The organism is Serratia nematodiphila DZ0503SBS1 (assembly GCF_000738675.1).
Taxonomy (GTDB): Bacteria; Pseudomonadota; Gammaproteobacteria; order Enterobacterales; family Enterobacteriaceae; genus Serratia; species Serratia nematodiphila.
The window spans coordinates 4,284,531-4,342,201 of sequence record NZ_JPUX01000001.1; the positions used below are offsets into that span (position 1 = coordinate 4,284,531).

The following is a 57,671-nucleotide window of genomic DNA, read 5'->3' on the forward strand; positions in this document are numbered from 1 at the left end:
GCCACTGCCCACCTGCGGCCAGGGGCGGTTGTCCGCCAGCATGTCACGCAGCGCCTGATGCATCTTGGCGTATTGCGGATGCTGCGGCGCAAGCGAATTCACGTAGCTCAGGGTTCGCGCCTGGCGCACCGCCAGCTGCCATTGATTGATCACCGCCGTGGGTGGCAAACCAAGCTTGTAAGGAATATTGCTGTACAGCCAGTTGTTGCCGTTGGCGCCGATGGCGGATACAAACTGCAAATAGCCCAGCATCGCATCGGACAACACCGCATCGCGGCCCGCTTCACTGAGCGCCGGATCGGTCAACATCTTCACCCACTGGATGAACTGCGGCTGTACGCCGGACATCGCCAGTTCGGCCAGCTGCTGTTGAAATTGCTGAACGGCCTCGCGATCCTGCCACATCGGCTGCATATGATTCGCCGCATACAGCGGCGCCAGCGTGGAAAGGTAGTGCAGATCCATACCGCGCGGCAACGCGGCCAGCAGTTCAGAACGACTCTGCGCAACGGACATGCCTGCTGATGCCACCGGTAACGCCGTTACGGTGGCCAAGGCGGAAAACGACGACACAAGACTACAGGCGATAGCGCCACTCAGCGCCAAACGTCGTAGAGAGTTTCCCTTTTTAAGCAACATCCCTTGCCCCCTGTATGCTCACAAAAAAAAACGTCAAAAATTGCATATAGTTTCAGTATACAAACAGAAAGGCCGTTTCGCCCTGAGGACGTCGAATTACTGTTTATGTGATTAAACTAACCGCTTTTCAACGGATAAAAAAGCAGGACTATCATCCACGCGCACAAAAAAATAGCCACCCTGCGGCGGCTATTTTCGGATTTTTAGGGCGTTTTTCTGCGTTACGGCGTCTCAACCGGCGCAGTGCCCAGCGCCGGCGGCTCGCCAGCGAAACCGCGCAGCCCCACCACGTGCACATGCTCGTGGTTCTGGAACACCTTACGCACCAGTTTATAGGTGGTGCCCTTCTCCGGACTGATGTTTTCCGGCGCCGCGATGATCAGCTGCATCTCCAGACGATCGCACAGTTCGAACAGCGTGGCGATCGACTTGGCATCCAGACGCGCCGCTTCATCGAGGAACAGCAGGCGACACGGCGAGATATCTTTACCGCGCAGGCGGCGGGACTCTTCTTCCCAGCTCTGCACCACCATCACCAGGATTGACATCCCGGTACCGATGGCTTCACCGGTAGACAACGCGCCGCTTTCCGCACGCAGCCAGCCGTCGGAACCACGGTACACCTCAACTTCCATTTCCAGGTAGTTGCGGTAGTCCAGCAACTCCTCGCCAATGGTCTGCGGCGTGCGCTGCCCCATGTCGATCTGCGGATTCAGGCGCTGATACAGCTTGGCCAGCGCTTCGGAGAAGGTCAGGCGGTTGCTGTTGAACAGATCCTGATGCTGTTCCTGCTGCTCGGAGAGCACGTCCAGCAGAGTGGCATGCGCTTCGCGCACGTTGACGTTCAGACGGACGCTCTTCACCTGGCCGAAAGCCACGGCCTGCAACCCCTGGTTCAGCATGCGAATGCGGTTCTGCTCACGCTGAATGGTTTTTCGAATGATGTTGGCCACGCTTTTCGAACTGATCGCCAGCTTCTGCTCGCGCGCGGTCAGTTCTTCGGTCAGACGGCCCAGCTCAATCTCCATCTGCTCGATGGCCTCGACCGGATCGTCGGTACGGATGATGTCCTGGCGGATACGCTCGCGCAGGTGTTGGTACACCGCGATATAGAACTGAATCTTACGCTCCGGCCGCTTCGGATCTTCCGACAGACGCAGCACGTCGCGCAGGTGTTCGTTGTCCGCCACCGCCAGACGCAGCGCGCCGAGCGCCTTATCCGACATCGAGCGCAGCTCGTCCCCATCCATATACGCCAGCTCGCGGCGATGCAGACGGCGTTCCACGCCGTTGTCTTTCACCAGACGCATCACCGCGCACCAGCCCGCCTTGGCGGTCACCACCTGCTCGCGCAGCTGATGGTAGTCGCGTTCCAGCTTGCGCAGTTTCTTCTGCAGGCCATCCATTTCGGCTTCGCAGAAGGTCAGCTGTTTCTCCAGCTGATTGCGGCGAGCGCGGTTGTTGCTCAGCGCCGCATGCAGCTCGTCGCGGCGCTGACGCGCGCGCGCTTCGGCGTTGGCGTCGGCCTGCACGCCGATATCCACCAGCTCCTGGCTCAACTCTTTCAGCATGTCGCGCTTGGCGTCATACGAGCTTTTCAGCGAGGCCAGCACCTGGCTGTATTGGGTGAACTGGGTTTGATATTGACGCAGCTGCTCACGGGCGCGGGCGCGTTCGGCTTCCGCCTGTTCCAGACGCTGGCGCAGCTTGTCGTTGAGATCGTTGTTGGCATTCTGCATGCCGGCGGAGTCGGTATAGCTGAAGTGTGCGCGACGCTGCACCACTTCTGTCAACGCGAACGCCTGCTGTTTGGCCTGACGCTGCACGCTTTGCGCCTGCGCGTAGTCCTGCTGCAGCTGTTCATGCTGCTGCGGATCGCTCTGCAGCACCGACAGCAGCGGCTCCAGTTTGGTCAGTGACACCCCGTGCTGTTGAATGTGGCGCGCGGCGTCCTGCGCTTCTTCCAGCTCTTCGCGGATCTCGTCGACGCGATCCTGCAACGTTTCATCGTTCAGCAACGACACCAGCGGCATCAGGCGGTTGAGCGCGGAAATGCCCTCTTTGGCCTGATCGTACTGCTGGCGCTGCTGCTGATTCTGCGCTTCGTGATTGTTCAGCGCACGCTCGATCTCGCCACGACGGGCGTTCAGGCCGCGGATCTCCGCTTCCGGATCGGCGTCGAACGCCACCGCCAGATGGGTGCCGATAAAGCGGCTGAAAGCCTGGTGCGAGCGCTGAGTTTTCTGCACGTCGAACGACAGCGTGGCATAGCGCTCCGCCAGCGTTTCACGCTCGGCATGCAGCACTTCCAGGCGGTTTTCGCGCGCCGCGCGGCCGAACAACGGCACTTCCGGGTAGCGGGAATAACGCCACTGGCGATCGGCGATTTTCACCACCACCGCTTTGTCCTGTTCTTCGACGGCGAACACGCTGTCATCAAACGACTGCGGATCCCCTTCGATCAGGTAAAGGTCTTCCGGGCAATCTTCCAGCCCTTCCAGCATCTCGCGCACCAGCGACAGATCCGGCACCACGATGGCGTGGCGCGAAGGGCCGTACAGCGCCGAGAAGTAAGGTGCGTCGTCGATGGTGACGTCATCGTAAATTTCCGACAGCAGCACGCCGCCGAAACGTTCGGCCAAAGTGACCAGGCGTTGATCTTCCGCGCCGCCCGGCTGGCTGAGACGTTCGATCTGCGCTTCCACTTCGCGCTTGCGGGCCGCCACTTCGTCGCGCTCGACGGTGGTTTCACGCTCGCGCTCCAGCAGCTGCTGCATGTATTCGGTCACCTGCTGGCTGTTTTCCAGCGGCTCTCCGCTCTGATCGCTGAGCTGGCTCAGGGCGTCCTGCGCTGCCAGCCACACCGGGGCGCGCGCCGTCAGCTCACGGATGCGCTGCTGGATCTGCTCCAGCTCCTGGCGCATCTCCATGCGGCGTTCGCCGGCTTCGCTGACGTTCTGCGACAGCGCTTCCAGGCGCTCTTCCAGCTCCTGCTGCAGCATGTCGAGATCGTCCGGCTGGTACTCCTGACCATGGCGTTTGCAAAATTCTTGCAGCAGGCGCTCGGCGTCCTGCTGCGAGCGCAGGCGCTGTTCCAGTTCGCTCAGGCGCAGACGCAGCGGCTGAACGCGCTCGGCGAGGTGTTGCTGCGAAGGCCAGTCGCGCAGCAATTCGCGCGCGCACTGCCAGGCTTCGCTGCGGCTGACCTGGCCGGCGATTTTACCCACCAGCTGATAGGCCTGCTCGAACTGGCCGTGCGCGGCGTCGGCCACGCTCAGCTTCTGTTCCAGCATCAGCAGCGCTTCGGTCGCTTCCTGCTCGCGGGCCTGGAAGGTATCCAGCCACTGTTCGGCATTATCGGCGGTCAGGTCCGGCAGTTGGCACAGCGCGCGTGCGCGCTCCAACGCCTGCAGCGCCTGCTGGTACTGAATGGCGCGGGTCTGTTGCACATCGAGCGCCTGCTGGTAGTCGGCCAGCTGGCTCTTCAGCTCATCCACTTCCAGCTCGGCCGCTTCGGCGCGCGCTTCGTTTTCGGCCTGTTGCTCGCTCGCCTCGGCCACCACTTCGTTCTGCTCTTCCAGACGGTAAGTCAGCTCTTCCAGATCGGCTTCATAGCGTTCGATCTTCTCCTGCTGACGCATGGCCGTCTGCACCAGATTCAGGTGGTCGCTGGCGGCCTGGTAATCGGTTTCCAGATCGGATTCGGCGCCGCTCTGTTCGCTCAGCTCGCGCGCCATTTCCACATGGCGATACTGTTCGGCGGCCAGCTGCTTGCGGCTGCCCAACAGATCGCTGCGCAGCGCCAGCGCACCGTCCAGATGGATTCGGCGTTCATTGGCATGACGCATATAGTCCGCCGCCACATAGGAGGTGGCCTCGGAGATCAGATGCTTGAACAGGTCGCGATCTGACTGGGTGACGCGGATCGCTTCCAGCGTCATGCGGTTCTCGCGCAGCGCCGCTTCCATGTCCTGGAACGCCTTGCGTACGCCGCTGTTCTCCGGCAGCAGGTAATCGCGCAGCGAGCGGGTGATGGCGCTGGAGATGCCGCCGTACAGCGACGCCTCAATCAGACGGTAGAACTTGCTGCGATCGGCGGACGAACGCAGGCGTTTCGGGATCACGCCCAGATCGAACATCAGCGAGTGGTAATCGGTGATGGAGTTGAACTGCTTGAACTGCACGCCCTCCATCTCTTCCACGCGCTCTTTCAACTCTTGCAGCGACAGCACGCGCGCCTGGCGCTCACCCACGGTCTGGGTCAGCAATTCAGTAGGCTGTACCGCGGTCGGCAGCCCCTGAATGGTGAACGGTTTGATATCGACCTTGCGGTCGCGCCCCGCCACCTGCTGCAGACGCACGCCAACCACCACGCGCTGGTGGCGTGAATTGACGACGTCAAGGGTGGAGTAACACACGCCGGCGCGCAGCTTGCCGTGCAGGCCTTTGTCGCGCGAGCCGCTGGTGGCGCCCGCTTCGGTGGTGTTACGGAAGTGCAGCAGCGTCAGGTCGGGGATCAGTGCGGTGACGAAGGCCGCCATGGTGGTGGATTTCCCCGCCCCGTTACCGCCGGACAGCGTGGTCACCAGCTCATCCAGATCAAAGGTGCGGGCGAAGAAGCCGTTCCAGTTAACCAGCGTCAACGAGCGAAATTTACCGCGTTCAATCATTCCTGTTCATCCTCTGCACCGTCAGGAGCGTTATCAACCTGCTGATCCTCAGCGTCATTCTCATCGTTCAGCGACAGGCTGGTTTCAACCGGCATCGCCTCGCCGTCGCGAATCATGCGCAGCTGCGCTTCACGCGGATCGTCGCCGCTGCGCACGTCGGCGCCGAAGCGGAACACCGCCTCGGTAATGCGGAACTTGCTGCTGTCATTGCCCATGAAATAGACCATGCCGAGGCGGCGCAGACGGTTCAGCGAGGTGCGCACCTTTTCGTGCAGCTTCTGCCGATCGAGATCCGAACCGGTAGAACGCTGGTTGACGAACTTCAGCAGCTTGTTCTCATCGGCCAGGCTCAGCAGCTCGTCGTACAGCTCCTGATGGCTGAAAATGCCCTCGTGCGCCAGGCGCTCGGGGCTGAGATACAGGTAGCACAAGATCTTACCCACCATCATATCCAGCTCGGACAGCACCGAACGCGGGATCAGCGTGGTGGAGCGCGGGCGCAAATAGAAGAAACCTTCCGGCGCCCGAATCAGCTCGACGCTGTAACGGTTGTAAAATTCTTCCAGCTCATCCTGGAAATCCATTAAAAAGGCGTGGTTGTCCAGCTCATCGATACCGATGTGACGACCCGCGCGCAGTTGGCTATCCAATGCCGGAAACAGCGAGTTGGACAGCGCCTTGGCCAGCTTGACTGGCATTACTTGTTCAATATTTGTCGATGACATGGGCCTGGACCTTGGCTCCGTAATCATTGATTGCCTGCCATTCCGCCGGCAACCCTGAGAAATCTGCTTCAGCCACACCGAGGCGCACTGCCTGGTCGACCACTAAACGTGCCACGTCGAAATGACGCGCACGCGGATATTGCGCCAGATAATCGCGCATCACCGCCGCAAGGTTGAGCGGCATCTGCTGTTCCTGGTACACCTTCAGCGCCTCTTCGATCATCGCCGCCAGCTGTTCGCGAATCTCGCTGAACTCTTCAAACTCCAGATCCGGCGGCAGTTCCCCGGTCACTTCATCGCTGCGCAGCGCCAGTTCTTCGTCGCGCATGTCCAGCAGACGATCGGCATTGGCATGGGTCAGCGCCCATGGGTGGTCGAAGTAGGTTTGCACCGACTGGCGCAGGCGCTGGGCGAACACGCGGTTTTTGTCCATATCGATAGCGGTACGGATAAATTTATGCACGTGGCGATCGTAGCCGATCCACAGATCGATCGCCTGCTGCCCCCAGCTGATAATGCGATCCAGCTTGCTTTGCAGATCGAACACCAGCTTATCGACGAAACCCAGCTCCACGTTGCCGAGGGTTGCGTCCTGGATGCGCAGCAGGTTGGCCTGCAGCTTATCGCCCGCCGCATCCAGCGTATCCTGCAGCTCGCGCAGGGTGCCCGAGGTTTCCGACAGCAGCATCTCGCAGCTGGAGATCGCCGCCCGCCAATCTTTGCTCAGCAGCGCCGCGATGTCGTTCTTCACGCTCTGCTGCTGCTCATCCATCACGCGTTGGGTCATGTCGATGCTGTCGAAGATTTCCGCCACCGAATATTTCAACGGCGCGAACACGTTGCGGTGCCAATGGAAATCGTCGCCGCCCTCGTCGGCGGCATCGGCGGCGCGTTTGAGTTCCTGCGCCACGATAGACAGCTGCATCGACAAACGCAGCGTGGAGAATTCGCGTTGGCGAATATAGTAATCGGTAATGCCGATACCCAGCGGCGTCAGGCGGTAAATCGCGTTGCCGTCCGCCAGCTCGCTGGTAAAACGGTTCAACAGGCGCTGGCGCACCATGTCGTTAATCGCATTGTTGGCACGCATCGCCACCGTTTCATGCGTCTGTTCAAAACCCTTGCTGACATGGCGAAATGCATCAACCAGCTCACCTTCGCTCATCTCGCCGTCCAGCCGTTCGCCGTTCAGGGTAGCAATGGCGAGCAGAAATGCGAGACGCTCCGTAGGGAGCGAAATAGAGAAATCATTTTTCCGTGCCCAGGCGACCAGTTCGGGTACTGTCTGGGAAAATTCACTCATAGTTCGTCCTTCAGGTTTGGTTTATGCGCCATGACGTGAATATAGCGCCCCAAACTCACGTACGGCTCCTGCCGGCAATAGTGCTGTTCAAGCGCCAGTAACTCTTCAAATTTTTGTGTTTGCAGCTGTCTGCTCTGCAGATAGTCGTGGAACACCCGCACGCCGGTTTTGCCGCCGATGCGCATGCCCAGTTGTTCCAACCAACCGTAGACCAATAGCGGATCGTGCGGATATTGCGGCAACAGCGAACGCTTGCGGCGCCGTCTGACCTCGGGATCCACCAGTTGGAAATTACCCAACACCACGTTGCGCATCAAGAGGCCGTTGGCGTTGAAGAACATCAGCGACAGCGCGCCGCCCGGCGTCAGGCAGTCATACAACGCCTGCAGCGCCGCTTCGGGCTCGGCGATCCATTCAAGCACTGCATGAAACAATATCAGATCAACCGGCTGTTCCAAATGTTGAGCGATATCCTGCGCAGAACTTTGTACGAATTGCATGTTCTGGCTCACACCTTTCTGCTCCGCCAGCAGCGCGGCGCGCTGGATCATCTCACCAGAAAGATCGCACAACAACACCTGATGTCCTAATTCTGCCAGTTGGCAGGCCATATGGCCTTCACCGCCCCCGGCGTCGAGAATGCGCAGCGGCCGCTGCGGCAACTGCGCCAGCAGCCCGGTCAGATCCTGCCAAACCACCGCCTGGCGGATTTTTCCTTTCGTGGTGCCGTAAATATTACGCGCAAATTTTTCAGCAATATCGTCAAAATTGCGATCCTGCATGGACAACGGCTCCGCTGATCTCATTCTTGTCGGCGGCAAAGCGCACGCCCATTCAAACCTGCTATTTTGGCACAGACTGACTTAGAATGTATCTTCTTGCGGCCTGTTTATACCTGGATGCCGCTTTTTCACCCAAAAGGATCTGATTTTCGATGCTGTTCAACCTGAAAAAGTTCTTTGGCGCCCTGCTGATGCCACTGCCGCTGTTGATGCTGCTGATGGGGCTGGCGCTGCTGCTGCTGTGGTTCACCCGCTGGCAAAAAAGCGGTAAGACGATTTTCACGCTGAGCTGGTTGTTTTTACTGCTTTTCAGCCTGCAACCGGTGGCCGACCGACTGCTGCGGCCGATCGAAGCCGAATACCAGACTTATCGCGGTAACGATCCGGTCAGCTACATCGTCGTGTTGGGCGGGGGTTATACCTACAATCCCGATTGGGCGCCCAGTTCAAACCTGCTCGGCAACAGTTTGCCGCGCGTGACGGAAGGCGTGCGGCTCTACCTTGCACATCCCGGCGCCAGGATGGTGTTCACCGGCGCGTCCGCCGGCCCCATGCAAAGCAACGCCGCCACTGCGGCGCTGGTGGCCGAAAGCCTGGGCGTGCCGCGCAGTGATATGGTGATCTTGGGGGAACCGCGCGATACCGAGCAAGAGGCCGCTCAGGTCGCCAAATTGGTCGGCGAGCAACCGTTCATTCTGGTGACCTCCGCCAACCATCTGCCGCGCGCCATGCGTTTCTTCAAGGCTAAGGGGCTGCACCCGATCCCGGCGCCGGCCAACCAGTTGGCGATCGACTCGCCGCTGAATATCTGGGATCGCGCCACACCGTCGTCAATGTTCCTCGGCCATACCGAGCGCGCCTGGTATGAAACGCTGGGTAGTCTGTGGCAATGGCTGAAGGGCGCAGATAGCGCCGGCGCAGAGTAAAGCTCGTTCAACCGGCCAGCCAGGGCAGCAGCTGTTGCGATGCATAGTCGAACGGCCGCCGCTCCAGCTTGCCGGTATGGATCAAACGCCCTACCGCTTCCCACACCACATATAACCAGCGCCGCGCCAGGAAAGCGTCGGCGACCGGCGCCCGCTGCAGATAGCTGAACAGCAGCTGGCTGGGCATGCCCGCCTCGCAGAGGCGGAAAAGATCGTATTCGCGCGGCGCCCACAGCACTACGCCGGGATTGAGCATCGCCAGCAGTTGATCGCTTTTGGGATCTTTCAGCATGTTGCGCAGCGATAAGTTACCGTGCACCAGAACACAGGGATCATCGAAGCCGACGAAGAAATGGGTCAGCGCTTCGCGCGTGCGGTACAGCAAACGCCGATCCGCCATGGTCAACTGCGGGGTGGTGAGATTGACCACCGTCGCCCACAGCACTTCGACCCGCTGTTGATACCAGCAGAACCAATCATTCTCCTGCGTGCTGTCAACACTGCCGACACTGCCGTGGCTGTCGATGCGGTGCCAGGCCAATATCCCGTCAACGATCTGCTCCATCAGCATATTCCAGCGATCCGGCGAGCGCGTCGGCGCCTCAGCCGACACGCCGCGCAGGCGCTCGATCAGCAGGATTTCCGTATACGGCGCCTGGAGGGTACACACCACGCCATACACCGTAGGCAGGCGAATATCCCCGTCGCGCGCCAGCATCGACAGCTTGTACGCCTCCTGCTGGGCGATGCCCCGACAGATAAAGCTTTTCGCCATCAGCGGGATCGCGTTGCCCTGCCGATCGTACAGCGAATACATATGCGCATAAGGCTGTTCGCTCACCCGCTCCAGCCGGCTGATGGACTCACCCAGCACAATGCTCAGTTCGGCGCGTAACTGCTCCATAAGGCATTCACCTCAGGCTAATTTGGGGAGATGCGTAACATCATCGAACGGCGAGCGGAAAAATTCTTCAACGCAGATCAACAAAACGGGGATCAATAATGGGGGTATTGCATCATCGGCGCGTTGCGCGGCGCGCCGACGAAATCAGGCTCAGGGTTGAATGCTGTCGCGCACGCGCTGGAGGTCTTCCGGCGTATCGACCCCCACGCTCGGGATCGCTTTCGCGACCGCCACGTGGATCTTTTCACCGTACCACAGCACGCGCAGCTGTTCCAACAGCTCGATCTGCTCCAGTTGGCTCGGCGCCCAGCTGACGTAGCGGCGCACGAAGCCCGCGCGGTATGCGTAGATGCCGATATGACGCAGCAGGCTGTCGCCGATGCTCTCTTTCGACGCGGCGAAACGCTCGCGATCCCACGGAATGGTGGCGCGTGAGAAATAGAGCGCGTAGCCCTGCGCGTCCATCACCACCTTCACCGCGTTGGGGTTGAAAGCCTCTTCGGCGCTCTCGATCGGCACCGCCAACGTCGCCATGCCGGCCTGGCTGCCCGCCAGGTTTTCCGCCACCTGCCGCACGATAACGGGTGGGATCAGCGGCTCATCGCCCTGCACGTTAACGATGATCTGGTCGTCGGCAAAGCCGTAGTGCGCGATCACTTCCGCCAAACGCTCGGTGCCGGAATGGTGATCCGGGCTGGTCATGCACACTTCGCCGCCGGCGGCTTCCACCGCTTTGGCGACTTCAGGATGATCGGTCGCCACGATGACGCGGCTGGCGCCGGACTCACGGGCGCGCTCCATCACATGCACCACCATCGGCTTGCCGTGAATATCGGCCAGCGGTTTGCCCGGCAAACGGGTTGAGGCGTAGCGGGCGGGAATAATAGCGATAAAACTCATGCGTGCTTCTCATCCAGCGACAGCGCACGCGCTTCATTTTCCAACAGCACCGGAATGCCGTCACGCAGCGGGTAAGCCAACCCGTCCGCTTTGCACACCAGTTCCTGGTTTTCTTTATTGAAATAGAGTTTGCCGTTGCATACCGGGCAGGCAACGATTTCGAGTAAACGGTGGTCCATGCATCCTCCGCTAGGGGATAGGTCATCTGGGAAAGGCAGTGAGGATAGCATAACGCCCGGCCTCAGGTTAATCATCGGCGGCGCCAAGCCGCCGATATTTCCTCACTGCGTCGGCACGACAGCTTGAACTGCGGCGCATCCCGGCGTAGAATTTTGTGACACAAATCACAAAATAAAGCCGTGATACATGATCAAACGTCTGCATAAAATCATCGCTCTGTTCGCTAACTTCAGCCACTGAGCCCCTTTGTAACGAGCGACGCTTCACTTCGTTTTACCCCACCGACGGCGTCGCTCGTTATCCCACTTCCCAGCCGGCACCCCATTCCGCGGCCAACGCGGCCGGAATGTCGCCCAGCGCGACGCGTTGCGCACCGTGCCATTTGGCCGTGCGCGCGATGGCCTGCCGGATATCCTGCGTTCGCTGTTTGCCGAAGCGCACCTGCGGCTCCGTATGGAAACTGATGATCTCGAAGATGCCCTGGCGACGGTGCGCCTTGGCGTCAATCCGCCCCACCAGCTCGCCCCGATGCAGCACCGGCAACGTGAAGTAACCATAGCGACGTTTTTCTTTCGGCGTGTAACACTCCAGCCGATAGTCAAAGTTGAACAGTTCGAGCGCCCGGCGGCGATCCCACACCACCGGATCAAAAGGCGACAGCAGGCTGGTGACCGTCGATTTCAGTTTGCCCTGCTCCGCCAGCGGCAGCAGTTCCGCCAGTGATTCATGCACATAGAACTGCCCTTCCAGCCCCTCTACCTGCACCGGCGAAATTTCCCCCTGCGCCTGCAGCTCTGCCAGCAAGGCTTTTGGCGCCACGCGTTTCAGCCGATAATAATCCGCCAACCACTCGGCGCGGAAAATGCCCAGATAGCGGCAGGTGCGATGCAACATCTGCCGGCGCGCCCGCTCCGCAGGCAGCGCATGACGCGCATCGTCCCAGGCCGGCAGCAGCCTTTCGGTCAGATCGTAAACCCGGTGGAAGTTGCGACGCTCGGCCACCATCAGCTTGCCGGCGGTAAACAGGATCTCCAGGTGCCGTTTCTCCGGTTTCCAGTCCCACCACCCGCTGTTGCCTTTCTTCTCGGCGCTGAAATCGGCGGAACGCACCGGCCCCTGTTGTTCGATGTGCCGCAGCAGGTTGTCCATCGCCGCCTGGTGCTGCTGCACCCAGTCGGCGGAGTATTTCCAGCCCATATCATGCGGCGCCAGCATGCGATGCCGCAGCAGACCAAAATCTTCGATCGGCAGGAAACAGGCCTCGTGCGCCCAATACTCGAACAACTTGCGGCCGGCGAGCGCCTGCTCCAGCCACTCCGGCTGATAGGCCCCCAAACGGCTGAACAGCACCAGATACGGGCTGCGGGCGACGACGCTAATGGTATCGATTTGTAACAGCCCCATGCGCTGGATCGCGCTCACGACATCATCGGGCCGAGCCTGGCGTTTAAGCGGAGAAAGCAGCCCCTGGGCGGCAAGGTGCAGCGCGCGAGCGGCGGTAAGGGAAATGGTCGGGGTGGTCATCCTGATATCCGTGGCGAGTAGGCAATGGCCTGATAATAGTGGATATCGCGGGATTTATCTTCGCCAGTGCTTGCGGGTGGCGACACCGGCACTGGCGAGGAAGGAGGATGCGATCAGAACGCGATAACGTCTGCCGCGGACAGCCCATGCGAGCTGCGATAGATCGAGAACTCAACGTTCTGACCTTCGTTCAACGACTTATTTTTGGTGTTGGCGATAGCGTTGCGGTTGACATAGATTTCGTCGCTGCCATCTACCGGTGAAATAAAACCATAGCCTTCGGCCTGATTAAACCATTTCACACGACCCATTTTTAACACAGTATTTTTAAACATAACTTATATCCTTTTACTTGAGCATCCTTGACAACGTCATTTTTTATATTGTCTGGACGCTACCAGCCCATCCTAAAGTTTTTCGTAACAAACCTCTCGTGAGCAAAAAAATAAAAAACCCGCACTAAGGCGGGCTTGTTGAACTTAATATCTTCCGCATGACTCAGCGCTGAAGCGTCACCATGGTTGTATTAAGATCTCTTTATACGCGTTCCCTGTCTTCTTACAGAGCAACTACGTTGGCGGCAGCCGGCCCGCGCGGGCTGTCCTGGATGGTGTACTCAACGCGCTGGCCTTCAGCCAGGGTCTTGAAACCGTCGGTCATGATTGCGGAGAAGTGTACGAATACATCTTTGCCGCCGTCGTGCTGCTCAATGAAACCAAAACCTTTGCTTTCGTTGAACCACTTAACTTGACCCGTCTTCTTAGACATTACTTTTACCTTTAAATATATTTACAAAACCTGCCATAAGAGGCAATTGCGGCCATTTCAGAAACATTACTTATGGGAGGTACTTAGAAGGTTCGTCTTTGAAGCGGAATCGGATGATAACGTTTTTGGAGGAACTGCTTAACTCTAAACTCGAACATAAATAGGTCTGGATTACAGGCCGACTTGCATTTACTCATAAAAATGGTGAATGCACAAGAGGTTTATTGCAATAAATTCATCATTGCGCCGAATTTATTTTTATCCCCATGAATATACATGACTTAATTTAACGCTCACCGCAGCCGCTCCAGCGCGTTCCTCTCCTCACCGGGGCATCATTTTCCCGTCTGAGCGCTGCAAATGAGAGCTAACGCATAAAACTCTAATATGCTTGACGCCGCTATAACAAATCCCAAATCAGATGGCTAAACTTGAGGGGAAAACAAGGCAGACGGCTTTTTCACCAGCACTTTTGCCGCTAAAAACACGATTTTTCAGATTATGCTGAATCAAGGAGCTATGCGCATGACCGCCCAGCAGTTCGTTTCACCTAATGAAATCCGCGCCAGATTCTCTCACGCGATGTCGGACATGTATCAAAAAGAGGTACCGCTGTACGGCGATCTGCTGGAGCTGGTGGCGGAAACCAACCGGCAGGTTCTACGCGAAGATGCCGCACTGGCTCATCAACTGCAAATCACCGGCGAGATCGAACGCCTGGCCATGGAGCGCCACGGCGCGATCCGGGTCGGCACGGCGGACGAACTCGCCACCCTGCGCCGCCTGTTCCGGGTGATGGGCATGGCGCCGGTCGGTTACTATGACCTGTCGGTGGCGGGCGTTCCGGTGCACTCCACCGCTTTTCGCGCCATACACGAAGACGCGCTGCAGATCAGTCCTTTCCGCGTGTTCACCTCCCTGCTGCGCCTGGAACTGATAGAAGATCCCGCGCTGCGTGCGCTGGCCGAGCGCTTGCTGGCGCGCCGCCGTATCTTTACCGATCGCGCGCTGGAGCTGATGGCGCTGCAGGAAGCGCAAGGCGGGCTGAATGAAGTGCAGGCGCAAGAATTTGTCGAACAAGCGCTGGAAACTTTCCGCTGGCATAACCAGGCGACGGTCAGCGCCGAAGAATACCGGCAGCTGCACGATCAGCATCGCCTGATCGCCGACGTGGTGGCGTTTAAAGGGCCGCATATCAACCATCTGACACCACGTACGCTGGATATCGATCGCGTTCAGCAAGCGATGCCCGGCCGCGGTATTACGCCCAAAGCGGTCATCGAGGGCCCGCCGCGCCGCCGCCGCGCGATCCTGCTGCGCCAAACCAGCTTCAAAGCGTTGGAAGAAAGCGTCGATTTCGTTGAGCACGACGGCCACGCCATCGCCGGTCACCATACCGCGCGCTTCGGCGAGATCGAACAACGCGGCGTGGCGCTAACGCCTAAAGGACGCGAACTTTACGACCGTTTGCTGCAGGCGACCAACGATGCGTTACAGGCGCCGCCGAGCGAGAAGAATGCCGAGCGCTACTATCAACTGCTGGAGGAAAACTTCCGGGCGTTTCCGGATGATTACGCCACGCTGCGTGAGCAACAGCTGGCCTGGTTCCGCTATTTCCCGACCGAATGCGGCCTGGCGGCCAAAGAGTCGCTGGACAAGCACAGCACCCTGGAACAACTGATCGAGAAAGAACACGTTCGCTTCCAGCCTCTGGTGTATGAAGATTTTCTGCCGGTCAGCGCAGCGGGGATTTTCCAGTCAAATCTGGGTGACAGCCGCCACGCGCAGTACAATGCCGCTTCCAGCCGGGCAGCGTTTGAACAAGCGTTGGGCAGTGAGGTGATCGACGAGCTGGCGCTATATCAGCAAACCCAGCAGCGTTCGCTGGAAGCCTGCGCGCAAGCCCTGGGGCTTGCCACGCTGGCATCCTGAGATTACTTAGTCAGCAGGGACTCGATATCCTGCAGCAGTTGCTCAGCCTGAGCGGACGGTAGCACCGCATCAACCGGTAGATACCACCAATTGGGCTGGGCAAAGGCGCGACACTTCACCGCGTCCTTCTCCGTCATCAACAGCGTTTGATCTGCATTAACCAACGCCGCCAGCTGTTCCTGCTGATATTCCTGATGATCGGCAAACGCCACTTCCTGCACGACTTCGACGTTCAACTTTTCCAACGTCGCGAAGAAACGCGGCGGATGGCCGATACCCGCCATCGCCACCACGCGCGGCAGCTCGGCCGCCGGGCGACGTTCACCGCTCAGCAGGTTCACCGCATCACGCGCCTGCAGGCGCATGGCAATTTCCCCGGCCTGCGCCACGCCGCCATTGGCGACGCGCGCATCGACGCTGCCAAGCCGCGCAGCGCGCTCGCGCATCGGCCCGGCCGGCAACCACCAGCCGTTACCGAAACGACGCACACCGTCGATGACCACCAGCTCGAAGTCACGCTGTAAAGCGTAGTGCTGCAAGCCGTCGTCGGTGATGATCACATCCAGCGGCTGTTGTTGCAGCAGGGCCTGCACCGCCTCGGCTCGCTTGGGTGCGATCGCCACAGGCGCACCGGTACGTTGATAAATCAGCACCGGCTCATCGCCCGCCTCGCGGGTCGACGTATTCTGACCGAGCACCAGCGGATAAACCGCCGACTTGCCGCCGTAACCGCGTGACACCACGCCAACGCGATAGCCCCGTTGTTGCAGGTGTTCCACCAGCCAAATCACCATCGGCGTTTTGCCGTTGCCGCCGGCGGTGAGGTTACCCACCACCACTACCGGCACCGGCGAACGCCAACTTTTACGCAGGCCGCAGCGGTAACTGAGACGGATCAGCCAACTGAACAAGCCATAGAGCCACGAGAGCGGCAATAGCACCAGATAAAGCAACGAACCGCCGGACCAGATGCGCTCAATCATTATTGACCAAACTGCATGCGGTGCAGCTGCGCATAGGCGCCCTGCCGCTCAAGCAACTCGGCGTGTTCACCGCGTTCGACGATGCGGCCGTCCTCCACCACCAGGATCTCGTCCGCCTTCTCAATGGTCGACAGACGGTGCGCGATCACCAGTGAAGTGCGGTCTTTCTGCAACTCGTCCAGCGCGGCCTGAATGGCACGCTCGGATTCGGTATCCAGCGCAGACGTCGCCTCATCCAGGATCAGGATCGGGCAATCGCGCAGCAAAGCACGCGCGATGGCAATGCGCTGACGTTGGCCGCCGGACAGCATCACGCCGTTTTCACCGATCACCGTATCCAGACCGTTTTCCATCTTGTTGATGAAGTCCATCGCGTACGCCATTTCCGCCGCTTTCTCAATCTGCTCGCGGCTGTATTCGCTCTCACGCGCATAGGCGATGTTGTTGGCGATGGTGTCGTTGAACAGGTGCACGTTTTGCGAAACCAGGGCCACCTGATTGCGCAGCGAGGCCAGGGTATATTCACGCAGATCGTGGCCATCCATCAGGATTTCGCCTTCCTGAATATCGTAGAAGCGCGTCAGCAGGTTGGCGATGGTGGATTTACCCGAACCGGAACGGCCCACCAACGCGACGGTCTTGCCTTCGGCGATTTTCAGGTTGATATCACGCAGCGCCGGCGTTTCTTTGGCCGGGTAGTAGAAGGTGACGTTGCGGAATTCGATATCGCCTTTCGCACGCTTCACTTCGCGGGTGCCGGTGTCTTTTTCCTGTTCCATATCCAAAATGGAGAACAGCGTCTGACAGGCCGCCATCCCTCGCTGGAACTGGGCATTGACGTTGGTCAGCGACTTCAGCGGACGCATCAGCGCGATCATCGACGAGAACACCACGGTAATGGTGCCGGCGGTCAGGGTTTCCATCACGCTTGGGAAGCTGGCGGCAAACAGCACGAACGCCAGGGCCAGCGAAGCGATCAGCTGAATGATCGGATCGGAAATGGAAGACGCGGAGACCAGTTTCATGCCCTGTTGGCGCATGCGGTTGCTCACCGAGTTAAAGCGCTCGGTTTCCACCTGCTGGCCGCCGAAGATCAGCACTTCTTTATGGCCTTTCAGCATCTGCTCGGCGCTGGTGGTTACCTGCCCCATGGTGTTCTGCATGTTCTTGCTGATGTTGCGAAAACGCTTGGACACCAGGCGAATGGCGATGGAGACGATCGGTGCCAGCACGATCAGGATCACCGACAGCTGCCAGCTGTAGTAGAACATCATGATGAACAGGCCAATGATCGAGGCTCCTTCACGCACCACGGTCACCAGCGCGCTGGAAGAGGAGGAAGCTACCTGCTCGGAATCATAGGTAATGCGCGACAGCAAAGTCCCGGTGGACTGCTGATCGAAGAAGGCCACCGGCATTCTCATCATGTGGCCAAACAGGCGGCGGCGCATTTGCATCACCACCATGCCGGAAACCCAGGAAATGCAGTAGCTTGAAACAAAACTGGTCACGCCGCGCATCAACATCAGCGCAATCACCGCCAACGGCATCCATACCAGCACGCTGCTGTCGGTTTTTCCAAACCCATCGTCCAATAGCGGTTTAAGCAGAGACAGCATCAGCGTGTCCCCCGCTGCGTTCATAATCAACGCAATGGCGGCCACAATCAGCCCGGTCTTAAAAGGAGTGATCATCGGCCAGAGTCGACGGAACGTCTGCCAGGTCGAGAGATCTTTATCATTCATCATGCAAATACCAGCATCGGAAGAAATAGCGGCCTATTTTACTCATTATCACCCTCTACGCCAAACCGCTGATGGTACCAACGGGGCATTAATTGTTCGCGAAAGCCTTTAATTTGCCAATCGTTGTCGAAAAAAAGTACCGATAACTGACCGGAGCGCGTCGTATCGCGCCATTGGATGCCATTTGCCCGGTATCTGGCGACCACTTTCCGCGCCGGCAATCGCCATTTGTTGTAACGCGATGCGGACGCCAGCGCCGCTTCGGGATTGACCGCGCGCAGAAACGGCGGCGTCGAGGACGTCTTGCTGCCGTGATGCCCCACCTGCAACACCGTAGCCGCCAAGCGATCGCGCCGCAACCGTAACAGCTGCGCCTCCGCCTTCTTTTCCGCATCGCCGGTGAGCAGCAAACTGAATTGCCCATCGTCGATGCGGATCACGCAGGAGTCGTCATTGACCGGCCTTTTGCGCGTTTTCGGTGGCCACAGCACCTCGAATTGCAGCGATTGCCAGCGCCAACGCTCACCGGCGACGCAGGGCAAGTGTCCTTCCCCGCGTATCGGGCTGCGCACCGTCGCCTGAGGAAATGCCCGCCGCATCACCGGCAGCCCGCCGATATGATCGAGGTGAATATGGCTGATAATGATCTGCTCCAGTTCAATATTCCGCCAGTTCAACATCGGTAAGATATGCCGTTCGGCGGCGCTGCCCGCGGGCCAACGATCGCCGGTATCGTACAGTATCCCCTTGCCGTTTTGCTCGATAACCACCGCCAACCCGTGCCCGACATCAAGCATATCGACGCGCCAGCGATAGTCCGGCGCTTTGCCACGCCACAACACGCAGCATATCGCCACCGCCGCCAGCCCCGGCGCATAGCGCCACCACCAATGAAAGCGCCAGCAGATAACGATAAGCCATCCCGCTATGCTGGCCAGCAGCGAGGCGGCCCCCAAATCCACCCAACCGCGTTGCAGGTAATGCAGCGGCACAAACACCCCGCTCAACGTGAAATCTGCCAACCACCAAAGCCCGTAACTTAGCGAGGGGAGGACGCCGCCGATCACCGCCAGCAAAATCAACGGCACCGTCACCAATGAGACGATGGGCACCGCCCAAAGATTGGCGGGCAGCGAGGTCAGCGTCAGACCTAAAAACAGCGCGACCTGCATCGGCACCAGCAACAACGTCATGCCCAGCTGAATATGCAGCCAGCGCACCGGCGCCCAATACCAGGCAGACCGGAATCGCTCACCGAGCGGCGCCCATTCAAACCAAAAAATCAAACACCCCACCGCCAGCACCGACAGCCAGAAACTGTCTGACAAAACCGCCAACGGATCGCACAGCAAAATCAGCCCGATACACCACAACCACACTTGCCAGGAAGAACAATGAACGCCGCGCAAGCGCAGCAGCATCCACAGCGTCATCGCCAACGCGGTACGCACCGCCGGCGGCTGGGCGCCCACCAACCAAACATAGATCAGCGTCGCCACCCAGCCTGCGACCAATGGAAAGCGATAGCCAATCAAATGGGCGGGCAAAAAAAACTGCAGCGCGCGCAACGCGGCCCAGAACAAAATGGCGACCATCGCCACATGCAACCCTGAAATGGCCATCAGGTGAGCGATGCCGGTCTTCAGCATCAGCGTGCGCAAAGCCTGCTCCAGCGCGGTTCGTTCCCCAAACGCCAGCGCCAGCAATACCGCCTTGTAACGCAATTCACCGATGTTGGTTTCCGCATGGCTGATGATGCGCTGGCGCAGCCCGCAATCGCCATCCAGCAAACGAGCCTGCCTGACCCGCCCCGTCAACGGCTGGCGCTGGGCGATCGCCCAACGTTGGCTGTCAAATCCGCCTTCATTGAGCTTGCCATGTACCGGCCGCAGGCGCAGTTTCAATTGCCAACGCTGCCCGGCGCATAGCCGCTGCTGTTCGGGAGCCCACGTCGTGGTAAACGCCAGCGCAGGCGCCAACCAATGACCGTCGACCCGCTCGATACGCATCAGCGTCTGTTTACTGGCGGCGGGCTCCAGCGCGACGCTGCTCACCTGCACCACCGCCGTCACGTCCGGCATGCGAGTTAAGCGATCCATTTGCCCGATCAGGCTGCCGGCGTTGAAAACCGCCCATATGAATCCCAATCCCAGGCAGGCCAAATAGCGGCAGAATGGCCTGCGCGTGCGCAGCAGTAAACAGACAACAAGCACGAGCGGCCACAGCTGCCATTGCTCAGGCAACTGCGGTAACACCAACAGCGGCAGGATGCCGCAGATAACGGCGAATATCGCCAGATCAAGCGAAATTTTGATCGCTCTTCTCCCATCGGCTCCGCCATGAGCAAAAGCGCATCACGGCAAGCAAGCAGGATCATTCAGGCGACATGTCACCGCCAGCGGGCTTTAACGAAGATGCGGTTAACATGGCAGGATAAGAGAGATCTATGCAGGAGCCACATCGTAAATGCGGCGTAGTACGCAACTCGCGAGCATATCGCGGAGAATCGCAGGCGAAAAAAACGGCGCCTTACAGGCACCGTTTTATATTCTTTTCAAGCAACAACGCTATGATCAGTCAGCGACTAGCCATAGATATTGGCGCGGTCACGCAACTCTTTGCCTGGTTTGAAGTGAGGAACGTATTTGCCGTCCAGCTCGACTTTGTCACCGGTTTTCGGGTTGCGGCCTACACGCGGGGCACGGTAGTGAAGAGAAAAACTGCCGAATCCGCGGATCTCAATGCGTTCGCCCTCGGCCAGCGTAGCGGCCATGTGCTCAAGCATCTCTTTCACTGCATCCTCAACGGCCTTCGCCGGAATATGAGATTGCTGGCCAGCAAGTCTTTCAATAAGTTCAGACTTGGTCATAGTACCTCCAAGCTTTGCAGCTAAACTACCGTATCGGGGCGGTCAGCGACCGCCCCCCGTCATTACTCGCCTTTAGCCGCTTTGAAAGCTTCAGCCATTGCGTTAGAGAAGTTGCCTTCTTCCTGTTTGTTGTTAACAGTTGCGATGGCGTCTTTCTCGTCAGCTTCGTCCTTAGCACGCACGGACAGGCTTACAACGCGGTTCTTACGGTCAACGCCGGTGAATTTAGCTTCAACTTCGTCACCTACGTTCAGAACCAGAGTTGCATCTTCAATGCGGTCGCGAGAGGCTTCAGATGCACGCAGGTAACCTTCTACGCCGCCTGCCAATTCAACTGTAGCACCTTTGGCGTCAACTGCAGTGACTTTACCAGTAACAATAGCACCTTTCTTGTTCATAGACAGGTAGTTATTGAACGGGTCTTCAGCCAGTTGCTTCACGCCCAGGGAGATACGCTCGCGCTCTGCGTCAACTTGCAGAACAACCGCAGCGATTTCGTCGCCTTTCTTGTATTCACGTACTGCTTCTTCGCCTGCAACGTTCCAGGAGATGTCAGACAGGTGAACCAGGCCGTCGATGCCGCCGTCCAGGCCGATGAAGATACCGAAGTCAGTGATAGACTTGATTTTACCTTCAACGCGGTCGCCCTTGTTGTGGGTTTCTGCGAACTGCTGCCATGGGTTGGATTTGCACTGCTTCAGGCCCAGGGAGATACGACGACGTTCTTCATCGATGTCCAGAACCATCACTTCCACTACGTCGCCCACGTTAACAACTTTGGACGGATGGATGTTTTTGTTGGTCCAATCCATTTCAGAAACGTGTACCAGACCTTCAACGCCTTCTTCGATTTCTACGAAGCAGCCGTAATCAGTCAGGTTGGTTACACGGCCAGTCAGCTTGGTACCTTCTGGGTAACGTTTCGCGATAGCAACCCATGGATCTTCGCCCAGCTGTTTCAGGCCCAGGGATACACGAGTACGCTCGCGGTCGAACTTCAGCACTTTAACAGTGATTTCATCGCCAACATTGACGATTTCGCTTGGGTGCTTAACGCGTTTCCAAGCCATGTCAGTGATGTGCAGCAGGCCGTCTACGCCGCCCAGATCAACGAATGCACCGTAGTCAGTGAGGTTCTTAACGATACCTTTAACTTCCATGCCTTCCTGCAGGTTTTCCAGCAGTTGATCGCGCTCAGCGCTGTTCTCGGATTCGATAACCGCACGGCGAGAAACGACAACGTTGTTGCGCTTCTGATCCAGCTTGATGACTTTGAACTCAAGCTCTTTGCCTTCCAGGTGCAGAGTGTCACGTACCGGACGCACGTCAACCAGGGAACCTGGCAGGAACGCGCGGATGCCGTTCAGCTCGACGGTGAAGCCACCCTTCACTTTGCCGTTGATAACACCGGTTACAGTCTCAGCTTCTTCGTAGGCTTTTTCCAGCGTGATCCAAGCTTCGTGACGCTTAGCTTTCTCACGGGACAGCAGGGTTTCACCGAAGCCGTCTTCAACAGCATCCAGAGCAACGTCAACTTCGTCACCAACCTGGATTTCCAGCTCGCCCTGGGCGTTTTTGAATTGCTCAGCCGGGATGGCAGACTCAGATTTCAGACCGGCGTCAACCAGTACGATATCTTTGTCGATAGCAACAACGACGCCACGAACGATGGAACCCGGGCGGGTTTCGATTTCTTTTAAGGATTCTTCAAAGAGTTGAGCGAAAGATTCAGTCATGTTGTTAATCTTCAGGGTTCTTTAGTTTAACGTCCATTTAGCGTCCCGCCGAATGGGGTTGTTTCACATACCCCGCCATTGGCTCCATGCCGACAGGGTTTAAGGTTACAGGGGTAAAATTTTACCCGATATATTGCGATACCGCTATGACAAATATGACAAAAAGCCAATAGCGCCGCCGCGCTTATTGCTGCGGCAACGCCAACACTTTCTGTGCATACGTCAACGCCTGCCGGATCACTTCTTCGATCGACATGCTGGTAGAATCCAGCACGAGGGCGTCAGAAGCGGGCACCAGAGGCGCGATAGGCCGATTACGGTCACGGTCGTCCCGTTCCTTTATCTCGGCTAAAAGACGTTCAAAGTTAACATTAAAGCCTTTCTCCTGCAACTGCAGCATGCGGCGGTGCGCGCGCTCCTCCGAGCTGGCGTCGAGGAAAATCTTGACCGGCGCGTCAGGGAACACCACCGTGCCCATGTCGCGGCCATCGGCAATCAGGCCGGGCGCCTCGCGGAATGCGCGCTGGCGGCGCAGCAACGCCTCGCGCACGCGCGGAAACGCCGCAGCTTGCGACGCGGTGTTGCCGACGGTTTCGGTGCGGATCTCATTACTGACGTCCTCACCTTCCAAAATCACCTGCAGCTTGCCGTCCTGGGCAACGAAGCGAACATCGAGATGTGCGGCCAGCGGAACCAGCGCTTCCTCAGAAGTGATATCCACCTGATGATGCAACGCCGCCAGCGCCAGCACGCGATAGATCGCGCCGGAGTCCAGCAAACGCCAACCAAGGGACTCGGCCAACGCTTTACACAGCGTGCCTTTGCCCGCGCCACTTGGTCCATCAACGGTTATCACCGGGGCTGTAGCCGTCATTTCTCTCTCCTTCAGGTAGAAAACCTCACAGAGGCACGGCGTGCTTCGACTCGAAGCCCGTGAGCTCTGTCACCTGCCCAATCAGGGGCAAATACGGTGGCGTATTATACGCTGCCCTACGGCGATCTGTTACCCTGGAACTATCCGGTTGTTGAAAATAAGCGCACAACCGCGAAAAAGTATAGAAGAAACGCCGGTCGCCAAAGGTTAAAAACGATAAAGGCCCGCAAAGGGGCCTTAAAATAAACGATTTGACGGGTTACGCCAGCTGGCTGATGCGCGCCAGCTGTTCGAAATAATCCGGGAAGGTCTTCGCGGTGCATTTCGGATCGAGAATGGTGACCGGCGTATCCGACAGCGCCACCAGCGAGAAGCACATTGCCATGCGGTGATCATTGTAGGTGCCGATCTCGGCGAACTGCAGTTTGGCCGGCGGCACGACGTGAATGTAGTCTTCGCCTTCGTCCACTTCCGCCCCCACTTTACGCAGCTCGGTGGCCATCGCCGCCAGACGGTCGGTCTCCTTCACCCGCCAGTTGTAGATATTGCGGATGGTGGTCGGCCCCTCGGCGAACAGCGCTGCGGTGGCGATGGTCATCGCCGCGTCGGGAATGTGGTTCATGTCCATGTCGATGCCGCGCAGTTCACCGCGGCTGCACTCGATGAAATCGTCGCCCCAGGTGATGCGCGCGCCCATTTTCTCCAGCACGTCGGCAAACTTGGTGTCGCCCTGCACGCTTTTGCGGCCGATGCCGGTCACGCGCACGGTGCCGCCCTTGATCGCCGCCGCCGCCAGGAAGTAAGAGGCGGAAGAAGCGTCGCCCTCAACCAGGTAATCGCCCGGCGCGATATACGTCTGGCGCCCCTGGATATGGAATACCCGGTAGTTGTCATGGCTCACCGATACGCCGAAGGTGCGCATCAGATGCAGCGTAATGTCGATGTACGGCTTGGAAACCAGCTCGCCCTTGATGTGGATCTGCGTATCCTGCGGCGCCAGGGGCGCGGTCATCAGCAACGCGGTCAGGAACTGGCTGGAGACGCTGCCGTCAACGGTGACGTCGCCGCCCAGGAAACCGCCGCGCAGGCGAATCGGCGGGTAATCGGTCTGTTCGAGGTAATCAATCTGCGCCCCGCCCTGGCGCAACGCGTCCACCAGATGGCCGATCGGGCGTTCTTTCATGCGGGGTTCCCCGGTCAGCACCACGTCGCCTTCACCTAGGCACAGCGCCGCCGCCAGTGGGCGCATCGCGGTGCCGGCATTGCCGAGGAACAGTTCCAGCGGTTGGTTGGCCACCAACGGCCCGGCCACGCCGGTCACTTCACACACGGTGCGGTCGGCGGAAAGCCGGTAGTTCACACCCAACGCCTGCAGCGCATTCAGCATATGACGCACGTCGTCGCTGTCCAGCAGGTTGGTCAGCCGGGTCGTTCCCTCCGCCAGCGCCGCCAGCAGCAGAGCGCGGTTAGAAACGCTCTTCGAGCCGGGTAAGTTGACGGTGCCATTGACCAGGGCGACCGGTTGTAACGTCAGGGAATCCACCATGTGAACAAAACTCTCCAATTCTGATAAACGAAACGGCTCCGGAATAATGCCGGAGCCGCTTTAATGCAAAAGGACAACAGCCTGAGGCCGCCCGCGCCTGGCGGGCTGCCGGAATCAACCGTGACGACGTTCGAAGTCGGCCATGAAGTCGGTCAGCGCCTGGACGCCGGCCAGCGGCATGGCATTGTAAATAGAAGCGCGCATGCCGCCAACTACCCGGTGGCCTTTCAGCGCCTGCAGGCCGATAGCCTCGGCTTCGCTGAGGAACACCTTGTCCAGCGCCGCATCGGCCAGCTGGAACGGCACGTTCATCCAGGAACGGTTGGCGATGGCAACCTGGCTGCGGTAGAAGTCGGATTTATCGATGGTCGCGTACAGCAGCTCGGCCTTAGCCTGATTGCGTTTTTGCATCTCCACCAGGCCGCCCTGCTCTTTCAGCCATTTGAACACCAGCCCGGACAGGTACCAGGCGAAGGTCGGCGGGGTATTGAACATCGAATCGTTCTCGGCCAACACGGTGTAATCGAGGATCGACGGCACTTCTTTACGCGCCTTGCCCAACAGATCGTCACGCACGATCACCAGCGTCAGACCGGCCGGGCCGATATTTTTCTGCGCGCCGGCGTAAATCACGCCGAAGCGGCTGACGTCGAGCGGGCGGGACAGGATGGTCGAGGAGTAATCGCCGATCACCACTTTGTCGCCGAAGTCCGGCGTTTCATCGATGGCCACGCCGTCGATGGTCTCATTCGGGCAATAGTGCACATAAGCCGCGTCGGCGCTGAGCTGCCACTCTTTCATCGGCTTGATGCCGCTCAGGCCGTCGATGCGGGTTTTCACGTCGATGACGTTCGGGGCGCAATACTTTTCCGCTTCCTTGATGGCGCTGTGCGCCCAATAGCCGCCGTCGATATAGTCGGCGGTGGCCTTGTCGCCCAGCAGGTTCAGCGGCAGCGCTGCGAACTGCGCGCGGGCGCCGCCGTGGCAAAACAGCACTTTATAGTTGGAGGGGACTTTCAGCAGATCGCGCAGATCCTGTTCCGCCTGCTCGGCAACGGCGATGAATTCTTTGCTGCGGTGACTGATCTCCATCACAGACGTTCCCAGGCCGTGCCAGTTGCACAGTTCCTGTTCCGCACGACGCAACACTTCCACCGGCAGCATCGCCGGGCCAGAGCTAAAATTATAAACCTGAGTCATTTCCCCTCACCACATTCACTGTTCGCCGCAGAAAAGCGACCTGTCGAAAAGACACCCGAAGTTAACGCTCGCGTTAACCAACCTATCGGTTTTATCACTCACGCCCCATGGCTGCAACGCTTATTCGCCCGTCGGCGGCAAACGGCCGTGCCGGGTGATGACAGGCTCTGCGGCCGTCGCGATTGTTTGGACGATAAAACCCTGTGACATGGGGAAATTCAGCGGGTTAACGCGGTGTTTTATGCTGTATTCAGCCAAGATGGCTGCGGGAGCCCGGATGGCCCCCGCAGGAGAGGAAACGATCAGTACTGATTAAACATCTGCTGGATCTGCTTCGCGTCTTTGGTTTGCGTCAGCGCCAGCTGCAGCAGAATGCGCGCCTTTTGCGGATTCAGCGTGCCGGCGGCCACGAAGCCGTACTTGGCGTCGTCCACTTCCGCATCCTCGGTGGTGGCGCCGGTCGGCACGCGCGAAGAACGCACCACCGCCACGCCGTTGTGCGCCGCCGTCGCCAGGGTGTCGAACACGGTTTTATACAGGTTGCCGTTGCCGACCCCGGCGCTGACGATGCCCTGATAGCCTTCGGCGATCAGCGCCTTGGCCGGCGCATCGGAGGCGTTGGCGTAGTTGTAGACGATGCCGACCTTCGGCAGCTCGTTCAGCTTGCTGACGTCGAACGGCGTCTCCCGGGTATGCTTACGCTGCGGCGAGCGCTGGTAATCGATCTTGCCGTTGTGGATATACCCCAGCGGGCCGTAGTTTGGCGACTGGAAGGTCTGCACGGCGGTGGTATTAGTCTTGGTGACGTCACGCGCGTCCAGCACGGTGTCGTTCATCGCCACCAGCACCCCGCGGTTGGCCGATTGCGGATCCGCCGCCGTCACCACCGCGTTATACAGGTTGAACGGACCGTCGGCGCTCATCGCCGTCGCCGGCCGCATCGCCCCCACCAACACCACCGGCTTGTCGCATTTCACCGTCAAATCAAGGAAATAGGCCGTCTCTTCCAGCGTATCGGTGCCGTGAGTGATGACGAAGCCGTCGGTTTTGCCGCAGTCGGCGTCAATTTTCTTCGCCAGCGTCAGCCAGACCTGATCGTTCATGTCCTGCGAGCCGATGTTCACCACCTGCTCCCCCTGCACGTTGGCGATATCCTTCAGCGCCGGCACCGCATCGACCAACGCCTCGACGCCAAGCTTGCCCGCGGTATAGTTGGATTTCGTCGCCGAATCGCCGCCGCCGGCGATAGTGCCGCCGGTCGCCAGCAGGGTGATGTTGGGCAGCGCCAGCGCCGAGGCGCTGACGCCGGTCAACAAGAGGGTTAACGCGCTGAGTTTCACTGATTTCATTAGATTTCTCCGTGACAGATAACTTGCTGAATTATGGTCTTTATCCTTAAAAAAACTGTGACTTTGCCACCGCTTTAGGAATACGTGGAGCTCCAGCGTAAAACCCCGTATCATTGCGCGTTTTTAGTACGCGCAAAAAGTGAAGACAATGACGCAAACTTTTATCCCCGGTAAAGACGCCGCCCTGGAAGACTCCATCTCCCGTTTCCAGCAGAAACTGAGCGATCTCGGTTTCAACATCGAAGAAGCCTCCTGGCTGAACCCGGTGCCGCACGTGTGGTCGGTGCACATCCGCGATCGCGATTGCCCGCTGTGCTTCACCAACGGCAAAGGCGCCAGCAAAAAAGCCGCGCTGGCCTCCGCGCTGGGTGAATATTTCGAGCGCCTGTCCACCAACTACTTCTTCGCCGATTTCTATCTGGGCAAGCAGATCGCCGAAGGCGACTTCGTGCACTATCCGAATGAGAAATGGTTCCCGATCCCTGAAGACGACGCGCTGCCGGCCGGCATCCTCGACGAACGTCTGCACGCCTTCTACGATCCGCAGCAAGAGCTGAGCGCCAGCGATCTGGTCGATCTGCAGTCCGGCAACGCCGATCGCGGCGTGTGTGCACTGCCGTTTACCCGTCAGTCCGACCAGCAAACCGTGTACATCCCGATGAATATCATCGGCAACCTGTATGTTTCCAACGGCATGTCCGCCGGCAACACCGCCAACGAAGCGCGCGTGCAGGGCCTGTCGGAAGTGTTCGAGCGTTATGTGAAAAACCGCATCATCGCCGAATCCATCAGCCTGCCGGCGATCCCGGACGAGGTGCTGAACCGCTATCCGGGCGTGGTGGAAGCCATCGCCAAGTTGGAAGAGGAAGGTTTCCCGATCCTCTCCTATGACGCCTCGCTGGGCGGCAACTACCCGGTGATCTGCGTGGTGCTGTTCAACCCGACCAACGGCACCTGCTTCGCTTCATTCGGCGCGCACCCGGACTTCGGCGTGGCGCTGGAGCGCACGGTAACCGAACTGCTGCAGGGCCGCAGCCTGAAAGATCTCGACGTGTTCACCGCGCCGACCTTCGATGACGAAGAAGTGGCGGAACACACCAACCTGGAAACGCACTTCATCGACTCCAGCGGCCTGATCTCCTGGGATCTGTTCAAGCAGGACGCGGACTATCCGTTCGTTGACTGGAACTTCAGCGGCAGCACGCAGGAAGAGTTCGCCACCCTGATGAGCATCTTCGACAAGGAAGACGCGGAAGTGTACATCGCCGACTACGAGCACCTGGGCGTCTACGCTTGCCGCATCATCGTGCCGGGCATGTCCGATATCTACCCGGCGGAAGACCTGCTGCTGGCTAACAACAGCATGGGGGCGCACCTGCGCGATACACTGCTGGCGCTGCCGGGCAGCGAGTGGGAGCCGGAAGAATACCTGGCGCTGATCGAGCAGTTGGACGACGAAGGGCTGGACGATTTCACCCGCGTACGCGAACTGCTTGGCATTGCCAGCGGCAAAGACAACGCCTGGTATACCCTGCGCGTGGGCGAGCTGAAGTCGATGCTGGCGCTGGCGGGCGGCGATCTGGATCAGGCGCTGATCTGGACCGAATGGACGCAGGACTTCAACGCCTCGGTGCTGAGCCCGGCGCGCAGCAACTACTACCGCTGCCTGCAAACGCTGCTGCTGCTGGCGCAGGAGCCTGAACGCGAAGCGGCGCAGTACTATACCGCGTTCGTGAAGATGTACGGCCAGGAAGCGGTCGACGCCGCCTCCGCCGCCATCAGCGGTGAAGAGCGCTTCAACGGGCTGTTCGCCGTCGATGCCGATCTGAAGGCGCTGCCGGCCCATCAGGCGCTGCTGGCGGCTTACGAGAAGCTGCAGGCGGCCAAACGCCGCCACTGGGCCAAGGCCTAAGCATCATCAGGGGATACTGCCACTTTGGGAGTACCCCTGTTGCCAAACGCCGCACTCCGTTGCGGCGTTTTCAATTTTGCGGTTTATTTCAACGCATTCGGTTTTATTTTTTCGCCGGGAAATAGGTGGTTAAACGACCATAAAAATAAATAAACCGTCAATTGTTGCCGGACGGTGAAATAATAATTAACCGATAATTAAACTTTCAGCGCCGCGCGGCGACAAAACGCCTAAAAATTTAACTTTACTCCACGCCGACCACTCGGTGGATTCAAAAAAATTTGCAAACATTAAAAAATTGTTTTTTATTAAAAATCAATAAATTAACCATAAAAACCACACAAAAAACACGTCATTTCACCGCTCTACTTCCCCGCCTTATGATCCAAATCAAATTTTCCCCTATACTGCTTTGCTAGTATCTCATTGCGTTGTTTTAACCCTTAAGAGCGAGAGTTAGTTTGAAAACTGACAGCCCCTTCGATCTGATTTTACCTGCGGCAACGGCGAAAATCGCTGAAGATGCCGGCGTGTATAAAGCCACCAAACATCCGCTGAAAACGTTTTATTTGGCGATCACCGCCGGTGTCTTCATTTCCATCGCATTCGTCTTCTACATCACGGCGACCACCGGCACCGCCGGCGTGCCTTTCGGGCTGGCGAAACTGGTCGGCGGCATCTGCTTCTCTCTCGGGTTAATGCTGGTGGTGGTGTCGGGCGCCGACCTGTTCACCTCTACCGTGCTTATCGTCATCGCCAAGGCCAGCGGCCGCATCAGCTGGGGCCAGCTGGGCGCCAACTGGCTGAACGTTTATCTCGGCAACCTGGTCGGCGCGCTGTTCTTCGTGGCGCTGATCTGGTTCTCCGGCGAGTATATGGTCGCCAACGGCCAGTGGGGCCTGAATGTCCTGCAAACCGCAGACCACAAGCTGCATCACACCTTCATCGAAGCCGTGTGCCTCGGCATTCTGGCCAACCTGATGGTCTGCCTGGCGGTCTGGATGAGCTACTCCGGCCGCACCCTGACCGACAAGATGCTCGCCATGGTGCTGCCGGTCGGGATGTTTGTCGCCAGCGGTTTCGAGCACAGCATCGCCAACATGTTTATGATCCCTATGGGCATCGTGGTCAAACACTTCGCCACGCCGGAATTCTGGCAAGCCGTAGGGGCGGTACCTGAGCAATTCGCTCATCTGACAGTAAGCAACTTCATCATCGACAACCTGATTCCGGTCACCCTCGGTAACATCATCGGCGGTGGTCTGCTGGTTGGGTTGACTTACTGGGTAATTTATCTGCGCGGGGGCCGCGAGCAGCACTAAGCTGTGAGTAACCGCGCGCAGAGTTAGAAATCCACAATCAAAGGTAGGTGTACAATGACCGAACTTAACGAGAAATTAGCCAACGCTTGGGAAGGTTTCAGCAAGGGTGACTGGCAGAATGAAGTCAACGTTCGTGACTTCATCCAGAAAAACTACACGCCTTATGAGGGTGACGAATCCTTCCTGGCTGGCGCTACTCAAGCCACCACCACCTTGTGGGACAAGGTTATGGAAGGGATCAAACTGGAAAACCGCACTCATGCGCCGGTTGATTTCGACACCAACGTTGCTTCAACCATCGTTTCTCACGACGCGGGTTACATCGCCAAAGAGCTGGAAACCATCGTGGGTCTGCAGACCGACGCCCCTCTGAAACGCGCGCTGATCCCGTTCGGCGGCATCAAAATGGTCGAAGGTTCGTGCAAAGTGTACGGCCGCGAACTGGATCCGCAGCTGAAAAAAGTGTTCACCGAATACCGCAAAACCCACAACCAGGGCGTATTCGACGTTTACACCAAAGACATCCTGAACTGCCGTAAATCCGGCGTGCTGACCGGTCTGCCGGACGCCTACGGCCGCGGCCGCATCATCGGCGACTACCGCCGCGTGGCGCTGTACGGTATCGACTTCCTGATGGCCGACAAGCTGAACCAGTTCAAATCGCTGCAGGAAAAACTGGAAAACGGCGAAGACCTGGAAATGACCATCCAGCTGCGCGAAGAGATCGCTGAACAGCATCGCGCTCTGGCTCAGATCAAAGAGATGGCCGCCAAATACGGTTACGACATCTCCGGCCCAGCCACCAGCGCGCAAGAAGCGGTGCAGTGGACCTACTTCGGCTACCTGGCCGCGGTGAAATCCCAGAACGGCGCCGCCATGTCCTTCGGCCGCGTGTCCACCTTCCTCGACGTGTTCATCGAGCGCGACATCAAGGCGGGCAAACTGACCGAAGAACAAGCGCAGGAGCTGATCGACCACCTGGTGATGAAACTGCGTATGGTGCGCTTCCTGCGTACCCCTGAGTACGATGAGCTGTTCTCCGGCGACCCAATCTGGGCGACTGAGTCCCTGGCCGGTATGGGCGTCGACGGCCGTACCCTGGTCACCAAAAACAGCTTCCGCTTCCTGAATACCCTGTACACCATGGGGCCGTCTCCGGAACCGAACATGACCATCCTGTGGTCTGAGAAGCTGCCGCTGAACTTCAAGAAATTCGCGGCGAAAGTGTCCATCGACACCTCTTCCGTACAGTACGAAAACGACGACCTGATGCGCCCTGACTTCAACAACGATGACTATGCCATCGCTTGCTGCGTCAGCCCGATGATCGTCGGCAAACAAATGCAGTTCTTCGGCGCCCGCGCCAACCTGGCGAAAACCATGCTGTACGCCATCAACGGCGGCGTTGACGAAAAACTGAAACTGCAGGTCGGCCCGAAAGAAGCGCCGATGATGGACGAAGTGCTGGACTATGACAAAGTCATGGCGCGCATGGACCACTTTATGGATTGGCTGGCCAAGCAGTACGTGACCGCGCTGAACATCATTCACTACATGCACGACAAGTACAGCTACGAAGCTGCGCTGATGGCGCTGCATGACCGTGACGTTTATCGCACCATGGCTTGCGGCATCGCCGGTCTGTCCGTGGCGGCCGACTCCCTGTCCGCCATCAAGTACGCGAAAGTCACCACCATTCGCGACGAAGACGGCCTGGCTATCGACTTCAAAGTGGAAGGCGAGTATCCGCAGTTCGGTAACAACGACGCCCGCGTCGATGACATCGCCTGCGACCTGGTGGAACGTTTCATGAAGAAAATTCAGAAACTGCGCACCTACCGCAACGCGGTACCGACCCAGTCCGTACTGACCATCACCTCCAACGTGGTGTACGGTAAGAAAACCGGTAACACCCCGGATGGCCGCCGCGCCGGCGCACCGTTCGGCCCAGGCGCCAACCCGATGCACGGCCGCGACCAGAAAGGCGCAGTAGCCTCCCTGACCTCGGTAGCCAAACTGCCGTTTGCCTACGCGAAAGACGGGATCTCCTACACCTTCTCCATCGTGCCTAACGCGCTGGGTAAAGACGACGACGTGCGTAAAGCCAACCTGGCGGGCCTGATGGATGGCTACTTCCACCATGAAGCCTCCATCGAAGGCGGCCAGCACCTGAACGTCAACGTAATGAACCGCGAAATGCTGCTGGACGCGATGGAAAACCCTGAGAAATACCCTCAGCTGACCATCCGCGTCTCCGGTTACGCCGTGCGCTTCAACTCGCTGACCAAAGAGCAACAGCAGGACGTCATTACTCGTACCTTCACTCAAACGATGTAATGCGCCAGCCGGGCGGGAAACCGCCCGGTAGCAACGTCAGGGCCGGTTCTGCCGGCCCTTTTCTCCCACCGCTCTCCCCTGACTCTGTACGAGTCTGTTTTGCCGGACATCTATACTGAATGGATAGCCGGCAAAACAGTTATCCGGCAACTGACCGGCCGACAGGCATCATTACCCCCGGTGGCGGGCTCACCCCGCCACTGCATCGCAGATACCTGGCCGGCGGCCACGCGCCTATTTTTAGACTGCGTTTGACAGTCAATATTGGAGAAAAACCCGCAATGTCAGTAACTGGTCGCATCCACTCCTTCGAATCCTGCGGCACCGTCGACGGGCCAGGGATCCGCTTTATCGTCTTCTTCCAGGGCTGCCTGATGCGCTGCCTCTATTGCCATAACCGCGACACCTGGGATACCCACGGCGGCAAAGAAGTGACCGTCGAAGAGCTGATGAAAGACGCGGTGGCCTACCGCCACTTCATGAATGCCTCTGGCGGCGGCGTGACCGCATCCGGCGGCGAAGCGATCCTGCAGGCTGAATTCGTGCGCGACTGGTTCCGCGCCTGCCATGCCGAAGGCATCAATACCTGCCTGGATACCAACGGCTTCGTGCGCCGCTACGATCCGGTGATCGACGAGCTGCTGGACACCACCGATCTGGTGATGCTGGACCTGAAACAGATGAACGATGAGATCCATCAGAATCTGGTCGGCGTCTCCAACCACCGCACGCTGGAATTCGCCCGCTACCTGGCGAAACGCAACCAGCGCACCTGGATCCGCTACGTGGTGGTGCCGGGTTGGTCAGACGACGATAAGTCGGCACATCTGTTGGGCGAGTTCACCAAAGACATGACCAACATCGAGAAAATCGAGCTGCTGCCCTACCACGAGCTGGGCAAACACAAATGGGTGGCGATGGGGGAAGAGTACAAGCTGGACGGCGTACATCCGCCGAAGGCCGAGACCATGGATCGCGTCAAAGGCATCCTGGAAAGCTACGGCCACAAAGTCATTTACTGATTGGCGCAGCGCCAAAGAAAAACCGGCTCATAGCCGGTTTTTTTATGCTCAGGCGGCGGCGAACGGCGTGTGATGGTGATCCGGCTTCTGCTTCTTCAGCAGCATCAGCAGGTAAACCAGCGCCACGGCGGCGATCATCACGAACAGCACGCGATCGGAGTAGTTTTGCATCAGCAGCGCCGTCATCGACGGGCCCAGCAGGCTGCCTATGGTGTAACTCATCAGCAGCGCCTGGTTCATCGCCACCAGCTCGTGCGGCAGCGCCTTCTCGCAGGCCCAGGACATCGCCACCGGGTACAGGGTAAAGCCGGCGCAACCGAGGATGAACAGCGAAGGCGCCATGGCGTAGTTGCCGAGCATCGCCACGCTGGCGAGGATCACTACGAACACCTGAATGCGCAGCACCAGCAGACGCCCGTAACGATCGGCCAGGCGACCAACCGGCCATTGGCCGACGATGCCGGAGCTGACCAGCAGCGCCATCCAGTAGCCGACGTTGGCGTCGCTCATGCCTTGATGAGAGAGGTACAGCGGCATCAGGCCGTACAGCGAACCGAGCACGATGCCGGAGATGATGCAGCCGTTGATGCCGAGGCGCGCGCTGCGGCGCCTCAACATTGTCCACACCGCCGCCTGCTGCGGCTCGTCTTCATGGCGGTTGACCCGCGCGAACAGCATCGGCAGCATGGCGCTGATTACGATGGCGGTCACCCACGGCACCACGTGCAGCAATTCGGTCGAGGTCATGCTCAACAGTAACTGGCCGGTCACCGTACCGAGGTAATAGACAATCATATAGGCCGCCAGCAGTTGGCCGCGGTTGCTGAGATTACCGCTGCGCAGCAGCGCGCTTTCCACAATCACCCAGATCCAGGCGCAACCGACGCCGGCGAAGAAGCGCCAGCCCAGCCAGCTCCAGAAATCGATCGACAGCACCATGCCGGCGGTCGCGGCGGCGAACAACAAACAGGAGAGATGGTAGCTGCGGGTGAAGCCGACGCGCTGGATCAGTTTGCCCGCCACCAACGTGCCCAACAGGTTGCCGCTGAAATAAGAGGAGCTGACCATTCCCACTTGCCAGGTCGACAGCTGAGCATGGGTTAACCAAAGAGGCACTAACGTATTCAAAACGGCAATGGATACCGTGAGCAACAACAGGCCGCAGAGCAACAGGAGCACTGGGCGGGAGTAAGCGGACATAGTGAAATTGTGACCGAACGCGCAATGAGAGTGCGCGCATCATGCCACTGGCGATAAAAAAGTCAATCGCCTCTTATCATTCCAGCGCACGATTTGTTTCCGCCCAAACGACCGAAAAAGCGTTATGCTCAGCGCAGAGCGGATTTGACGACGGAGAAGCAAGATGAGTCAGGCAAATAATGCGGCGGTCGAGACCTTGCTGGCGGACATCGGCAGCACGCACGGCGAGCTGCTGGAGATCGTACAACAGGTGCGCCGGGTCGCCGCGGCGAGCGGCAGCGGCGTCACCGAATCGGTCAAATACGGCGGCATCATGTTCTCGCATACTCAATTTTTCTGCGGCGTTTTCGCCTACCGCAATCACGTCACGGTGGAATTCGGCCAAGGGCACCGACTGGAAGATCGTTATCACCAGCTCGAGGGCAGCGGCCAGTATCGGCGGCACATCAAGCTTCACTCGCCCGACGAGGTTAAAAGCAAGCATCTGGCCGACTACATTAAACAGGCTTATACGCTGGCGAAAGGCTGAATTCTCGACATAAAAAAAGCGCCCGCAGGCGCTTTTTTCTAGTGATTGGCTGTTCAGCCGATATATTCCAGGCCACCCATATAAGGGCGCAGCACTTCAGGCACCTGAATACGGCCGTCGGCCTGCTGGTAGTTCTCCAGCACCGCCACCAAGGTACGGCCAACCGCCAGGCCGGAGCCGTTCAGCGTATGGACCAGACGCGGTTTCTTGTCGGCCTTGCTGCGGCAGCGAGCCTGCATGCGGCGCGCCTGGAAGTCCCACATGTTGGAGCAGGACGAGATCTCGCGGTAGGTGTTCTGCGCCGGCAGCCACACTTCCAGATCGTAAGTCTTGCAGGCGCCAAAGCCCATGTCGCCGGTGCACAGCAGCACCTTGCGGTAAGGCAGGTTCAGCAGCTGCAGCACTTTTTCCGCGTGGCCGGTCAGCTCTTCCAGGGCATCCATCGAATCTTCCGGACGGACGATCTGCACCATTTCAACCTTGTCGAACTGGTGCATGCGGATCAAACCACGGGTGTCGCGGCCGTAAGAACCGGCTTCCGCACGGAAGCATGGCGTGTGTGCGGTCATCTTCAGCGGCAGAGATTCCTCTTCCACGATCTCGTCGCGCACCAGGTTGGTCAGCGGCACTTCCGCCGTTGGGATCAACGCGTAGTTGCTGCTGTCGGCTTCTTCTTCCAGCGGGCGGGTATGGAACAGATCTTCGCCGAACTTCGGCAGTTGGCCGGTGCCATACAGCGTGGCGTGGTTGACCAGATAAGGCACGTAGGCCTCCAGATAGCCATGCTGCTCGGTGTGCAGATCCAGCATGAACTGGGACAGCGCGCGGTGCATGCGGGCGATTTGCCCTTTCATCACCACGAAGCGTGAACCGGTCAGCTTAACCGCGGCGGCAAAATCCAGCCCGCCGGCCATTTCGCCCAGATCGACATGATCGCGCACCGCGAAGTCGTACTGGCGCGGTTCGCCCCAGCGGGTGACTTCCAGGTTTTCGCTGTCGTCTTTACCATCCGGCACCGCGTCGTCCGGCAGGTTAGGCAGCGTCAGAGCGTAATCGCGGATCTCGCTCTGCAGCGCATCCAGCGCCGCCTTGGCGGCATCCAGCTTGTCACCCAGCTCGTTCACTTCGCGACGCAGCGGCTCGATGTCTTCCCCACGCGCTTTGGCCGCGCCGATGGATTTCGATCGGGAGTTGCGTTCCGCTTGCAGCGTTTCAGTTTCTACCTGCAGAACTTTGCGGCGTTCTTCCTGCGAACGCAGCAGATCCAGATCGAGTTTAAAGCCTCGGCGAGCCAGTTTGACGGCGACTGCGTCTAGCTCATTACGCAGCAGATTGGGATCGAGCATGCTAATCCTGTGCTTGTTGTTATTGAAAGAAGTGTTGTTGTTCTATGCGGCTGATTTATAGCCGCATAAAAGAAGAGTGATACCCGCTAACCTTACCGCAACGGCCACGCTAGCGGTAGCGTTTTGTCGGGCTATTTTGATCCTGCTCAGCCAGCCATGCCAACTTTTCGCCGATTTTCCCTTCCAGCCCGCGCGAGGTCGGTTGGTAGTAGCGCGTATGGGCCATTTCGGGCGGGAAGTAGTTCTCACCGGCGGCGTAGGCGTTGGGTTCGTCGTGGGCGTAACGGTACTCCGCCCCCAGCCCCATTTCCTTCATCAGCTTGGTCGGCGCGTTGCGCAAATGCTCCGGCACGTCATAATCGGCCTGCTCTTTGGCGTCACGCATGGCGGCCTTGAACGCGGTGTAAACCGCGTTGCTCTTCGGCGCGCAGGCCAGGTAAACAATCGCCTGCGCGATGGCGCGCTCGCCCTCCGCCGGCCCCACGCGGGTGAAGCAATCCCAGGCGGCGATCGCCACCTGCATGCCGCGCGGATCGGCGTTGCCCACGTCTTCAGAGGCGATCGCCAACAGACGGCGCGCCACATAGAGCGGATCGCCGCCGGCGGTAATGATGCGCGCATACCAATACAGCGCGGCGTCCGGCGCCGAACCGCGCACCGATTTATGCAGCGCGGAAATCAGGTCGTAATAACGGTCGCCCTTGTTGTCGAAGCGCGCGCTGCGCTCGCCCGACACCTCTTTCAGCAGCTGCGGCGTCAGCACCCGCACGCCTTTGGCGTCGATCTCCGCCATGTCCGCCATCATTTCCAGGCTGTTCAACGCCCGGCGCGCATCGCCGCCCACCAACTCCGACAGCAGGCGGCGCGTTTCCGCCGGCAGCTCGACGTTCTGATCGCCAAAGCCGCGCGCCTTGTCGCTCATCGCCTGATCCAGCACCTGGCCGATATCTTCGGCGGTCAGCGCCTTAAGCAGATACACGCGGGCGCGGGACAGCAGCGCCGAGTTCAGTTCGAACGACGGGTTTTCGGTGGTGGCGCCGATAAAGGTGATGGTGCCGTCTTCGATATGCGGCAGGAAAGCGTCCTGCTGACTTTTGTTGAAGCGGTGCACTTCGTCGACGAACAGGATGGTGCGGCGGCCGGCGTCGCGGTTTTGCCGCGCCCGTTCGATCGCCTCGCGGATCTCCTTGATGCCGGAGGTCACGGCGGAGATCCGTTCGACATCCGCCTGGCCATAACGGCCGATCAGCTCTGCCAACGTCGTCTTCCCGGTGCCCGGCGGCCCCCATAAAATCATCGAGTGCAGTTGCCCGGCCTCAATGGCGCGCGGCAGCGGCTTGCCGGCGGCCAGCAGGTGTTGCTGGCCGATATACTGCGCCAGCGTGGTCGGCCGCATGCGCGCGGCCAACGGCTGGAACTCGTTCTGGGAAAAATCGAGCGACAGATTATTACTCACTTGCACCTCACTGGCGCTGGTCGTCCAGCGTCACCCCCTTCGGCGGGGTAAATTTGAATTTGGCCGGATCGGCGGCAACGTTCTGCTGGCTTTTCAGCGTATAAGCACTACGCTGGCCATCCTGCTCCACCGCGGCGAAGCTGCGAATGGTGCCGCTGTTGGTCACGCTGATGGCGAATTGCTTCAGGTTGCCGCTGGCGGATTTTGGCGTTAATTCGAAATCATCGCCCTTTTGCTTCACGTTGTACTGTTTCCAGTCGCTGGCATTATTGCGGGTGATCAGCATAAACGGCGTATTGCCGGTGGCGTTCTTCAACCAGGTCGCCGTCACCTGCTCGACGAACGGGTTGTAAAACCACAGGGTTTGGCCATCGGAGACCAGCACGCTCTCATCGGGTGAGGTCATGTGCCAGTTGAACAGGTTCGGCCGCTTCACCCACAGCTCGCCTTCACCCTGTTGCACCGCGGCACCTTCGGCGCTGGTCACGGTTTGCGAGAAGCTGGCGTGGAAACTGTTCACCTTCGCCAGGCGACTTTGCAGATCCTGTGCGGCATCGGCCAGCACGGAGGTAGAAGCGAATCCCGAGAGCAGACAGCAGGCAACTAACAGTTTTTTCATTATTCCAGATACCTTATGAAATGCGTTAACCGCAGGGCGACGCCGTGCGGGTCAATCAACCCTTTACTCCCGTTACTTTACCTGAAGCCGGCGATCGGCCGGTAGGCCAATGTTCCGAGAAGAAACGGGTTTACGCTTCTTTGCACAAGGGCCGCTTAAGCGGCCCTTTCTTATTGAATTGCAATGGCTAAACGACCATCAATCGTGCCGCGGCGGCGCCAGCACCTCGCGGTTGCCGTTATGCCCCTGCTCACTGACGATACCCTGCGCCTCCATCTGTTCGATGATGCGCGCCGCGCGGTTGTAGCCGATACGGAACTGGCGCTGTACGCCGGAGATGGAGGCGCGGCGTTTATCCACCACGAAATCCACCGCCTGGTCAAACAGCGGATCCAGCTCTTCGTCACCGTCCATGCCGCCGCCGGCACCGCCCTCGCCGTCTTCACCGCCGCTGAGAATGCCCTCTTTATATTGGGGCCGCTCGCGCGCTTTCCAATCCTTGACCACCGCATGCACTTCCTGATCGCGCACGAATGCGCCATGTACGCGCACCGGGATTGAGGAGTTCGGCGCCAGATAAAGCATGTCCCCCATGCCCAGCAAGGACTCGGCGCCCCCCTGATCGAGGATGGTGCGAGAGTCGATCTTGCTCGACACGGTAAAGGCGATACGCGTCGGGATGTTGGCCTTGATAAGACCCGTGATCACATCCACCGACGGACGCTGGGTCGCCAGCACCAGGTGGATACCCGCCGCACGCGCTTTCTGCGCCAGGCGAGCGATCAACTCTTCGACCTTCTTGCCCACCGTCATGATCAGATCGGCGAATTCGTCGACCATCACCACGATGTACGGCTCTTTCTCCAGCACCGGCGGCGTGATGTCCATGCTGTCGGTCGGCTTCCAGAATGGATCCGGGATCGGACGCCCCATCGCTTCGGCCTGATCGACGCGCTCGTTGTAGCCAGCCAGGTTACGCACGCCCAGGGCAGACATCAGCTTGTAGCGGCGTTCCATTTCACCCACGCACCAGCGCAGCGCGTTGGCGGCGTCTTTCATGTCGGTGACCACGTCGGTCAACAGGTGTGGAATGCCTTCGTAAACCGACAGTTCCAGCATTTTCGGGTCGATCATGATAAAGCGCACTTCTTTCGGCGTGGCCTTATACAAGATGCTCAGGATCATGGCGTTGACCCCGACCGACTTACCGGAACCAGTGGTACCGGCGACCAGCAAGTGCGGCATTTTGCCCAGATCGGCCACGACCGGTTCGCCGGAGATGTCTTTACCCAATACGATGGACAGCGGCGACGGATTGTCACGGAAAGCCGGGCAATCCAGCACTTCACGCAGATACACCGTTTGCCGTTTGGCGTTCGGCAGCTCCAGACCGACATAAGGCTTGCCGGGGATCACTTCCACCACGCGCACCGCCGAAGTCGACAGCGAGCGCGCCAGATCGCGCGACAGGTTGGAAATGCGCGCCGCTTTAACGCCCGGCGCCAGATCCAGCTCGAAGCGGGTGATGACCGGCCCCGGCAGGATGTCCACCACGTCGGCTTTCACGCGGTAATCGGCCAGGCTGGCCTCCACCAGGCGCGCCTTCTGTTCCAGCGCGAAGGAATCGACCGGCTCCACCTCTTTCGGCGCTTCGGTCAACAGATCCAGCGTCGGCAGCGGCGTGGTCGGCTTCTGCAGCGGCTGATCGTTGCGCATCAGGAACGGGTGAATCAGGCTGTCCATCGCAGGATGTTGCTCTGCCTGAGCTTGCTGAGGCTGCTGCTGCGCCGGTTGCTGCGGCTGCTGATATTGCTGCTGCGACGGCTGTTGATACTGCTGTTGCTGCGGCTGCTGATATTGCTGCTGCGACGGCTGTTGATGCTGCTGTTGCTGCGGCTGTTGGTATTGTTGAGGCGGCTGATGCGATTGCTGAGGTTGAGCCGCAGGTGCCACAGGCTCAAACTGACCGAATGGCACATCGTCCTCTTGCTCGCTTTGCTGTTCAATGCGCTCTTCAAGCTGCGGGGACAGCGTGAACATCGGCTCGCTCGGGCCATCGTCCACCAGATCCGCCATCGGCGAGAAGCTGAAAGCATTGCGGGTATCGATCGGGCTGGCGGCCGGCACCTGCGGAGCAGATGCTTGCTGGCCGTAGCGCGCCTGCTGCTGCTCGGCAAACGCCTGGCGCAGCGCGGCCTCTTGCTGCGCCTCTTCGTCGTCCTGTTGATAGCCTTCGCCGTAGCGTTGGTGCTGCTGCTCGGCAAACGCCTTGCTCAGCTCGGCTTCCTGCAATGCGCTCTCGTCATCTTGTTGCTCAGACGCGTAGCTTTCGCCATAGCGCTGGCTTTGCTGCTCGGCAAACGCCTGACGCAGCGCGGCTTCCTGTAGCGCCTCTTCTTCCTGCGGGTTCACCGCCGCCGGCTGCTGAGGCTCTACCTCTGTCTGGCGCTGCTCCTGTTCGGCCGCACGCTGCGAAGGCAGCTTGATGCCGTAGGAAGCCAGTTCGCGACGGGTCGGGATGCGCACCGGATTCGGCCGCGGCAGTTCAGGGCCGATGCCCTGCTTAACCTGCGGATTGCCGTCGCTGGTCGCCGTAAAGGCCGGCATAAAGGTCGCCGCCGCGGCACCTGCAGCAGCAGCGGCTGCCGCCGTATCCGGCTGCGGTTTGGCGCCGGTGGCGCTGAAACCGCTCGAACTGCCGATGTCGACGCTGTCACGCTGTGCGGCGGTAAAATCAAAGGGAGAACGCGCCGGCGGCTGCGGTGCGGCCGGCTCTTGCCAGTTGCCGAGGCGCGGCTCATCGTCATCCTGATAAGGATCGACAGGACGCGTCGCCTTAGGCGCAGGCGTTTCTTCCGGGATCTCGAAGGAATACAGCGGCGGCGTAGCGTCTTGCGCCGGGGCGCTCACCGGGTGCTGATTGACCGAGGTCGGCGCGGCCGGCGCCACCGTTACCGACGGCGCCTGTGTGGCGATCGGCGCTGCAACGGGCTCGTGGATCTCAGCCTTCACCGCCGGTGCAGGCGAAGCCACCGGCGCGATGGATGCGGCTTCTGCTTCAAGCTCGCCATCGTCGGCGCGCAGGCCGCTGAGCAACGGATCGGCGGCGTCTTCTGCCGCCGCTTTGGCGCTTTCGGTGACCGAAGGCGCGGAGAACAGCACGTCGTCATCGGCGGCCGCGGCTCCGGCGGCGGTCGCGGCAACCGCTGCGGCGGCACCCTTCTCTGCCTGCTCAGGCTCGTCGTCGACGTAACGCTCGTCATCCTCAAAATAGCGCTCTTCGCGACGTGAGCGATTGGTCATCACCGTCGCGACGCCCAGCACCGCCCCGCCGATCTTCTCGGCGATCACCAGCCAAGACCAGCCGGTAAACAGCGTCAACCCCGCCGCCCATACGCACAGCAGCGCCAGCGTAGCGCCGATGCCGTTGAACCACGGCAACATGGCGTTGCTCAGCAGGCTGCCGATCACGCCGCCGGAAGCGAAGTAATAGAGATCGTCGACGTTCAGCGCCGCCAGCCCGCAGGAGGTGAGCACTAACGCCAGGGTGCCGATCAGGCGCAGGGAAAGCGCGAAATAGTCGATGTAGTCTCTGTTGCTGCGTTGGCGATAAGCCGCCCAGCACAGGACCAGCATGATCGGCGGTATCGCGTAGGCGAGCACCCCGAAGGTGAAGAACAGCGTATCGGCCAACCAGGCCCCGACACCGCCGCCCAGATTGTGAATCGGCTCATGCCACGCGGTCTGCGACCAGCTTGGGTCAGACGGATTGAAACTGACCAACGCAGCCATGAGGTAAACGGCAAAAATCGCTACCACGATAAGCACAGCTTCCAGCAAACGCCGGCCACTGCTGAGTCTTTTCAGGGTAACTTCTTTATCTTCTGTATATTCCTGGCTCAAGAAAGGCTCTCCAGGTTCCTGTTAGCTGACATAGCAACAGCGCCGAGAAACTGCCCCGGCGCCGAAACTGTATGAATAAACAGGAGTGTAACCAATTTAATCAGGTTTTGCACCTGCACCTTACCGTGTTTTGATAACCAGACGGTTACTCTGTTTCACTTCTTCCATCACTACGTAGGTACGGGTGTCGTTAACCCCCGGCAAACGCAGCAAGGTTTCGCCCAGCAATTTGCGGTAAGCCGACATGTCCGGTACGCGGGTTTTCAACAGGTAGTCGAAATCGCCGGAAACCAGATGACACTCCTGAATCTCTTCAAGCTTCTGCACTGCCGAGTTGAATTGCTCAAACACATCCGGCGCGCCGCGGTTCAGCGTGATCTCCACGAAAACCAGCAGGGACGCATCCAGATAATGCGGGTTAAGCAATGCGGTATAGCCATGAATGAAACCCTGGCGCTCGAGACGGCGCACGCGTTCCAAACATGGTGTCGGGGATAACCCCACGCGCTTCGAAAGCTCGACGTTCGAAATACGCCCATCCTTCTGCAGCTCATTCAGGATGTTGCGGTCGATACGGTCAAGATCTTTACCCGGGCGTTTCTTGTTGTCTGCCATTATTATTGTCTCTCTTATTTTCTTCCGTGCACTTGCCACACCCTAGCCAACGTCAATGTGTAAGGGTTCGTTCCAAGCGAAGACCCGATGCCTGTCATATGCTTCTTCACTACCATCATTCCACGCCGCGCAGCCTGTCTGTCCAACCCCGCGCGATGCAGGTAACGACGTTTAGGTCGAGAAAAAATCAGCAAACGCTTGCGCGCTCTGCTCCGCACACCCATCGCGCATTGCCGCCTCGCGGCGCAAATACGTACGATTTGCTAGTGTTACGGGGATAATTTCTTCTTCCTATGATGTTTTCGCAAATGCGCAGCGGATTGTCAAAGTAAAAGAAGCAAAATCAGAACAACGTACCGTCACGAAAAGTCTGCATCCCATTTTTGGTTATGAATCGCTGGCAGATAAACCCCGGCGGGGAGCGGCTGAAGCCGCAGAATGCGCCGTTTTTGCGCGGTTGGCGATTCGGCGACTGAATGCGGCTTTGATAAGGTAAATTTCTGCGTTCGGCGTACGATTTGCCGACAGCGGGTGCATTAATAGGCGACAACTATCATACAAATCGTTAACAACGTCGCCCGGCGCTTTTTTTACTGCGCCATTTTCCCTACAATCGGCTTCATTATCCGCCATTGTGGAATAAAGAGGTTATTCATGGGCACGGCTAAACATAGCAAATTACTGATTCTGGGCTCCGGCCCGGCCGGTTACACCGCCGCCGTCTACGCGGCGCGAGCCAACCTGAATCCGGTGCTGATCACCGGTCTGGAGCAAGGCGGCCAGCTGACCACCACCACCGAAGTGGAAAACTGGCCGGGCGACGCCGAAGACCTGACCGGCCCGGCGCTGATGGAGCGCATGCGCGAGCACGCGGAGAAGTTCCAGACTGAAATCGTCTTCGATCATATCAACAGCGTCGATCTGCAGCAGCGTCCGTTCCGCCTGTTCGGCGACAGCGGCGAATACAGCTGCGACGCGCTGATCATCGCGACCGGCGCCTCCGCCCGCTACCTTGGCCTGCCTTCCGAAGACGCCTTCAAGGGCAAAGGCGTTTCCGCCTGCGCGACCTGCGACGGTTTCTTCTACCGCAACCAGAAAGTCGCGGTGGTCGGCGGCGGCAACACCGCCGTTGAAGAAGCGCTGTACCTGTCCAACATCGCCGCCGAAGTTCACCTGATCCACCGTCGCGACAGCTTCCGCTCGGAGAAGATCCTGATCGACCGGCTGATGGAAAAAGTGAAAAGCGGCAACATCGTGCTGCACACCGACCATACGCTGGACGAAGTGCTGGGCGATGAAATGGGCGTGACCGGCGTGCGCATCCGCAGCACCAAAGCGGAAAACGAAACCCGTGAACTGGAACTGGCCGGCGTGTTCATCGCTATCGGCCACAGCCCGAACACCGGCATCTTCGGCGGCCAGCTGGAGCTGGAAAACGGCTACATCAAGGTACAGTCCGGCATTCACGGCAATGCGACCCAAACCACTATCCCCGGCGTCTTCGCCGCAGGCGACGTGATGGATCACGTCTACCGCCAGGCGATCACTTCCGCCGGCACCGGCTGTATGGCGGCGCTGGACGCAGAACGTTACCTGGACGGCATCGCCGGCGCAGAAGTCTGCTAAGACTTTCTCGTCATCAGCAAAAAGCGGCTCTCGGGCCGCTTTTTTTGTCTTCGCTCCTCAAGAGGATGCACGCCGATGCATAATCTTCTTCACTGGCGCCTGCTGGTTGCCGTCGCCGACAGCGGCACCATCACTCAGGCTGCCGCGCTCTGCGGTATGACGCAGTCTGCCGCCAGCCAGGCCATCGCTCAACTGGAGACAATGCTGAGCACCCGGCTTTTGGTTCGCCAACCGCACAATGTCGTCTTGACCCAAAGCGGCCTACAGATCGTCGCCCATGCCCGCAGGATGTTGGAAGCACTGCGAGCCATTCAGCAGTGCGCGCAACAAGCCGGCAACGCGCACGCGGGCAAAATACGCCTGGCCAGTTTCCCGTCGGCATTCAGCAAGCTGTTGCCGCCGCTGCTGCGCAAATTTCGCCGTCTGTACCCCAACATTGAGTTGATTACGCTCGAGGGCACCGACCACGAAGTGGAGAGCTGGTTAACATCGGCAACGGCAGACATCGGCGTGGTGCTCAATCCGGCGCCGGAGCGGCTGTGCTTCCCTTTGGGAGAGGATGCCTGGCTGGCGGTCGTACCCAGCGCGCACTCGCTGGCGCGAGCGCGGCGGCCGGTGGCGCTGGATGCCCTGTTCCGGCTGCCTTTTATCCTGGCGACCGGCGGGTGTGATGTGAATGCGCAACGATTGGCGCAGCAGTCAGGTTTGGCGCTGGCCGATATCCGTGCCACCGTCAGCGATTGGCAAACGGCGTTGACGCTGGTCAGGGAGGGCACGGGCGTTGCGCTGATGCCCGCGTCCGTGATCCCGCCCGACGCGCTCGGGGTTTGCGCTCTGCCGCTCGTTGCGCCGATTTATCGCCGTTTCGGCCTCGCGTGCTCATCCGATGCGGCGGCCCAGCCCCCCGTCCAAACCCTGCTGAGTTACCTGCGAGAACAGGAGCAAGCTCTGGCCAGTCGCTGAGCTAATAGCGGCTTTCTGAAATTTCCATTTTCCCGCCGGTGCCCGCGTCGGCATGCTGTGGCAAGCGTTCTCATTGACCCACAAGGAAATAGCATGAAGCTGTATTTTGCTCCCGATGCCTGCTCGCTTGCCCCACATATCGTCCTGCGCGAATTAGCGCTCCCCTTCACCCTGATCAGGGTGAACAATCGCAGCAAGCGCTGCGCCGACGGTGAGGATTTCTATTGCATCAACCCCAAAGGTTACGTCGCCGCCCTACTGCTGGACGACGGCAACGTGATCACCGAAGGCCCCGCCATCGTTCAATACCTCGCCGACCTGCGCCCAGAAAGCCAGCTGGCGCCGCCACCGACGGCCTTTGAGCGGGTACGGCTGCAGGAATGGCTTAATTTCATCACCAGCGAGATCCATGCCGGCGCCGCCCCTTTATTCAATGACGCCCTGCCCGACGGCGCCAAGGCGTTGCTGCGCGACAAGTTGAGGCGGCGATTGGGTTATCTCGCGCAAGTTTTGGCACAACAAACCTATCTGTTGGGAGCACATTTTAGCGTCGCTGACGTTTATCTGTTTACCGTGTTGCGCTGGATGGCGCGCTTCGAGATTTCGCTGAGCGAGTGGCCGCCGCTCCAGCATTATGTGGCGCGGATCGCGGAGCGAGCGTCGGTGCGCGCCGCTCTGGAGGCCGAGGCCGCGAGTGAGGAAGTCAAATAGTCGGTAACGCGTCTGTTATAGCCACATTTGGCCGCTTTATTATTTTCAGTCTGCCGGGTGACGAGGTAACATGGGACCTCGCTTGTTTGTCGCCGATTGCGCCAAACACTATTATTTAACAGTACGTTAACCCAGCCTGTAACAAACGGGCACCGGCGACGCAGACGCATATCTGATGAAAAAAACCAGACAGCAACAGTTAACCCGTTGGCTTAAAACCCAGAGTTCGTTGGCGCAGCGTTGGCTGCGCCTTTCCATGCTGTTGGGGCTGTTCAGCGGCCTGCTGATCGTGGCGCAGGCGTGGCTGCTGGCCAGCCTGCTGCACGCCCTGATCATCGAACATACCCCACGCGAACAGCTGCTCCCTTCGTTTATCTGGCTGGCCGCCGCGTTCGCATTGCGGGCGCTGTTGAGCTGGCTGCGGGAGCGGGTCGGTTTCCAGTGTGGCCAGGTGATCCGTCAGCGCATGCGCCAGCAGGTGCTGGATAAGCTGCAGCAGCTCGGCCCGGCCTGGATCCAGGGCAAACCGGCGGGCAGTTGGGCCAGCATCATCGTCGAGCAGATCGAGGATATGCAGGACTATTACTCGCACTATCTGCCGCAGATGTATCTGGCGGTCTTCATCCCGCTGCTGATCCTGATCGCCGTTTTCCCGATCAATTGGGCCGCCGGTTTGATTCTGTTGGCGACCGCGCCGCTGATCCCGCTGTTCATGGCGCTGGTCGGTATGGGGGCCGCCGACGCCAACCGCCGCAACTTCGTCGCACTGGCGCGATTGAGCGGCAACTTCCTCGACCGCCTGCGCGGCCTGGACACTCTGCGGCTGTTTGACCGCGCGCAGGCCGAAACCGCGCAGATCGCCAAATCCTCCGAAGACTTCCGCAGCCGCACCATGGAAGTGCTGCGCATGGCCTTCCTCTCTTCCGGCGTGCTGGAGTTCTTCGCCTCGATTTCCATCGCCGTGGTGGCGGTGTACTTCGGTTTTTCCTACCTCGGCGAACTCAATTTCGGCAGCTACGGCCTCGGCGTAACGCTGTTTTCCGGTTTTCTGGTGCTGATTCTGGCGCCGGAGTTCTTCCAACCGCTGCGCGATCTCGGCACCTTCTACCATGCCAAGGCGCAGGCGGTCGGCGCGGCGGAAGCGCTGGAAACCTTCCTCAGCGCCGAAGGCGAGCAGATGGGCAACGGCACGCGGCAGCTGCCCGCCGATCAACCGCTGACGCTGCAGGCGAACGCGTTGGAAATCCTGTCGCCGAACGGCGTGCTGCTGGCCGGGCCGCTGAGTTTCACCCTGCAACCGCAACAGCGCGTGGCGCTGGTCGGGCTGAGCGGCGCCGGCAAAAGTTCGCTGCTCAATCTGCTGCTCGGCTTTCTGCCCTACCGTGGGTCGTTGACCGTCAACGGCGTCGAGCTGCGTGAACTGTCCGCAGAAAACTGGAGGCAACAGTTGAGCTGGGTAGGGCAAAACCCGCACCTGCCGGCGCAAACCTTGCGCGCCAATATTCTGCTGGGCTGCCCGCAGGCCGACGAAGCGCAGCTGCAGCAGGCAGTGGAGCTCGCCTACGTCAGCGAACTGTTACCGTATCTGCCGCAGGGGCTCGACACCGAAGTGGGCGACAACGCCGCCCGCCTGTCGGTCGGCCAGGCGCAGCGCGTGGCGGTCGCCCGGGCGCTGATCGGCCCGCGCCGCTTGCTGCTGCTGGATGAACCGGCCGCCAGCCTCGATGCCCATAGCGAACAACGGGTGATGCAGGCGTTGAATGCCGCTTCACATCAGCAAACCACCCTGCTGGTGACGCACCAGTTGGAAGATACCGAAGACTACGATCAGATTTGGGTGATGGATAACGGGCGCATCGTGCAACAGGGCGATTATGCCACCCTCAGCGCCCAGCCGGGCCTGTTCGCCACTCTGATCGCCCACCGTCGCGGGGAGCTTTAATCATGCGCGTTTTGCTGCCGTTTTTGGCGTTGTATCGCCGCCATAGCCTGCTGATTAGCCTGGGCATCCTTTTGGCGATCGTCACCCTGCTGGCCAGCATCGGCCTGCTGGCGCTCTCCGGCTGGTTCCTGGCCGCCTCTTCGCTGGCCGGATTGGCGGGCCTGCTGACCTTCAACTATATGTTGCCGGCCGCCGGCGTGCGCGGCGCGGCGATCTTCCGCACCGCCGGGCGCTACGCCGAGCGCGTGGTCAGCCACGACGCCACCTTCCGCGTGCTGTCGCACCTGCGGGTGTTCACCTTCAGCAAGATCCTGCCGCTGACGCCGGGCGGCATCGCCCGTTTCCGCCAGGCCGACCTGCTCAATCGCCTGGTGGCGGACGTGGACACGCTGGATCACCTTTATCTGCGGGTGATCTCGCCGCTGATCAGCGCGGCGGTGGTGATCCTGGTGGTCACCTACGGCCTGAGCTGGCTGGATCCTGCGCTCGCCCTGACGCTGGGCGGCATACTGTTGCTGCTGTTGCTGCTGGTGCCGCCGGTGTTCTATCGCGCCGGCAAACCGATCGGCGGGCAACTCACCGCCCTGCGCGGCCAATACCGCACCGACCTGACCGCCTGGCTGCAGGGGCAGGCGGAGCTGGTGGTGTTCGGCGCCGTCAACGACTTCCGCCAGACGCTGAACGCCACCGAACAGCTGTGGCAACGCCGCCAGTGGCAGCAAGCCTCGCTGAGCGGCAAGGCGCAGGCGCTGATGATCCTCGCCAGCGGGCTGACGGTGACGCTGCTGCTGTGGCTGACCGCCGCCGGCATCGGCGGCGATACCCAACCCGGCGCGCTGATCGCGCTGTTTGTCTTCGCCGCGCTGGCGTCGTTCGAAGCGCTGATGCCGGTGGCCGGCGCCTTCCAGCACCTCGGCCAGGTGATCGCCTCCGCCACGCGGGTCAAACAGATCATCGATCGCCAGCCGGAAGTCTCCTTCCCTGCCACCGGTCCGGCCGCCGCCGACCGGGCTCAGCTTAGCCTGCGGCAGTTGAGTTTCACCTACCCCGATCAGCCGCAGCCGGTACTGCGCGACGTCACGCTCGAGGTCGCGGCCGGCGAACACATCGCCTTGCTCGGCCGCACCGGCTGCGGCAAGTCCACCCTGCTGCAGCTGCTGACCCGCGCCTGGCGCACCGACGGCGGAAAAATTCTGCTCAACGGCGAACCGCTGGAAGATTATGATGAAACCACGCTGCGTCGAATGACCACGGTCGTCAGCCAGCGAGTGCATATCTTCAGCGATACGCTGCGGGAAAACCTGCGGCTGGCCGCACCGGATGCCGGCGACGCTCGCCTGAGCGAGGTGTTGCAGCAGGTGGGGCTCGGCAAATTGCTGGACAGCGACGGCGGGCTGAACGCCTGGCTGGGGGAAGGCGGCCGGCAGCTGTCCGGCGGCGAACAGCGCCGGCTGGGCATCGCCCGCGCGCTGCTGCACCCTGCCCCGCTGCTGTTGCTTGACGAACCGACCGAAGGGCTGGACGCCGAGACCGAGCAGCAGATCCTGGCGCTGCTGCGCCGGCATTGTCAGGGCAAGACGCTGATCCTGGTGACGCACCGCCTGTACGGCCTGGAGCATCTCGATCGCATTTGCGTAATGGATGACGGCCAAATTGTCGAACAGGGCGATCACGCCACCCTAATGCGCCAGCAGGGCCGCTATGCCCGCTTTCGCAACCGTATCAGCAACCTGGCGCCGTAATCGGCCCGTAGAGGACGCAGAAACCCTGTATGCGCATCGTTAAGCTTTCCCCTCAGTCGCTGGCGTTTCCCTCGCCTGAGGGCGCCCTGCGCGATCCCAACGGCCTGCTGGCGATCGGCGGCGACCTGACGGCGCCGCGGCTGCTGGCAGCCTACGAGCGCGGCATCTTCCCCTGGTACTCGCCGGGGGAAGCGATTCTGTGGTGGTCACCCGATCCGCGTGCGGTGCTGTTCCCGGCCGAGTTTCATCTCAACCGCAGCCTGAAACGCTTTCTGCGCCACGATCCGTTTCGCATCACGCTTAATCACGACTTCGCCTCAGTGATCGCCGCCTGCGCCCACCGGCCGGATGAAGGCACCTGGATCGGCCCGGAGGTACAGCGCGCCTATCAACATCTTCATCGCCTCGGCTACGCGCACTCGGTGGAGGTATGGCAGGATGATCAACTGGTCGGCGGCATGTACGGCGTAGCGCAAGGCGCGTTGTTCTGCGGCGAATCGATGTTCAGCCGCGTCACCAACGCCTCAAAATGCGCATTGATGGCCTTTTGCCGCCATTTTGCCGCTTATGGCGGGGAATTGATTGACTGCCAGGTGCTGAACGCTCACACTGCCCGCCTTGGCGCGCGTGAAATTCCGCGCCGTCAATTTTTGCAGCAGCTCAGCACCCTTCAACGGCGGCCTTTGGCACCGGCGTGCTGGGCGCCGCAAGTCATATCCCCACAGCCGGTTGAACCGCCCTGCCCAGCAAACTAATTGGTGGAAACGGTGCTATGTTCACCGACACATCTTTACATAATGGGGGTTTTTCGGCATTATCTTGCCGGTTAAAAACTAAGGTAGTTAGACCTAGAGGATTCGATGGCCAAAGAAGACAATATTGAAATGCAGGGCACCGTTCTTGATACGCTGCCGAACACCATGTTCCGCGTTGAATTGGAAAACGGGCACGTGGTAACCGCACACATCTCCGGTAAAATGCGTAAAAACTATATCCGCATCCTGACGGGCGACAAAGTCACTGTAGAGCTGACCCCGTACGACCTGAGCAAAGGCCGCATTGTCTTCCGTAGCCGTTAATCGGCTCACCGCGCGCCACACGCTGGCGGCATCGAGGATGTAATCCCTCGGGAGCCCTTTCCGTTTACCCCCGCAGCGACGTTACACAACGGGTTGCAGGTGCGCAGGTAAACTGAGAGGGCTCACTCGTTTCTGTTATACGGTGAATCTCACCCATAAAAAAAGCGATGCCGAAGCATCGCTTTTTCTTTGCCTGAAGGCGGCCTTAGTGCACCGCGCCCTCGTCCGCTTTGCGCTTGGCGGCGCTGAGGAAGTGGTAGGTCAGCTGTTTCTTGTCCTTGTCCAGCTCGACCTTCACGGAACCGCCGTCCACCAGCGAGCCGAACAGCAACTCGTTGGCCAGCGGTTTCTTCAGGTTCTCCTGCATGACGCGCGCCATCGGACGAGCGCCCATCGCACGGTCGTAACCCTTCACCGACAGCCAATCGCGCGCTTCGTCGCTCACTTCCAGCGAGACGCCCTTCGCATCCAGCTGCGCCTGCAGTTCGACGATAAACTTGTCGACCACCTGCTGGATCACCTCGGTAGACAGATGGTTGAACCAGATGATGTTGTCCAGACGGTTGCGGAACTCCGGCGTAAACACCTTCTTGATCTCTTCCATCGCGTCGGTGCTGTTGTCCTGCTGCACCAGACCGATCGACTTGCGTTCGGTTTCCCGCACCCCGGCGTTGGTGGTCATCACCAGGATCACATTGCGGAAATCCGCCTTGCGGCCGTTGTTATCGGTCAGCGTGCCGTTGTCCATCACCTGCAGCAGCAGGTTGAACACGTCCGGATGCGCTTTCTCGATCTCATCGAGCAGCACCACCGCATGCGGATGCTTGATCACCGCATCGGTCAGCAGCCCGCCCTGATCGTAACCGACGTAGCCCGGAGGCGCGCCGATCAGGCGGCTGACGGTATGCCGCTCCATGTACTCGGACATGTCGAAACGCAGCAGCTCGATATCCATCGCCTTGGCCAACTGTACGGTGACCTCGGTTTTGCCGACCCCGGTCGGCCCGGCGAACAGGAAGGAACCGACCGGCTTGCGCTCGTGGCCCAGACCGGCGCGGCTCATCTTGATCGCTTCGGTCAGCGCCTCGATCGCCTGATCCTGGCCGAATACCAGCATCTTCAAGCGATCGCCCAGATTTCTCAGCACGTCGCGATCGCTGGCCGACACGGTTTTCTCCGGGATGCGCGCAATGCGCGCCACCACGGATTCGATATCGGCCACGTTGACGGTTTTCTTGCGCTTGCTGGCCGGCATCAACCGGCTGCGGGCGCCCGCCTCGTCGATCACGTCGATCGCCTTGTCCGGCAGATGACGATCGTTGATGTATTTCACCGACAGCTCCACCGCGGCGCGGATCGCTTTGGCGGTATAACGCACGTCGTGGTGCGCTTCATACTTGGCCTTCAGGCCGTTGATGATCTGAACGGTCTCTTCCGCCGTCGGTTCGGTGATATCGATCTTCTGGAAGCGGCGCGCCAAAGCGCGATCCTTTTCGAAGATGTTGCTGAACTCCTGGTAGGTGGTCGAGCCGATCACCCGGATCTTGCCGCTCGACAGCAGCGGTTTGATCAGGTTGGCGGCATCCACTTGCCCACCGGAAGCCGCACCGGCGCCGATGATGGTGTGAATTTCATCGATGAACAGGATGCTGTTCTGATCCTGTTCCAGCTGCTTAAGCAGCGCCTTGAAGCGCTTCTCGAAGTCGCCGCGGTATTTGGTGCCGGCCAGCAGTGAACCGATATCCAGCGAATACAGCGTGCAGTCCGCCATCACTTCCGGCACATCGCCCTGCACGATGCGCCAGGCCAGGCCTTCGGCAATAGCGGTCTTGCCCACGCCGGATTCGCCGACCAGCAGCGGGTTGTTTTTACGACGGCGGCACAGCACCTGAATCGCGCGCTCCAGCTCACGATCGCGGCCGATCAACGGATCGATGCCGCCCACACGGGCCAACTGATTGAGGTTGGTGGTGAAGTTTTCCATACGGTCTTCCCCTCCGGACTGCTCTTCGTTCACCGGGTTTTCCGCATTCGGCGCTTGGCCCGGCTCGTCTTTACGCGTGCCATGTGAAATGAAGTTCACCACGTCGAGACGGCTGACGTCGTGCTTGCGCAGCAGATAGGCCGCCTGTGACTCCTGCTCGCTGAAGATGGCCACCAACACGTTGGCGCCGGACACTTCGCTGCGGCCGGAAGATTGCACATGGAAGACCGCGCGCTGCAGCACGCGCTGGAAGCTGAGCGTCGGCTGAGTGTCGCGCTCTTCTTCGCCGGCGGGCAGCGTCGGTGTGGTTTGTTCGATGAAGGCTTCCAGCTCCTGGCGCAACGCGGCCAGATCCACCGTACATGCCTCGAGCGCTTCTCGCGCGGCAGGGTTGCTCAGCAACGCCAGCAACAGGTGCTCCACGGTCATAAACTCGTGTCTGTGCTCACGCGCCCTGGCGAAAGCCATGTTGAGACTGAGTTCCAGTTCTTGATTGAGCATAAGCACCTCCCCAATAGATTGCCTTATTCAGGCTTTTTCCAGCGTACAAAGCAACGGATGCTCGTTCTCCCTTGCGTACCGGTTCACATGGACGACTTTGGTTTCCGCCACCTCGGCGGTGAAAACACCACAGATCGCCTTGCCTTGATAGTGGACCGTGAGCATCAGTTGCGTTGCGCGTTCAATATCATAAGAAAAGAACTTTTGCAGAACGTCAATCACAAATTCCATCGGTGTGTAATCGTCGTTGTTAAGTATAACTTTATACATAGACGGCGGTTTTACCGCATCGATTTGTTTTTCTTCGGCCAAGTGTTCAAAGTTTAGCCAGTCGTTGTTATTGCCCATCGCTGCTCATCTTCTCTGCTCTGCCCTCTGATATGGGGACAGGTTTCGGTTATTCAAAGTGGGGATAGTTACTATTTTATCATCTTCGCCATCGTCCCGCCGCACTGTAACGTGCGCAAAAAAACGGGCCAATTGTGACTGAATCGTGGCAATAGCGTTACCTGCTTCAAACTTTGGTGAACTGCTCCCCGCCGACAAAAGCCGATCCCTTGACGCCCCGATCATTTGCTCTAGAGTGTAAATTCGTGGCTGGTGGTCTTTTAACCACCCCTTGTCCACCCTGCTACCCGCCCACGGCGGGTGCGAATTCAGTTATTCATCTCACTTAAAATAGCGTTGCGAGGGATGTAAAAGCATGGAGACGGGTACTGTTAAATGGTTTAACAACGCCAAAGGCTTTGGCTTCATCTGCCCAGCCGGCGGTGGCGAAGATATTTTCGCGCATTATTCCACCATCAAGATGGATGGTTACAGAACGTTGAAGGCAGGCCAGCAGGTCAGCTTCGACGTGCATCAAGGGCCAAAAGGGAACCATGCCAGTCTGATTGTGCCGGTGGAAAGCGAGGCGCTGTCCTGAACGCCTCCAGCAGCGTCGCGCTGCATTGACCCTGACTGCGATAAAAATGCCAGCCGCCGTGTGACTGGCATTTTTTATGCCTTTTACTTACTCGCGCGCCAGCGCATCGATCGGATTCAGCCGCGCGGCATTGCGCGCCGGCAGATAGCCAAACACCACGCCGATACCGGTGGAACAGAGGAACGCGCTCAGCAACGCCGCCGGCGGGAAGCTGATCTGCCAGCCCGGCAATACCAACTGCACCGCCAGGCCGATGGCGAACGACAGCGTAATCCCCAGCGCCCCCCCCACCAGGCAGACCAACACCGCCTCGATCAAGAACTGCTGCAACACGTCGCCGGAACGGGCGCCCACCGCCATGCGGATGCCGATCTCGCGCGTGCGCTCGGTCACCGACACCAGCATGATGTTCATCACGCCGATGCCGCCGACCACCAGCGAAATCACCGCCACCAGCGTCAGGAACAGCTGCAGCGTGCGGGTGGTTTTCTCCGCGGTTTGCACCAGACTGTCCATGTTATAGGTGAAAAAGTCCTTCTTGCCGTGGCGCAGCGTCAACAGGCGCGACAGTTGCTGCTCCGCTTCCTTGCTGTCGTAACCGTCGCGGATGCGCACGGTGATCGAATCGAAATAGCTGTTGCCCATCAGCCGGTTGGCCATGGTGCTGTACGGCACCCACACGTTCAGCGTCTTGCTGCTGCCGAACATCGACTGCTTCTCCTTGGCCACGCCGACCACCGTCGCCGGCATGTTGCCCACCAGGATCACTTCCCCCACCACGTTCTTCTGGTGCGGGAACAGCCGCCGTTGGGTATTGGCGTCAATCACCACCGTTTGCGCCTGCGACTGCACCTGCATCGGATCGATGCCGACGCCCTGGGTAAAGCTCATGCCGTACACGCGGAAGAACTGCTCGCTGACGCCGTTGACGTTGGCCGCCGCATCAACGTTGCCCAGGCGCAGCCGCATGCTGCTGCTGATGCTCGGCGACAGCGCACTGATGTAAGGCTGTTCGCGCAGCGCATCGAGATCGCCGTATTTCAACGATTGCCGGTAGGTCGGATCGTCATCGCCGAAATCCTTGCCGGGATAGATATCGACAGTATTGGTGCCGATGGATTTGATGTCCGCCAGCACCATCTGCTTGGCGGCGTCGCCGATCACCAGGATCGACACCACCGAGGCGATGCCGATAATGATGCCGAGCATGGTCAGCGCGGTGCGCATCTTGTTGGCCGCCATCGCGCGCCAGGCCATGATCAGCGCCTCGCGGAAACGGCCGCCCATCTGCCGCCAGGAAGGCGCCGCGGCGGCCAGCGCCAGCGGCTTAGCCTGCGCATTCTCCTGCGGTGCCGGCCGCGAGTCGGCGATAATCTCGCCGTCGCGGATCTCGATGATCCGTTCAGCCTGACGCGCCACCGCCGGATCGTGAGTCACCAGGATCACCGTGTGCCCCTGGGCGCACAACTGTTTAAGGATCGCCATCACCTCTTCGCCGGAGTGGCTGTCCAGCGCGCCGGTCGGCTCATCCGCCAGGATCACCTGCCCGCCGTTCATCAACGCGCGGGCGATACTGACGCGCTGCTGCTGGCCGCCGGAAAGCTGGCTCGGCCGATAGTTGACGCGCTCCCCCAGCCCCAACCGCCGCAACAGCGCCTCCGCCCGTTCGCGCCGCGCCGCTTTGCCCAGCCCGGCGTACACCGCCGGCACCTCGACGTTGTGCGCCGCGCTCAGGTGCGGCAGCAGATGGTAGCGTTGAAAGATAAAGCCGAAATGCTCACGCCGCAGCTGCGCCAGCGCATCGTCGCTCAGCGTCGCCACATCTTGCCCGGCCACCCGATACACGCCGGCGCTCGGCTTGTCCAGACAGCCGAGAATGTTCATCAGCGTCGATTTGCCGGAGCCGGAGGCCCCCATGATCGCCACCATTTCACCGGCGTCGATGCTCAGGCTGATCCCCTTCAGCACCTCGACCGTCTGCTCGCCGGAACGGTAGCTGCGGCGAATGCCGCTCAGCTGCAACAGCGCCGCCATCAGCCGGCCTCCACGCCGCCGCGGCTGACGATCACCTCATCGCCCGCCTCAAGCCCGCGGAGGATCTGCACGTCGATATTGTTGCGCAGGCCGATGGCCACCTCGCGCTTCTCTTCCTTGCCCTGTTTCAACACCGAGACATGGTAGCGGTTGTCGGCGATCTGATCGCCCAGCGCCGCCAGCGGGATCACCAGCGCCTGCTGAACGCCGGCCAGCTGAATGTGCACCTGCGCCGTCATTTGCAAGCGCAGCAACCTTTCCGGGTTGGGCACTTCGAAACGCGCGTAATAGAAGATGGCGTTATTGACCTTTTCCGGCGTCGGCTGGATGTCTTTCAGCACGCCGTCG

Annotated in this window: 45 protein-coding genes (2 of these 45 cut by a window edge); 15 read left to right on the forward strand and 30 right to left on the reverse strand. The window is 59.6% G+C overall.

From position 1 onward, the window contains the following. From ldtD to cmoM, 5 genes are all read right to left on the reverse strand, one after another. Positions 1-639: the beginning of a L,D-transpeptidase gene (gene ldtD, locus JL05_RS19880; RefSeq protein WP_072010114.1), read on the reverse strand. Its footprint begins 1,170 nt before the window's first position; only the first 639 of its 1,809 coding nucleotides appear in the window; its start codon is at positions 637-639; its stop codon lies off the left edge, out of view. Positions 640-860: 221 nt separating this feature from the next. Beyond that, the gene (gene mukB / locus JL05_RS19885) at positions 861-5,309 is read right to left on the reverse strand and encodes a chromosome partition protein MukB (protein ID WP_004928222.1); all 4,449 of its coding nucleotides are present in this window, start codon (positions 5,307-5,309) and stop codon (positions 861-863) included. Then, complete coding sequence (gene mukE, locus JL05_RS19890) at positions 5,306-6,034, reverse strand: chromosome partition protein MukE (protein ID WP_004928226.1); 729 nt, start codon at positions 6,032-6,034, stop codon at positions 5,306-5,308. Before mukE ends, mukB begins: the two co-directional genes overlap by 4 nt. Continuing rightward, entirely contained in the window at positions 6,015-7,337 is a 1,323-nt protein-coding gene (mukF, locus tag JL05_RS19895) for a chromosome partition protein MukF (protein ID WP_015377335.1), read from the reverse strand. Before mukF ends, mukE begins: the two co-directional genes overlap by 20 nt. Next, positions 7,334-8,119 carry a tRNA uridine 5-oxyacetic acid(34) methyltransferase CmoM gene (gene cmoM / locus JL05_RS19900; protein WP_033633440.1) on the reverse strand — a complete coding sequence of 262 codons (786 nt, stop codon included), beginning with the start codon at positions 8,117-8,119 and terminating at the stop codon, positions 7,334-7,336. The genes mukF and cmoM overlap by 4 nt, the downstream gene beginning before the upstream one ends. A gap of 152 nt (positions 8,120-8,271) precedes the next feature. On the opposite strand from cmoM, the gene elyC reads away from it, so the two are divergent. Further along, the gene (gene elyC / locus JL05_RS19905; RefSeq protein WP_015377333.1) at positions 8,272-9,045 is read left to right on the forward strand and encodes an envelope biogenesis factor ElyC; all 774 of its coding nucleotides are present in this window, start codon (positions 8,272-8,274) and stop codon (positions 9,043-9,045) included. Positions 9,046-9,052: 7 nt separating this feature from the next. Here elyC and JL05_RS19910 read toward each other — a convergent pair whose 3' ends face one another. The 6 genes from JL05_RS19910 to cspE form a co-directional block, all read right to left on the reverse strand. Next, a complete protein-coding gene (locus tag JL05_RS19910) occupies positions 9,053-9,949 on the reverse strand; it encodes a YcbJ family phosphotransferase (RefSeq protein WP_033633441.1) in 897 nt (298 codons plus the stop codon). 150 nt (positions 9,950-10,099) lie between these two features. Then, complete coding sequence (gene kdsB, locus JL05_RS19915) at positions 10,100-10,849, reverse strand: 3-deoxy-manno-octulosonate cytidylyltransferase (protein WP_004928235.1); 750 nt, start codon at positions 10,847-10,849, stop codon at positions 10,100-10,102. Next, on the reverse strand, positions 10,846-11,028 hold the full coding sequence (locus JL05_RS19920; protein ID WP_004928237.1) for a Trm112 family protein: 183 nt from the start codon (positions 11,026-11,028) through the stop codon (positions 10,846-10,848). The genes kdsB and JL05_RS19920 overlap by 4 nt, the downstream gene beginning before the upstream one ends. 298 nt (positions 11,029-11,326) lie before the next feature. Further along, positions 11,327-12,553 (reverse strand): winged helix-turn-helix domain-containing protein, encoded by a 1,227-nt coding sequence (locus tag JL05_RS19925; RefSeq protein ID WP_004928239.1) that lies wholly within the window; start codon positions 12,551-12,553, stop codon positions 11,327-11,329. Positions 12,554-12,666: 113 nt separating this feature from the next. Further along, positions 12,667-12,888: a cold-shock protein gene (locus JL05_RS19930; RefSeq protein WP_004928241.1), complete on the reverse strand. Its 222-nt coding sequence runs from the start codon at positions 12,886-12,888 to the stop codon at positions 12,667-12,669. A 223-nt stretch (positions 12,889-13,111) separates the two neighbouring features. Then, entirely contained in the window at positions 13,112-13,321 is a 210-nt protein-coding gene (gene cspE, locus JL05_RS19935) for a transcription antiterminator/RNA stability regulator CspE (RefSeq protein ID WP_004928244.1), read from the reverse strand. Positions 13,322-13,846: 525 nt separating this feature from the next. On the opposite strand from cspE, the gene hglS reads away from it, so the two are divergent. After that, positions 13,847-15,253 carry a 2-oxoadipate dioxygenase/decarboxylase HglS gene (gene hglS, locus JL05_RS19940; protein WP_033633443.1) on the forward strand — a complete coding sequence of 469 codons (1,407 nt, stop codon included), beginning with the start codon at positions 13,847-13,849 and terminating at the stop codon, positions 15,251-15,253. Between the two features lie 2 nt (positions 15,254-15,255). Here hglS and lpxK read toward each other — a convergent pair whose 3' ends face one another. From lpxK to ansB, 9 genes are all read right to left on the reverse strand, one after another. Then, positions 15,256-16,236 carry a tetraacyldisaccharide 4'-kinase gene (gene lpxK / locus JL05_RS19945; protein ID WP_033633444.1) on the reverse strand — a complete coding sequence of 327 codons (981 nt, stop codon included), beginning with the start codon at positions 16,234-16,236 and terminating at the stop codon, positions 15,256-15,258. After that, the gene (gene msbA / locus JL05_RS19950; RefSeq protein ID WP_021504329.1) at positions 16,236-17,984 is read right to left on the reverse strand and encodes a lipid A ABC transporter ATP-binding protein/permease MsbA; all 1,749 of its coding nucleotides are present in this window, start codon (positions 17,982-17,984) and stop codon (positions 16,236-16,238) included. The genes lpxK and msbA overlap by 1 nt, the downstream gene beginning before the upstream one ends. Positions 17,985-18,019: 35 nt before the next feature. Further along, positions 18,020-20,290 (reverse strand): ComEC family protein, encoded by a 2,271-nt coding sequence (locus JL05_RS19955; RefSeq protein WP_050501264.1) that lies wholly within the window; start codon positions 20,288-20,290, stop codon positions 18,020-18,022. A 275-nt stretch (positions 20,291-20,565) separates the two neighbouring features. Continuing rightward, the gene (gene ihfB, locus JL05_RS25025; RefSeq protein ID WP_004928264.1) at positions 20,566-20,850 is read right to left on the reverse strand and encodes an integration host factor subunit beta; all 285 of its coding nucleotides are present in this window, start codon (positions 20,848-20,850) and stop codon (positions 20,566-20,568) included. Positions 20,851-20,912: 62 nt separating this feature from the next. After that, entirely contained in the window at positions 20,913-22,586 is a 1,674-nt protein-coding gene (rpsA, locus tag JL05_RS19965; protein WP_004928267.1) for a 30S ribosomal protein S1, read from the reverse strand. 184 nt (positions 22,587-22,770) lie between these two features. Further along, positions 22,771-23,460 carry a (d)CMP kinase gene (gene cmk / locus JL05_RS19970; RefSeq protein WP_004928270.1) on the reverse strand — a complete coding sequence of 230 codons (690 nt, stop codon included), beginning with the start codon at positions 23,458-23,460 and terminating at the stop codon, positions 22,771-22,773. A 259-nt stretch (positions 23,461-23,719) separates the two neighbouring features. After that, positions 23,720-25,006, reverse strand: coding sequence for a 3-phosphoshikimate 1-carboxyvinyltransferase (gene aroA / locus JL05_RS19975; protein ID WP_033633445.1), 1,287 nt, complete (start codon positions 25,004-25,006; stop codon positions 23,720-23,722). 114 nt (positions 25,007-25,120) lie between these two features. Continuing rightward, on the reverse strand, positions 25,121-26,206 hold the full coding sequence (gene serC / locus JL05_RS19980) for a 3-phosphoserine/phosphohydroxythreonine transaminase (protein ID WP_033633446.1): 1,086 nt from the start codon (positions 26,204-26,206) through the stop codon (positions 25,121-25,123). 302 nt (positions 26,207-26,508) lie between these two features. After that, positions 26,509-27,555 carry an L-asparaginase 2 gene (gene ansB / locus JL05_RS19985; RefSeq protein ID WP_021504333.1) on the reverse strand — a complete coding sequence of 349 codons (1,047 nt, stop codon included), beginning with the start codon at positions 27,553-27,555 and terminating at the stop codon, positions 26,509-26,511. A 148-nt stretch (positions 27,556-27,703) separates the two neighbouring features. On the opposite strand from ansB, the gene ycaO reads away from it, so the two are divergent. From ycaO to pflA, 4 genes are all read left to right on the forward strand, one after another. Continuing rightward, entirely contained in the window at positions 27,704-29,467 is a 1,764-nt protein-coding gene (gene ycaO / locus JL05_RS19990; protein ID WP_004928282.1) for a 30S ribosomal protein S12 methylthiotransferase accessory factor YcaO, read from the forward strand. 461 nt (positions 29,468-29,928) lie between these two features. Further along, positions 29,929-30,789, forward strand: coding sequence for a formate transporter FocA (focA, locus tag JL05_RS19995; protein ID WP_004928284.1), 861 nt, complete (start codon positions 29,929-29,931; stop codon positions 30,787-30,789). A gap of 54 nt (positions 30,790-30,843) precedes the next feature. Next, positions 30,844-33,126 (forward strand): formate C-acetyltransferase, encoded by a 2,283-nt coding sequence (gene pflB, locus JL05_RS20000; protein ID WP_033633448.1) that lies wholly within the window; start codon positions 30,844-30,846, stop codon positions 33,124-33,126. A 281-nt stretch (positions 33,127-33,407) separates the two neighbouring features. Next, a complete protein-coding gene (gene pflA, locus JL05_RS20005; RefSeq protein ID WP_015377324.1) occupies positions 33,408-34,148 on the forward strand; it encodes a pyruvate formate lyase 1-activating protein in 741 nt (246 codons plus the stop codon). Between the two features lie 48 nt (positions 34,149-34,196). On the opposite strand, the gene JL05_RS20010 is transcribed toward pflA, so the two are convergent. Further along, a complete protein-coding gene (locus tag JL05_RS20010; RefSeq protein WP_004928291.1) occupies positions 34,197-35,348 on the reverse strand; it encodes an MFS transporter in 1,152 nt (383 codons plus the stop codon). A 163-nt stretch (positions 35,349-35,511) separates the two neighbouring features. Here JL05_RS20010 and JL05_RS20015 point away from each other — a divergent pair, with 163 nt between their 5' ends. Then, on the forward strand, positions 35,512-35,877 hold the full coding sequence (locus JL05_RS20015) for a DUF1801 domain-containing protein (RefSeq protein WP_033633450.1): 366 nt from the start codon (positions 35,512-35,514) through the stop codon (positions 35,875-35,877). A gap of 53 nt (positions 35,878-35,930) precedes the next feature. On the opposite strand, the gene serS is transcribed toward JL05_RS20015, so the two are convergent. The 5 genes from serS to lrp form a co-directional block, all read right to left on the reverse strand. Then, positions 35,931-37,223, reverse strand: a complete 1,293-nt coding sequence (gene serS / locus JL05_RS20020; protein WP_004928296.1) for a serine--tRNA ligase — start codon at positions 37,221-37,223, stop codon at positions 35,931-35,933. Between the two features lie 109 nt (positions 37,224-37,332). Continuing rightward, positions 37,333-38,619: a replication-associated recombination protein A gene (locus JL05_RS20025; RefSeq protein WP_048324917.1), complete on the reverse strand. Its 1,287-nt coding sequence runs from the start codon at positions 38,617-38,619 to the stop codon at positions 37,333-37,335. A 67-nt stretch (positions 38,620-38,686) separates the two neighbouring features. Then, the gene (gene lolA / locus JL05_RS20030; RefSeq protein ID WP_015377319.1) at positions 38,687-39,298 is read right to left on the reverse strand and encodes an outer membrane lipoprotein periplasmic chaperone LolA; all 612 of its coding nucleotides are present in this window, start codon (positions 39,296-39,298) and stop codon (positions 38,687-38,689) included. Between the two features lie 198 nt (positions 39,299-39,496). After that, on the reverse strand, positions 39,497-43,201 hold the full coding sequence (locus tag JL05_RS20035) for a DNA translocase FtsK (RefSeq protein ID WP_033633452.1): 3,705 nt from the start codon (positions 43,199-43,201) through the stop codon (positions 39,497-39,499). Between the two features lie 120 nt (positions 43,202-43,321). After that, on the reverse strand, positions 43,322-43,816 hold the full coding sequence (gene lrp, locus JL05_RS20040) for a leucine-responsive transcriptional regulator Lrp (RefSeq protein ID WP_004928318.1): 495 nt from the start codon (positions 43,814-43,816) through the stop codon (positions 43,322-43,324). Between the two features lie 654 nt (positions 43,817-44,470). On the opposite strand from lrp, the gene trxB reads away from it, so the two are divergent. The 7 genes from trxB (at position 44,471) to infA (ending at position 51,879) form a co-directional block, all read left to right on the forward strand. Next, complete coding sequence (gene trxB / locus JL05_RS20045; RefSeq protein WP_033633454.1) at positions 44,471-45,442, forward strand: thioredoxin-disulfide reductase; 972 nt, start codon at positions 44,471-44,473, stop codon at positions 45,440-45,442. A gap of 75 nt (positions 45,443-45,517) precedes the next feature. Beyond that, a complete protein-coding gene (locus JL05_RS20050) occupies positions 45,518-46,405 on the forward strand; it encodes a LysR family transcriptional regulator (protein ID WP_033633455.1) in 888 nt (295 codons plus the stop codon). A gap of 93 nt (positions 46,406-46,498) precedes the next feature. After that, positions 46,499-47,116, forward strand: coding sequence for a glutathione transferase GstA (gene gstA / locus JL05_RS20055; RefSeq protein WP_033633456.1), 618 nt, complete (start codon positions 46,499-46,501; stop codon positions 47,114-47,116). A 175-nt stretch (positions 47,117-47,291) separates the two neighbouring features. Then, positions 47,292-49,058 (forward strand): heme ABC transporter permease/ATP-binding protein CydD, encoded by a 1,767-nt coding sequence (cydD, locus tag JL05_RS20060; protein WP_033633457.1) that lies wholly within the window; start codon positions 47,292-47,294, stop codon positions 49,056-49,058. 2 nt (positions 49,059-49,060) lie between these two features. Beyond that, positions 49,061-50,800, forward strand: coding sequence for a heme ABC transporter ATP-binding protein/permease CydC (gene cydC, locus JL05_RS20065; protein ID WP_033633458.1), 1,740 nt, complete (start codon positions 49,061-49,063; stop codon positions 50,798-50,800). Positions 50,801-50,829: 29 nt separating this feature from the next. Then, entirely contained in the window at positions 50,830-51,555 is a 726-nt protein-coding gene (gene aat / locus JL05_RS20070) for a leucyl/phenylalanyl-tRNA--protein transferase (protein WP_015377315.1), read from the forward strand. Positions 51,556-51,660: 105 nt separating this feature from the next. Continuing rightward, on the forward strand, positions 51,661-51,879 hold the full coding sequence (infA, locus tag JL05_RS20075; RefSeq protein ID WP_002211347.1) for a translation initiation factor IF-1: 219 nt from the start codon (positions 51,661-51,663) through the stop codon (positions 51,877-51,879). Between the two features lie 205 nt (positions 51,880-52,084). On the opposite strand, the gene clpA is transcribed toward infA, so the two are convergent. Together clpA and clpS are read right to left on the reverse strand one after the other, a co-directional pair. Further along, on the reverse strand, positions 52,085-54,364 hold the full coding sequence (gene clpA / locus JL05_RS20080) for an ATP-dependent Clp protease ATP-binding subunit ClpA (RefSeq protein ID WP_004928343.1): 2,280 nt from the start codon (positions 54,362-54,364) through the stop codon (positions 52,085-52,087). 27 nt (positions 54,365-54,391) lie between these two features. Beyond that, positions 54,392-54,712 (reverse strand): ATP-dependent Clp protease adapter ClpS, encoded by a 321-nt coding sequence (gene clpS / locus JL05_RS20085; RefSeq protein ID WP_004928347.1) that lies wholly within the window; start codon positions 54,710-54,712, stop codon positions 54,392-54,394. Positions 54,713-55,067: 355 nt separating this feature from the next. On the opposite strand from clpS, the gene cspD reads away from it, so the two are divergent. Next, positions 55,068-55,289 carry a cold shock-like protein CspD gene (gene cspD / locus JL05_RS20090; protein WP_004928349.1) on the forward strand — a complete coding sequence of 74 codons (222 nt, stop codon included), beginning with the start codon at positions 55,068-55,070 and terminating at the stop codon, positions 55,287-55,289. 87 nt (positions 55,290-55,376) lie between these two features. Here cspD and macB read toward each other — a convergent pair whose 3' ends face one another. Further along, positions 55,377-57,323 (reverse strand): macrolide ABC transporter ATP-binding protein/permease MacB, encoded by a 1,947-nt coding sequence (gene macB, locus JL05_RS20095; RefSeq protein ID WP_033633459.1) that lies wholly within the window; start codon positions 57,321-57,323, stop codon positions 55,377-55,379. Continuing rightward, on the reverse strand, positions 57,323-57,671 hold the end of the coding sequence (gene macA, locus JL05_RS20100) for a macrolide transporter subunit MacA (protein ID WP_033633460.1). It continues 767 nt past the right edge of the window; 349 of the gene's 1,116 nt are visible here — the last part of the coding sequence; its start codon lies off the right edge, out of view — the gene reads right to left on this strand; it ends in the stop codon at positions 57,323-57,325. The genes macB and macA overlap by 1 nt, the downstream gene beginning before the upstream one ends.

Bases quoted from the DNA above. Each gene is read 5' to 3' on its own strand.
- lrp (WP_004928318.1), bottom strand. From the start codon at position 43,816: ATGGCAGACAACAAGAAACGCCCGGGTAAAGATCTTGACCGTATCGAC.
- serS (WP_004928296.1), bottom strand. From the start codon at position 37,223: ATGCTCGATCCCAATCTGCTGCGTAATGAGCTAGACGCAGTCGCCGTC.
- kdsB (WP_004928235.1), bottom strand. From the start codon at position 10,849: ATGAGTTTTATCGCTATTATTCCCGCCCGCTACGCCTCAACCCGTTTG.
- lpxK (WP_033633444.1), bottom strand. From the start codon at position 16,236: ATGATTGAGCGCATCTGGTCCGGCGGTTCGTTGCTTTATCTGGTGCTA.
- cmk (WP_004928270.1), bottom strand. From the start codon at position 23,460: ATGACGGCTACAGCCCCGGTGATAACCGTTGATGGACCAAGTGGCGCG.
- JL05_RS19920 (WP_004928237.1), bottom strand. From the start codon at position 11,028: ATGGACCACCGTTTACTCGAAATCGTTGCCTGCCCGGTATGCAACGGC.
- cydC (WP_033633458.1), top strand. From the start codon at position 49,061: ATGCGCGTTTTGCTGCCGTTTTTGGCGTTGTATCGCCGCCATAGCCTG.
- mukB (WP_004928222.1), bottom strand. From the start codon at position 5,309: ATGATTGAACGCGGTAAATTTCGCTCGTTGACGCTGGTTAACTGGAAC.
- JL05_RS19930 (WP_004928241.1), bottom strand. From the start codon at position 12,888: ATGTTTAAAAATACTGTGTTAAAAATGGGTCGTGTGAAATGGTTTAAT.
- JL05_RS20050 (WP_033633455.1), top strand. From the start codon at position 45,518: ATGCATAATCTTCTTCACTGGCGCCTGCTGGTTGCCGTCGCCGACAGC.
- rpsA (WP_004928267.1), bottom strand. From the start codon at position 22,586: ATGACTGAATCTTTCGCTCAACTCTTTGAAGAATCCTTAAAAGAAATC.
- cspD (WP_004928349.1), top strand. From the start codon at position 55,068: ATGGAGACGGGTACTGTTAAATGGTTTAACAACGCCAAAGGCTTTGGC.
- pflA (WP_015377324.1), top strand. From the start codon at position 33,408: ATGTCAGTAACTGGTCGCATCCACTCCTTCGAATCCTGCGGCACCGTC.
- gstA (WP_033633456.1), top strand. From the start codon at position 46,499: ATGAAGCTGTATTTTGCTCCCGATGCCTGCTCGCTTGCCCCACATATC.
- elyC (WP_015377333.1), top strand. From the start codon at position 8,272: ATGCTGTTCAACCTGAAAAAGTTCTTTGGCGCCCTGCTGATGCCACTG.
- infA (WP_002211347.1), top strand. From the start codon at position 51,661: ATGGCCAAAGAAGACAATATTGAAATGCAGGGCACCGTTCTTGATACG.
- ansB (WP_021504333.1), bottom strand. From the start codon at position 27,555: ATGAAATCAGTGAAACTCAGCGCGTTAACCCTCTTGTTGACCGGCGTC.
- mukE (WP_004928226.1), bottom strand. From the start codon at position 6,034: ATGTCATCGACAAATATTGAACAAGTAATGCCAGTCAAGCTGGCCAAG.
- mukF (WP_015377335.1), bottom strand. From the start codon at position 7,337: ATGAGTGAATTTTCCCAGACAGTACCCGAACTGGTCGCCTGGGCACGG.
- cydD (WP_033633457.1), top strand. From the start codon at position 47,292: ATGAAAAAAACCAGACAGCAACAGTTAACCCGTTGGCTTAAAACCCAG.
- JL05_RS20015 (WP_033633450.1), top strand. From the start codon at position 35,512: ATGAGTCAGGCAAATAATGCGGCGGTCGAGACCTTGCTGGCGGACATC.
- cspE (WP_004928244.1), bottom strand. From the start codon at position 13,321: ATGTCTAAGAAGACGGGTCAAGTTAAGTGGTTCAACGAAAGCAAAGGT.
- clpA (WP_004928343.1), bottom strand. From the start codon at position 54,364: ATGCTCAATCAAGAACTGGAACTCAGTCTCAACATGGCTTTCGCCAGG.
- clpS (WP_004928347.1), bottom strand. From the start codon at position 54,712: ATGGGCAATAACAACGACTGGCTAAACTTTGAACACTTGGCCGAAGAA.
- ihfB (WP_004928264.1), bottom strand. From the start codon at position 20,850: ATGACCAAGTCTGAACTTATTGAAAGACTTGCTGGCCAGCAATCTCAT.
- JL05_RS19925 (WP_004928239.1), bottom strand. From the start codon at position 12,553: ATGACCACCCCGACCATTTCCCTTACCGCCGCTCGCGCGCTGCACCTT.
- trxB (WP_033633454.1), top strand. From the start codon at position 44,471: ATGGGCACGGCTAAACATAGCAAATTACTGATTCTGGGCTCCGGCCCG.
- JL05_RS19910 (WP_033633441.1), bottom strand. From the start codon at position 9,949: ATGGAGCAGTTACGCGCCGAACTGAGCATTGTGCTGGGTGAGTCCATC.
- ycaO (WP_004928282.1), top strand. From the start codon at position 27,704: ATGACGCAAACTTTTATCCCCGGTAAAGACGCCGCCCTGGAAGACTCC.
- hglS (WP_033633443.1), top strand. From the start codon at position 13,847: ATGACCGCCCAGCAGTTCGTTTCACCTAATGAAATCCGCGCCAGATTC.
- JL05_RS20010 (WP_004928291.1), bottom strand. From the start codon at position 35,348: ATGTCCGCTTACTCCCGCCCAGTGCTCCTGTTGCTCTGCGGCCTGTTG.
- msbA (WP_021504329.1), bottom strand. From the start codon at position 17,984: ATGATGAATGATAAAGATCTCTCGACCTGGCAGACGTTCCGTCGACTC.
- serC (WP_033633446.1), bottom strand. From the start codon at position 26,206: ATGACTCAGGTTTATAATTTTAGCTCTGGCCCGGCGATGCTGCCGGTG.
- macB (WP_033633459.1), bottom strand. From the start codon at position 57,323: ATGGCGGCGCTGTTGCAGCTGAGCGGCATTCGCCGCAGCTACCGTTCC.
- lolA (WP_015377319.1), bottom strand. From the start codon at position 39,298: ATGAAAAAACTGTTAGTTGCCTGCTGTCTGCTCTCGGGATTCGCTTCT.
- cmoM (WP_033633440.1), bottom strand. From the start codon at position 8,119: ATGCAGGATCGCAATTTTGACGATATTGCTGAAAAATTTGCGCGTAAT.
- aroA (WP_033633445.1), bottom strand. From the start codon at position 25,006: ATGGTGGATTCCCTGACGTTACAACCGGTCGCCCTGGTCAATGGCACC.
- pflB (WP_033633448.1), top strand. From the start codon at position 30,844: ATGACCGAACTTAACGAGAAATTAGCCAACGCTTGGGAAGGTTTCAGC.
- JL05_RS20025 (WP_048324917.1), bottom strand. From the start codon at position 38,619: ATGCGGCCGACCACGCTGGCGCAGTATATCGGCCAGCAACACCTGCTG.
- aat (WP_015377315.1), top strand. From the start codon at position 50,830: ATGCGCATCGTTAAGCTTTCCCCTCAGTCGCTGGCGTTTCCCTCGCCT.